Here is a 56,541-nt window from a genome sequence, read left to right as displayed (position 1 = left end):
CCACCTGCGGGATAAAATCATGCGCATCAAACTTGTCACCCACCAGCGCCACGAACACTTCGCCGGCGGTGATCTTGCGTGAGTCGGTGTTCACATTCGTCACCAGACGCGCACCATCACCACGCAGGGTCCCTGCGGCAAATTGGGCAAGCGTCTGGAGTGAAATGGGAATCATCGATTGAATCTGTCAGGTCGGTCAGGGCCAGGTCGATCGGGTCGGTCAAACCCGCCACGCATGGCCTCGCGTTCAGCCTCTTTTTCTTCGCGCTCGGCAGCACGTTCAGCTTTGAGCTGGTGAAGGAAGTAGCGGGCGATTTTGCGATCATCGAATGGATGCTTTTTACCCTGAATGTCCTGATAGTCCTCGTGCCCCTTGCCTGCAATCAGCACCAGATCGCCGTCCCACGCATTCTTCATCGCCGTCTGGATGGCCTCACGGCGGTCCATGATGATGGCGTGTTTTTGCGGACGGGCGAAGCCGGCCTTGGCATCGTCCAAAATCTGCTGCGGATCTTCGGTGCGCGGATTGTCGGAGGTGAGCACGCAGATGTCGCTGCCGGCTTCTGCAGCGGCGGCCATCTTCGCACGCTTGGAGCGGTCCCGGTCTCCTCCGCAGCCAAACACCGTGATCAGACGGCGCGGACGCAGCGCGCGCGCGGTGCGCAGGGCGTTCTCCAGACCGTCCGGCGTATGCGCATAATCAACGAAGACATTGAAGCGTGAATTTTCGGACACTCGTTCCATGCGCCCCGGCACCTGCGGTGCGTTTTGCAGGCTCTTGATGGCTTCACGCAGGTTCAAGCCGACGCCCTGGGCCGCTGCGAGCGCGCCGAGTGCATTGTAAACGTTGAAGTCGCCAATGAGCGGCAGTCGCACCAGAAAGCTGCGGCCTTTCGCTTCAAGCTCAAACGTCGTGCCGTTCATGTCATAGCGGACGTTGATGGCGCGATACTCACAGCCGACCCCGAAGCCGAAGCGGACGACGCGGCCGGTGTGCTCAAAGCGCTGCACAAGTTTGCGTCCCCAGGAGTCGTCACCGTTGATGATCAAGGCCGAGCGCTTCGATGAATCCGCGGTAATCTGAAACAGCTTTACCTTGGCCTCGAAGTACTTCTCCATCGTCCCGTGGTAGTCCAGATGGTCCTGCGTCAGGTTCGTGAAAATGGCGGCGGCAAAGGGCAGGCCGTAGATGCGGTCCTGATCCAGCGCGTGGGAGGACACTTCCATGACGCAGGCGCGGCAGCCGTTGCCACGCATGCCTGCCAGCAGACCCTGAATTTCGAGGGATTCAGGCGTGGTGTGTGAGGCAGGCACGTGCTCACCGTCACCGAGGTCATAAAACACCGTGCCCAGCAATCCGCTGCGCATCTGCGCAGAATTGAAAAGGTGGTGCAGCAGAAATGCCGTGGTGGTCTTGCCATTCGTACCGGTGATGCCGGCAATGGTGAGCCCTTTGGCCGGAAAGCCGTTCAGCGTCGCAGCAGCCTGCGCAAGAGCGATGCGCGACTGCCGCACATGCACCCACGGCACCGTGCAGTCATCCGCCGGAGCCTGTTCGGCGATGATCGCCGCCGCGCCGAGTTCGATCGCCTTGCCAATGAAGGCATGACCATCAACATGCGTGCCACGAATGGCGACGAAGGCAATGCCCGGACCAACCAGACGCGAGTCATACGCGAAGCCGGTGATGTCAGTGTCGAGACTGCCGGAAACCGCCGGCTTGTCGAGATAGGGAATAATGTCGCGAAGTATCATTGAACGCCTCCTTTGGCTGCCACCTTGACGGGGCGTTCGTTGCGAATGGCCAGATGATCCAGCGTCTCCCGCACCACTTCAGCAAAAATGGGTGCCGCGATGCGACCACCACGCACCAAAGCGGAACTCTCCGCTTTCGGGTCATCGAGCATCACGAGACAAACGAGCTTGGGGTTGTCGATCGGAGCCATTCCCACAAAGGAGGTCAGATAGGTTCCGTCGATGTAACGTTTCTTCTCAGGATCGTAACGGCGGGTGGTGCCCGTTTTACCTCCGACGCGCACCTCAGGCAGCGCCGCGCGCTTGCCGGTGCCTTCCGTGACGACACCTTCCAGAAAGTCGCGCAGAGTGGCTGCGGTCTTTGCCGTGCAAACCTGCCAGACAGGCTGCGGCGGCATGATTTCAGTGTCGCCGTTCGGCTTGACGATGCGGTCGATGAGCCGCGGTTTCATGAGCACGCCGCCGTTGGCAATGGCTCCATAGGCCATGCACATCTGCAGCGGGGTGACTGATACTTCATATCCAATAGGCATGCGTGAATAGGTGGTGTTGCTCCACTTGCCGGTATTAAGGCGGCCGGCTTCTTCGCCGACGAGTCCGATTCCGGTGGGAGCACCAAATCCAAACCTTGTGGCATAGTCGAGCATCATGTCCTGTCCAACACGTTTGCTGATTTTGTACATGCCAATGTTGCTGGAATGGACCAGCACCCCCTTGACAGTTTGCATCCCCAAAGGTTCATCATCACTGAGTTTCACCTTCCGCACCGGGTCTTCAAAGTGCATGTTGCCGCAGTCGATCATCTCCCCCGGGGTGACTTTGCGGTTGTCCAGCGCCGCCGCCAGAGTGACGACCTTGAAAATGGAACCCGGTTCATAAGAACCCGCGATGACATGATTGGTCCAGGTGCTGACATCCGGATTGCTCAGATCACGGTGTGGCCGCGCCGCCATGGCCAGCACAGTGCCCGTGGACGGCTCGGTCACGACGATCACCACCCGGCGGGCTTTGTTGGCCTTCCAGGCCCGCTCACAAATCGCCTCCACGTTGTCCTGCAGCTGCATGTCGATGGTGAGATGAGCATCGCTGCCGTTTTGTGGTTCAATGACTTGCGTGCGATAAGAAGGAAGTTCGTGCCCCGACTTGTCACGCTCGATCAACTGCTCGCCGGGAATACCGGTGAGCTTGGCATCCATGAGCTTTTCGACTCCCCAGCGACCCTTGTTGCTCGTGTCGGTGACGCCCAGCACCAGCGACAGTCGATCCTGCGCCGGGAAGCGGCGCGCCACCGTCGGGCGCGTGTAGATGCCGAAAACATGCTCATCCTTGAACAGCTTGCTCCACTGCTTCGCCGTATCTTCATCCACCAGTTTCGCGAGGACGACTTCCGGTTTGTCTGAGTCAATCTGGCTGCGGATTTCCTTCTCGGACTGCGGGAGGATGCCCGCCAGCACCTTGGCCACATGCTCATGGTAGGCGGCAATCGTTTCCGCCTCGCTCAGCTGTGCACGCAGCTCCACGGCCTTCACACCACGGATCGCCGCCAGCTGATGCCTCACTGTGATCACTTCACGCAGATGCGTGCGGTCCGTATAAAGCTCCCGCACATCTTCATCATGCGCCAGGTATTCACCGCTCAGATCCTTGATGGCACCACGATGCGCAGGCAGCACGATGTGCCGCTGATATTTTCTCGCCGCCAGTCCCACCAGACGCGGCGATTCCTTGATCTGGATGACAGCAAGACGCCATGTCACCAGCGAAAAGCCCGCCAGCAGCACAAACAGCAGCAGCAGCATGCGGCGGCACACCGGGCGATCACGGCGGAGCTGAATTTGATTTGGCAGGGGCTGACTCACGGGGCCTTGGGCATGTTTTGGGCGACAGACGGATCCGCAGCCGTTGCAGCGGCTTTCGCCGGGGCTTCAGGCAGGGGTTTGAGAAGAAGAATTCCGTGCTTCGTGATCGGACGCAGCAGGGTCCCAGCATTGGTGAGGCGCGGCTGCACACGGTCCCGTGTCAGCATCGTCTCAATGCGGTTGTTCAAAGCGAGAATCTCGGCATTCAGCAGGCGCATCTCGGCTTCCACCTTGCGCTGCTCTTCACCGATCGCACGCACCCGGTTCTTGCTCACCACGATGCCCAGGCCCACCAGCGCGAGCGAGGCGACAACAATCAAAATCGCCGTGATCGTGGAAAGACCAAGGCTGTTGCGGTAGCGGTTGCGCGGACGTGGTTTCATTCGGGGAGTCGTTCGGCGACGCGCAGCACCGCGCTGCGCGCACGTGGGTTCAGTTCGATCTCTTGCGGCGTCGCCTGCACTGGCTTCCGCGTGATAAGTTTCAGCACGCAGTCCGGGTTTTTGCGCGCTTCAGGCCACTCAGGTCGGTCAATGAATGGCGCTGAAAGGTGCTGCAGCGTCTGTTTGACGATGCGGTCTTCCAGCGAGTGAAAGGAAATAACAGCCAGCCTGCCGCCGGGCTTCAGCCAGCGCGGCGCTGCGGCAAGAAAATCATGGAGCGCAGCCAGCTCATCATTCACCGCGATGCGCAGTGCCTGAAACACCAGCGTCGCCGGATGGCGCTTGCCGCGCTTCGGCGCTGCGATGGAAACGATCTCAGCCAGCTGGAAGGTCGTGCGAATGGGCTTCGCCGTGCGCGCTTTGACAATCGCCCGCGCAATGCGCCGTGCGTTGGGCTCCTCGCCATACTCAAAGAAGATCCGCATGAGTTCCGCCTCATCTTCCGTGTTCACCAGATCCGCAGCCGTGCGTGGCGATTCCGTGTCCATCCGCAGGTCCAGCGGGCCGTCTCTCATGAAAGAAAAGCCGCGTGCCGCATCATCAAGCTGATGGCTCGAAACCCCAATATCGACCAGCATCCCGTCAAAACCCGAGACCCCGGTCTCATCGACGATCTGCGGGAAGTTGCGGAAGTTGCCGCGCAGTGCGCAAAACTGCGCCGCATACGGCTTCAGCCGTTCCGTGGCGTGTTTCAGCGCATTCTGATCCTGATCCATCGCCACCACTCGCGCTCCATGCTGGAGCAGCGCCTCGGAATGTCCTCCCCCACCAAGGGTGCCATCGAAAAATAGCTTGCCTGGGGCAGGCTGCAGCATGGCCACCACCTCCGCCAGCAGCACTGGGGCATGGTAAAAAGGCAGATTTCTCACAGCGGCTTCAGATGGAGTCGGTTCTGGTGCATCCCCCCCTCCCCCAGCGCCCTGACGTGTCACCAGCGTGCCACGACCCCATGGCATCAGGTCATCCATGGCGTCTGCGGCACCGAACCAAGCCCATCCGCCTACTTGAGTAAATTCAATCAGTCTGGAAATCCCAGCAAACCATTCCCTCACGAACGACCGCTCCCGTCGGACTGGCCGAGGGAAGAGTCGCGACAAAGGGTAACCTGTTGTTGAGAGCGCGTTCATCAAAGAAGCGGAATAGCAGTGCTGTCGATTGTTCGAAATGTGACAGAAAAGTCGTAAACCTAAAATTCTAACCAGTCCTTATAATCGACAGACCTCATTCTTGGCAATCGTCTATTTTCAGAATTTTCATCTTCTTATAGAATGATGATAATACTGTTCATTCGATCAACTAGAGGTTTTAGAGATACCCTCAAATGGAAATTGGCAGTGGATCGTTGTGTCTCAATTACAGCCGCCACCAGCCTGCTTCAAAACCGGCTCCTACTTTTTTCGACACCTTATTATTTACATCTCCGTCCCAAGAGGAATCTCGACAGAGGGGCGGCGGTATTGCTAGCCTCGCGGAAATTGAAACAATTCTGACCCACGCACCACTATGGCTAAAAAACCTGCTCCCAAGAAGGCACCTGCTAAAAAGCCTGCCGCATCCAAAAAGCCGGTCGCAGCAAAAAAGAAGCCTGTACCGATGAAGAAAGCAGCCCCGGCCAAAAAGAAAGCAGAAGTGGTGAAACCCAAGGCCGCCGCCAAGCCAGCGCCAGCGCCCGCAGCCCCCGCCAAAAAAGCGGAGCCTGCGCCCGTCTTCAAACCAGTCTTTGAATCACCCGATCCGAAGCCCGCAGCCCCATCCCCCGCACCCTCTTCCAAACCGGTCATGAAAACAGGTGCAGGCGGTGCCACAGCCCTGACCATCGCCGCCCAGGCCTCCGCCGGTGCCGCCGCCAATGGGAACTCCCATCCCGCCAACATCCTCGTACTCGTCAGCAGCAGCGGCTGGCCCGTCACCGATCTCACCAAAGATCACTTCACCCTGATGGAGTACTTCGAAGTCCCCGGCCAGCAGGCCCCCTTCAGCAACAACATCACCTCTTTCCGCAACGTCGGCACCGGCGCCTACCTCCTCCAGGTCAAGCCCATCAACGGCGCCCCCTGGCGCACCGGCCATCACCTCGCCCAAATCCTCGTCTCCTCCGCCGACGACCGCCAGGGCCAGGGCGCCGTTAAGTTGATCATCCGCTGACACCACCGGCTCCTAAAATCGTCCTCGTTCTCAATCACAGAGCAGACTTTCAAGTTAGAGCGTTTAGGTGTTTTCGTGTCCGATAAATCGAGGGCAGCTAAAGCGGTTCTCCCTCTCCCCGCCCCTGTCAGACGATGACACCCAATCCTTTTCTTCGGGGAACCGGAGCGCAGCGGAGATAGACGAAGTCAAAGGGCCGGGGTGAGGGGATTAGCTTGGTGTCGGCACGAATAGTTTAAAAATGCTTCACCCCACCTCCGCCCCTGCGCCAGCCTCTCCGTTCGTAGTTCGGGCTTCAGCCCGTTCCGGGGTTCCTCCTGCTCCGCAGTAAAAAGGCCCCCGCACCTCCACGATTCCCCATCGACAGCCCCCACGCCTCCGCTAGCATGCGCCGCATGAACCGCCGCTCCTTCCTCGCGCAATCCCTCGCCGCCACCGCTGCCGCCTCCCTCTCCCAGGCCGCCACCGGCTCCAAACTCGCCCTCGGCCTCGATCACTTCGCCGTCCGCGCCACCGGCTGGAAAGCCGCGCAGTTCATCGACTACGCCGCGTCCTTGAAGCTCGACACCATGTTCATCTCCGAACTCCATGTGTTCGAGAACTTCGAAGAAGCCTACCTTAAAAGCCTCAAAGAACAGGCCGACCGCGCCGGACTGAAACTCTACGTCGGCACCGGCTGCGTCTGCAAAACCGCCAACCGCTGGAAGGACACCTACGGCACGCCCGAAGAGCACCTCAGCCTCACCATCCGCATCGCCAAAACCCTCGGCTCCCCCGTCGCACGCTGCTACCTCGGCGATCAAAAGGACCGCAGCAGCGATGGCGGCATTCAGAAGCACATCGAATCCATCGTCAAAACCATCAAGGCCTGTCAGTCCAAAGCCGAAGGCGAAGGCATCAAAATCGCCGTCGAAAATCACGCCGGCGACATGCAGTCCCACGAACTCAAAGCCCTCATTGAAGCCGCCGGCAAAGGCTACGTCGGTGCCAACATCGACCCCGGCAACGCCGTCTGGGCCCTCGAAGAACCCCTCCTCCACCTCGAAGCCCTCGGCCCCCTCACCATCTGCAGCAGCGTACGCGACAGCATGCTCTGGGAAGACGAAAACGGCGCCGTCGTCCAGTGGACCGCCGTCGGCGAAGGCCTCGTCGATTTCAAAGCCTACGCCAAACGCTTCGCCGAGCTCGCCCCCGGCGTCCCCCTCCAGGTCGAAACCATCTCCGGCTTCGCCCGCCCCTTCTCCTGGAAGAAAGACGAGTTCTGGAACATCTTCCCCAACCACCGCGACACCCCCATGTTCAAAGCCTGGCTCGACATGGCCAAACGCGGCAAAAAAATCGACACCTTCAAAGCCCCCGACGGCCCCGCCAAAAAAGACGCCGAAATCGCCTACCAAAAAGGCGAAGCCGAACGCAGCTTCACCTGGCTCCGCGCCAATGCGTAGCAGCCCTATTTGGAGTGCGGTCGCGAAGCGAGGAACGAGCGCAGCTACCGCTTTCCGCAGGCCCCTCAGCTTCGTTGCCGTCACAACCCGTCCAACACACCACGCTTCCTGACCCGGCGCACAAGGGACACCGTCAAATCTCCAGCCACTAGAATACCAGCACGTGGTATAGATGCTTGCCTAGACAGCCGCGCCCCATCATCAGCCCCATAGGCCCTGTCCGACCTATATACTCCGGATACCCTCACCCACCGCCCCCGTCTCGCAGCGAAATCAGCTCGCACGGCAGCTTCCCCTCTCGCAGCGCAAACGCGGCACATATTTTACACTGGCGCCCCTCGTTGACTGCTTTAACTTCCCTCATCCAATGACCGCCCGGCGAAATGAACACACCTCATCTCCGTTGACCCGGATGGTGAATGTTTTGTTGCTGCTCGGCTGGTTGCTGTCGTCGAATGGAGTTGTCCCAGCTTTAACCCTCCTTGCCGCAAACTTGGATCGCTGCCACCACGTGAAAGTGGCCACTTCTTCCGAAGGCAAGGTGCGGGTCGTGCTTTCCCATGAAAGCACTGATGCGTCCCAGAAAGTGCATGTACACAGCCGCCTGACCACGCTGATGATGGTCTTTGCTCAAGCGACCACTTCCCAGAAGTCCGACCACATCCTCGCCTTCCAGTCGATAGCAGATCTCGGCCGTCCCACAGAGCGCGACATGCTCTCAGTCCCCACGATCATCCCTGCGCCATCCTCGCAGTACTTGCTGGTAATGCAGCCCGCCCCACCAAGGCGCGAGCGCAGGGTTCCCCGCGAACACGCCCCAGTGTGGTCCCCGGGCGTACAGCTCAAAGCGGGCAAGACCCTGCTGCAGTGTTGAAGACAGGGCGCTGACCCTTTCTTCCCGTGATGCCACCCGCCTGCGGTGGATCGCGCCTTGGCCATGCCTCTCGGCGGCCAAGCTTCATCTTCCCTGCACACCTCTGCCCTTGCCCGCCTCTCAAACAGAACACCCCGCCATCTTCCTCACATCCTCAAACCATCTTCCTCATGAAAAACCTTCGTCTCGCATTCCTCATCCTTTTCGCCGCATCGCATTTCCCCATCTCAGCCTCCGCCATTCAGCCAAGCGGCACCACCATGACAGGCACTGTCACCAGCGTCGATCACTCCACGCGCTCAATCACTTTCGAGCAAAGCGGCACAAAGGAAACTCGCCACTTCGTCTACGCCCACCAGGCAAGATTTTGGCACGGCGCCCCCGACGCCTCCCCTCAGGCCCTGCGCGCTGGAATGCACGTCAAAATCGATCTTCACGACCCCATTTTTGGCCCCGACTTTGTGAGACACATCGTCCTCATCGCATCCGCACCCTCCGCCACGGATCATGGAAACAAATAGCTGTGATTAAGTGGCCGCTTGCTCCCTCCACCACATCTCCGGCAGTACGACAGACACAGTTGCTGTCTTTCGACCAGCGCCCCCGCAATCCCCCTTCGCCCCGCACACCCACCGCAGTCCGCTCATACCCCACACAATCGAACCCGCGTCTGCATACACCTCGCATGCAGCAGAGTTGGTAGGGCCCGGCTGCGTCGGGGCCGAAGTTTCGGGTCTGCAGCGTCGCGGGCGCTCAAAAAGGTTCGCCGTCCACACAATGCCGAAAGCCAGAAGCGGCGCTCGATGGCTCTCAGGCGCATTTCACCCCACATCTTCCCCTCCACCACATCTCCGGCAGTACGACAGACACTCCTGTCTGTCGACCAGCGCCACCGCAATCCCCCTCGCCCCCCGCACACCCGCCGCAATCAGCTCACCTCCCCCGCTCCACCCTCCACCTCAACTACTCCTCCGCCTCTTTCCAGTCCTTCGTAGCTTTGGCAAAGAAGGATCACTGCCAGCTTTTTACTTCCAACTTACCCCTTCTCACTTTTTCCTTCTCACTCAACCACGCCCCCACCCTCTTCCCCTTCACCGCGCTTTCCAGCTCCACCAGCCGCCCGCTCGAAAGCCCCGGCTTCGCCTTCTGCATCACCCCAAACACCCGCACCACCTCCGCCGCACCCGCCTGCGGCAGATCCGCAGCCTCCTTGCCCGGCTTCTTCAATGTCTCCGCCACTGCCCCCACAATGAAAGCGCACATCAGTTCAAATGAAGCACCAGGATGCTCTTTCTCCAGCTCCTCCCCCAGAGTGCTGATCGTCTCATCTATCGTCAGCGCGATCAGCGGCGTTGCTTCCGCATAGCTCAGGATCCTGCCCGCTAAATCAAGCCCCGCTTTGGAAAGCGGATCACGCCGATACCCCTCAATCTGCGCCGCCACCTTCACGCGCAAGCCCGGGTCCAGCACACAGCGCCGGGCCCCATTCACAAAGTCCATCACCTGCTCCTCCACCTTCTCCTGCTCCTTCGCATCACCATCCGCCGGATAGGTCACGCGCACTTTCACCAGAAAGTCTTTCAGCATCATGAGTCCCAGAAAACTGCCCACCGCCGTCTCATTGCTCCCCGCATCATCCCGCTCCAGGATCGTGTAGTTCATCCGCAGGGATAGCAGGCCGCTCACACCCGCAGTCTCAGGGATCAGGTCAAACGGCTGGTACTCAGCCTCCCCGATTTTCAGCTTCAGGTAGTGCCCTCGCCGCTGCATCTCCTCCACCTCCCACAGCGCACTTCCCGCGCTCTCGCGCAGCGCCTGCTTGATCTCAGCCGCCGTCGCCGCCGGTTTCGGAGACGGGTACACATACACATCCCCGCGCATCCGTGCCTGGCGGTCCGAATACCGCACCGAATATCCCAGCGCCGCCGTCTCGTAGTGAAACACCTGCTCCGCCGTCATCTTCGCCAGTTCACCCGGCAGCCGCAGCCCCGTGTCCCCATGCTCCCACGGCAGATTCGCCACCGGCGGCGCCAGCACCTCCCCCTCGCCAGCAACAGCGGCCAGCACGTTCGTCAGAATGAAAAAGGCAGCAGCCCAAACAGCGGTTCTCATCCCCCACAGTCCCCAAATCAATCCCGATCGCAACCGCCCGCTGATGAAATGCTTCATCGCCTCAGTTTACCGCCCTCCCAGCGAGAGCTTGCGCAGTTGGCGCATGAGCTCGCGCGCGTTCTTGATGGCAAAAGCATCGCGGTCATTATTGAAGTAGGCCCACACCCGCCTCACCCCGCTTTCCTGAATCCGGCGCGTCCACACCGCCAGCTCCTCGCGCGTGTAGTCATGCCGGTACCATTGCGTCTTGCCATGAAATCGGATGTAAACCTCATCGCTGGTCACCACCAGTTCATCAGGCAAACGAGGAGCGCTGGAAGAACAGAAGATCGCCCCAGCCTTCTTGAAGGCCTCATAAACCTTCGGCCTCCACCAGCTCACATGCCGAAACTCCACCACATTGCGATGCCGCGGATCCAGCTGGGAAAGGATGCTCTTCAACCGCGCCGCACTGTAGCGATAACTCGGCGGCAGCTGAAATAGAAAGCAGCCCATGCGCCGTCCCAGCAGGTCCGCGATGAAGCCAAAATCCTGCACCAGCGTCTTCGTCCCCTTGAACTGCTTCACATGCGTGATCAGCTCACACACCTTCACCGTATAGAAAAACTTGCCACGCCCCGCCTGCCGCGCCCACGCTTTCACCGCATTGACCGTCGGCCACGAATAGAACGGCGCATTCAGCTCCACCGTCTTCAGCGCCTTCGCATAATGCGGAAACCAGCCGCTGGTAGGCAGACCCTCAGGATAAAACACCTCACGCCAGTGCCAGTAAAACCAGCCCGAGCACCCCACATTGACCGCAGGCACCTCGTCATTGGCAGCCGCAGGAGCAGGAACGACCTCCGCTTCCAGACGCGCCGCATGCATCTTCAAGGCACGCCCCACATTCGCCTCCCGCTGCTTTTCCCGTCTCTCCCGCCGCCGGGCCCGGCGCTCTTCCAGCGTGAGAAGAGGCCGCTCAGCGTTCACGGCATTCCCTCCGCCGCTGGAAGCCGCCGTTGCAGGCGCATCCGATGGACTGTCACGCATCACAGACTTTCATATTGAAAAGATCCACTCGGGTGCAGGGGAGGTGCTCCGCAGCAGCCATCCTGCTCGCTCAACGGACTTCCTCATCAAGCCCGTAGGGCTGGCACAACGGTAGCCGTGGGCGCCAGCCCACGGATCATTTTTCCACCACGATTTTCCAACACGTGGAACCGCGTAGCGGTGGCACAAATCTCCGCGCAGTCCCACCAGCCCCGAAAGTCGGCATCGTCACACCCAGTCCCTCCCTCAGCAGGAAGACCTGGGTGCAACCTGATTGCGCCACCCCGGATCAGTTCGCCGCGATGTTGATTTCAGAAATCGCCAGTGCGCTCAGCTTCTTGTCAGTCGCACCCTCTTCGTCCAGCGTCTTCTGCAGCAGCTTCTGGCCCTGCTTGTCGCCGATCAGCTGCGCAAAGGTTCGCACACAGCCATAGCCTGCCATTTCGTAGTGCTCCACCCGCTGGGCGGCACAGATCAGGCCTGCATCACGCACTTCCGGATCAGCCTCCTCCTTGATGATCTCCGCCCCTTCTTCCACCAAGCCTTCCATCGCCTTGCACTTGGGGCCGCGAGTCGTCTGCTCATGGCTGGCCAGGATCGTTTCCAGGCGCACCGCATGCTCCTTGGTTTCTTCGAGATGCTTTTCAAAGCCAGCGCGGAGTTTCTTGCTGGTGGCAGCCTTTGCCATCTTGGGCAGAGCCTTCACCAGCTGCTTCTCAGCGCTGTAGAGGTCTTTGAGCTGGGCGATATAGAGGTCGGTGAGTGTTTCGAGTTTCATGGCACCGCTCATTCGCCCCCGCTCCACACACTGAGTGTATGAACACGCTCCCTGAGCGTCCCGTAGGGGCACCACCCTAGCAGCATGCATGACCAAAGGCCCTGATTAAAACCGCGCTGAAAGCTTGAAGCAGGTCATACCAGCTTGTGACAATCTTCACGCCTCTCTCCGAAAGCCCGTAGGGCTGGCACAACAGTAGCCGTGGGTGCCAACCCACGGAACCGCATCACCCATGTCGCCCAATGTCGTGGAACCGCGTAGCGGTGACACAAAACGCCGCTGCACCTATCCCTGACTGCACCACCAATAGAGCGAGTTTTCAAACACCTCCCCGTCAAGCAACCTGTTGATAAATCAGCCCGGCACGATCCGCGCAAAGAGCTCTCGGAGGAGAGGGATCGTCCCGATCCCTCAAGCCCCCCGCAACACCAATCACTCTCGCATCATCCAAACCCTCGGCTCGAACCAAAACCACCCCATGGCAGAATCATTCGATTCTCACCACCGTCCACTTGGCCTGCGAGTCCGATCCCAGGCTGACGCGTTGCCCCATCTTCGCACCCAGCAAAGCCCTCCCAAGAGCCGACACCCAGCTCACATTCTGAGCATCCAGAGAAACCTCATCCACCCCCGCGATCCGGTAACACGCCACCTCACCCGCAGCGCTCTGCAAAGTGACCCTCACCCCGAACACCACTTCCTCCGCCCTCTCCGGAGGCTTCACCACCGTCGCCGATTCCAGCAGCCCCTCCAGCCCCGCAATCTCCGGATCCCCCGCAGCCGAGCCCTTCAATTCCTCAAGCCGCAGCCGCAACTTCTCCGCTCCCTCCTCCGTCATCAAATTCATCGCCCCAGGCGGCAATCCGGACGCCGACCGCCAGCGCGGAATGCGCTCCGGAACATCGATGTCCTCTTTGACAAAAGCACTGCTCATCAGGTTTCAGGGGCTGTTTCACTCACCAAGGCAACGCCGGCATTTTTCGACCGTCCGTCCTGACCTCAGCAACTTCAAATCACTTACGGCCCAACATGCCAGCACGACGCACAACACCCCAACAAAACCCTTGGTTGCCTGCGCGTCGATAACTCCGTGGCGGATCCATTTCGTTACACTGAGTCCACTAGACAGCCCAGCCCCGTCTCCCCATGCTCCCAAACCAGATTATGCCAGCACCTCCCCTTCGCCTGCAAAAGTAGCAAACACGTTCACCCAAATGAAAAAGCCAGCGGCCCGGGCAGCGGTTTTCATCCCCACTGTCAGATGAGAAAAATGCCCTGGGGCGATCAAAAGGCACAGCGCCCTTCACGCTTTATCACGTTGATGTCATCCTAGTTTGTTCTGGTCAACGGCATGCTGAATCTGAGCTGCATTCCCATCTCACATCCTTGTTCATCAAACGCAACAGCCTTAATCAGCCGCGTAAAATTTCATCCGTGAGGCCGTTGTGTTGATATCCCTGACGAGATCAGCATACGCCTGTCTTCGATACCCCCTTGCGATACTTCCCTGTGTATGACCTCACGGCACCCGTTACTCCCCTTACAAATTGGGATTTTGGCCAAGGTCTTCTTCGTTGATAAGCGTGAGTGGCTCAATTTTGCCCTACAAGGCCGTCAACTGCAAGCGACGTCCCGAAGACGACCAACCATATTGTTGTCTTGAGAATTGCATTTAGAAGTGGTAATTGATAAACGTATGACCTGGCCCACACTGCGTTCTGTTGATCTGGAACTGACAACCAAATGTAATGCCAGTTGCCCCCAATGTCCGCGTAGTGTGGACGGAGGTTTCATAAATTCCAAATTGCCCCTCATTGAACTCAGCATTAAGCACATTGTTAAAATATTTCCGTTGGATTTACTCGCAGGTGTTACAGAGATACAACTATGTGGAAACTACGGCGATCCGATCATTGCCAAGGATTGCCTTGAGATTTGCCAATTTTTTCGCGTGGGCACACAAAATGCGGAAATTCGTATTCACACTAATGGCAGTGCCCGAAGCACTGAATGGTGGAAGGAACTAGCTGGTTCTGTCAGCCGAGTACGTTTTGGTATTGATGGGTTAGCCGACACTAACGCAATATACAGACGTGGGACGAATTGGAAGAAGTTGATTGCGAACGCCCAATCATTCATCGAGGCCGGAGGGATTGCGGAATGGGACTTCATCGTGTTTGAACACAACCAGCATCAGATTTCAGAGGCTTGCCTCTTGGCAAAACAAATGGGATTCTCCAAATTTCGCATCAAAAAAACATCACGCTTTTTTCATAACGGCCAACGACTTGACGCCACTCCGGTGCGCGATAGTAGCGGTAGAATCGAAGGTTACATCAAACGTCCCACCTTGCCAGAATTTCAGAATCTTGCGGTTGAAGAGCTTGTTGATTTCCAACTATCGCGACACTCCAATTATTATGATGCAACCCCAATCACATGTCAGGCACTTGGACACGAGCGCATTTACATAGATGCAGCGGGGCATGTTTTCCCATGTTGCTGGATTGGCGGTGTCCATAATAAAGACTCACTTGAGAAAAGCCAGACGGATGACCTCATTGCCAAATCCGGTGGATATAATGCGATTTCGAGTTTGATTAACCCGATACGAGATATTGTGAACGGAAGTTTTTTTAATCTAGTAATGACATCATGGAGCAAACCATCGGTATCAGAAGGAAGACTTCAGAAGTGCGCGAGGCTCTGTGGGAAATGCGATTTGTCAGGAGCCCAACGTTCGACATCAATGATATAGTAGTTTATCAAACGGAATATGTGCATTAAGTAGTGGGTGTAAACGTGTGATAGATAATAATGATCCATCCGCACCAGATGCTTAGATTCAGAAACAACAGTCCTTAGCGCATACGCATCTGATTCCCCCATCGTGTGCTGCACTTATCAACCATTTAAGAGCATCGATTAGTATCTGTGGATCAACTCTTCCCTCATGCATTTCGATCAGTCGACCGTTTATCCCGGCCGCTGCAATGCGATGAATGATATCCTTAGATTCTAGAGAACAGAAGTCACGCGAATCAAATGATCGAGGCATTAAACGCAAAGATAGTGATTTAGCTAATAGATCTAAGGAACTTCGATTTTTATCATTCTCAGTAAATACCACTTCGACAGAATAGCCAAACCGTTGGTAAATCGTAGTTTTCGCATGCCTAATGCTTGAAGATAACTCAAGGTCGTCTGTTATTGATGCAGCTGATTTTTCAGGGACCCATAAGGCAATTTCATGTCCGCCGGCGATAATAGCATCAATCATCTGAGGATAATTTTCAATTTCAGCCAGGCAAAGGCAAAAAGTTGCATGGCACTCGTGTTCTTTTAAGAGGCTGAGGATGGACTGTGTTGTCAGGGGATGGGGCCCCCCCACAAATATTAATCCATAAAATCGCGATTCACTTTGTTCTGTTTTTCCATCAGGCTCCACATCTAGGCTACCGGTTGAACTACGATATTCAATGTCGACAAAAAAGTCAGCTGCGGGCGGCCTCATAATCCCCCAAGAGATCAGCACACGATGAATCTCTTGAGGATAACGGGCTTTTAGAACTTGGAGGGCGTCTGGGTCGCATTTGCGCCGATCATTATCCACTGGATGAGCCTGATGGTAAGGTTCTGCCTCAGGAGCAAGATGGATATGTATTCCATGTTGTTGTGCTCGAATACCGAACTCCCAGTCTTCCATCGATTGGAGCGTCTGATCGAATCCACCTAATGCATCAAATACCCGAGCTGAGATTGAAAAACTTGCAGAACATAACGCTGCCCACTGATGTGGATAGCCGTTAAGCGTCTGCCCAAAGGCCAGTAGAATGAGCCCCCACTGAGATCTCCACGATTCCGTTACCGAATATTCATGGCACACTTTCCATATCTCACCCGCACCCATCGCTACCACTTCAAGCTCCGAAGACGTTGCCAGCTTGGCTGCCGCTTCATAGAAGTTTGGTCTCGTGCGTAATATGTCAAGAAGACGTGAAATATGCTGTTTCCGTGAATGCGGCTCCATTATAGTGAACGCCTTGCGACCAAACACATCTCCGACTACTATGGTGCTCGATACTACTTGTTCATGACGCCTCTCATGCAAGCTAATGACATCAGGAGGAACTATATGATCGGCATCAGCGAAGAACAGCATCTGATGCTTAGCTCTCTTGGCGCACTGATTTCTTCCCCAAGAGGCACCGCGTCTTATGTCGGAACTGATTATTTGAATACTCTGTGGAGCCAGGATCCATATGCGATTCAAATTTTCCCCCGTGGCATCATCGAAGATTATAATTTCATGATCCGTAAGTCGCAAATCACTTTCTAACCAAGAGCGGACTGTGTGTTCCAACTGTTTAGCGGATCGGTGAAATGGAATCAAGACGCTCCATGCACTCCGTGGTTTTAAGGCAACTTTAGGAATAAATTTGGCTGACAGAAATCTTCCATCGTAGCTTGACTGCAAAAACATAGAACGTTGATTAGCCTCGCTCCACAGAATTGCCAACTTTGCTACTGCTGTTGATTCTGCAGATTGTCGCGATAAAGAAGACGTGCGCTCATGGTAGTGATACAACTTTAAGGGTGTCCAACGAATTGGTGCTTCATCAAGAAGCCGTGCAAAAATGCGCTTGTCTGAATACCACCTTCCATGGAATGCGTCAATAATACTCCATCCGCCCACATTTATCAGAGTTTGGCGCTTGAAGGCACGTGGCCCCTGCACTCGATTGTATTCAAAGCATTCTATTGCAGATTCAACTTGCCAACCATTTGGATAGGTGGTGACACTGCCTGATTCGTTGTGAACCACCGGGTCCCCGTACACTGCGCATATTTTAGAGTCGGCTTCAAATTCATTCAGAATGCACTTAAGCGCATCCATCTCAAGCCAGTCGTCGGCATCCAACTGCACATAGTACCTACCTTTACAGAGGTTCAATCCATAGTTCAGCGCTTTTGAAATGCCGCCATTTGTCAGAAGGCTTACACAACGAACTCTCTGGTCGCCCAAGTAACGGTTAGCAACCGCACAAGAGTCATCAGTAGAGGCGTCGTCGATAATCAGGAGCTCAAATGACTGTAAAGACTGCTGGAGCACACTCTCCACGGCGCGCGACAACCAGGCTGAGGCGTTGTAACTCGGTATTATGACCGAGAATATGGGCGACAAAACGGAGCAATTCGACGGAATTACGAGGCAGTAATCCCAACAGCGCTTGTGAAGACGTAAATTATAACGGCAGCTGTCATCATTTTGGACTCGCCGATATGGGAGATAGGCGAGTTGCGAAGCCAAAGCGGTTTCATCACTTCCAGCCGGTAAGACCCATGTGCAGCCTGCTCTCAGACCAGGCATGCTTTGTGTCAGTCGCGAGAACTCAGCCTCCGCATTTAAGGCAACAACCTGCATAGATTCTGCCACAGAGCTCATCTGTTGTTTTGCGATTGGAAGCAATTCCGGATGACATTTGGCTATATACGCCCAGCCAACCATATGCTCAACTCTGGATCCTAGATTGCGTGCATGTTCTACATGGATGACAAGTGCGTTTGGAAGACAAAGGAACTTGGCACCGACCTTATGTAACCTATAGGCCAATTCAAGGTCGTGGCAGCGATGCCCTTCCTCGCTGAAGCCACCAACATAACGGAATAATTCGGAGGATATCGATGCATTACATGTGTACCACAGCTGCCATGCGTCTGACTCGTTACAATTATCCTCTGTGCCTTTGGCCCTATAATCTGGAAGACTTGCTTGGAACAATTCGTTCCAATCCGCAGATGGCTCTTCATCTAAAAGATTGCGATTAAATGCCGGAATTTCACTCACCCTTCCAAAGAATCCTATTTTATCATCTGCCTCGTAAGCCTTTGCATATTGTGTTAGACATTCTGGATGCATGATGCAGTCGCAATCAATAAAGACAAGAAACCTACCCTTTGCTTGTCGCGCGGCCTGATTCCGGGAGAGAGCTGCTGTATGACCAGCAAAAGTGACTTTTTTTTGATTATAGATCAACCTCACATTTGGCCAGTTCTCAGCAACTCTAAGGATTTCTGTGTCGAATTCGTGCCCATCGGAGACGATAATGACTTCAAATTTGTCGCCAGGAAGTGTTTGACCAACGATTGAACGAACAAAGTGCGCTATTGAAGGATCGCCTGCAAAAGGCGTGATCACTGATAGAATTGGTTTGATTGTCATTTTTGCAGGCAATAGGCCGATTCTGGTGTGGAGTTTACGGAAACGCCGGGTCTGAACTGTTAAGTGGATCACTCATTGAAATCGTGTCCGCACTAATCACAAAACCTGACTCAGCATTCCTCCTACCACGCAAGATTGGAATTGACTCATGGCGAGCGACTGGGAGACCGCTGACCCCTTGTATAGTGGCCATGAAAAACTGATAATATTCCTCTATCAGTGACTCAAATTGAAACCGATCAATGTTTGTCCTAGCGTTGTCCTCAAGATCTTGGAGTAAGTCGGAGTCGCTGGATAGAATGCTTATGCAAGACGCCCAAGTTCGAGGCTCACCATAGTTCAAGATGATTCCTCCAAGCCCGACTTGCATAGGCGTGCTTCCACGATCGCTTGCTATAACAGGTATACCGCTGGCTTGGGCTTCGCCAACCACCCTAGACCACGATTCTGGCCAGCGTGACGGCAGAACTAATATGCGAGTCTGTTCATATACAACTCGCATGTCGGGGATTGGCTCCGAAACCACAACATTCGGCAGGCTTTTGAGAAATTGAAGACCATTCAATTCGTCTTTCGAGGGATCACTTCGACTCCAACCCATTACAACCAAAAAACGAACATTAATGAGCAGAGATGCAACGCGCGTTATTAAGTGCAATCCTTTAGACTTCCTCGGATTAACGAATGTGACGAATTTACGATTGCGTTCTTCAATTGTAAATTGCTTATGATCCACTAATTCCAAAATGAATGGGACTTTTACCTGGTACTTTGCACTAGCACACTGCGCTGCCATTGGCGAATTCCCAAGCACGGTGGTTGTCGGTTGAAGTTGCGGATACCCTTCGGTTAGATCCGGGCCAACTATTCTAAGCACGGTTGGAATCCCTAGTTTCGAACCCATGTTAACAACCATTTGGCTGCAAGTAAGCCATGTTATGATTAGGTCAGGCCTTCGATTAGTAAGTAGTTGCGATAAAATTGTTTCAAATTCAGTTCTTTGAACCGCGACGATTAGAACATTGCCGCTTTCGATCACTAACATCGGATGCCGAGAGTGCAAAACCACACATGATTTCGCATCGCGATATTTAGTTGTCTGCTCGTAGTTGGCTCCAAAACCTTTCGCGTTGAGTTGGGAAAGGGTTATGCTGTCTCTTGCGAATACCGAGAGGTGAATGACTTCTATATCACGTTTTGCAAGTGCATGAATTAACTCATGCGTAGTTCGCTCAGCTCCGCTTTCAAAGTAGAACGGAACTGCCGGGCGGGCGTTTGCAAAGACTATGCGAGCCATCGGCTTGGGCCAATATTTTAATTTGCCCCTTTATATTGTCGAGGAATCGTAAGCACTGAAGTACCTGGGCATTTTTATCGAAACCTCGCTAACACCACGAGCACTCGCAACGGTGTAGGCGCTAAAATAGCTTTCTTCCCGAGTGTTGGCTGCTCGGAGTGAGCGTTTTAACGGAATCCAATCGTTGTTTAATGCTCTTATGAGCCAAGGATTAACACTCGGCGAGGGATGTGTTTTATCAGTCGACTCGAAACAACCAGCCGAGATGGGAAGTGGTTCTTGAGTAGCTTCCTTGTTGCACGCCACTTCTTGGAACGCTGTTATTCCCACTCGCAATACTGGAAACGCAATGGGTTCGAACTGCCCCTCATTCGATGCTTTCCCTCTGATCTCTCCTACAATCTCCCGGTTAGCAGTTCCTATAACGAAATAGCGGATCGCATACTCAACTGCTTCGGCAGCTGAGACAAAGAACCACACACCTCTCGCGTCGATCCGTGTAGATATTTTCATCGTATTGATCTTAGATGGTTGGTTCATAAACGCAATCAGAAATGGTGTTTGTGACCACTCGTCCTAAATCTCATTCTTTCCCTAGGGTGACGTAGGTTTGTACTGACGAATGGCTACCGACTCTCTCCTGCATGACTCGGCAGCTAAAGAAAAGAGGCCTCGCAAAAGACTGAACGTCAACGCGAAACCCCTCCTCCTTTTCGGCTCAGGCGCTCAGGCCAACGTGCGTATCCAGAAGACCATGCAATGCCTCAGTGCGTTTGGGCAGCTCCGACAGGTTGCCTTTGAGGCTTTCTGTGAAGGCATTAAACAAACTCCAGACATTCCGCCCCTCAAAGGCATCATGTCTGGGTTCTCTCCATTCATGCAGCACTTCAGGGATCAAACGGTTGGAGCACACGCCGACATCCACAGAGCGAATCAGCAGGTCATGGGCTTCAATATCACTGATCTCTGCTTCTTTATACGCGGAGATGCGTTTGTCCATCGAGTGCCATTTGGCAAGGAGCAGACCAATCGACCGTGACACCAATTGCGGCAGGTCACGATTGATGAACCGGGTGTGTTTGCGTGCGAACTTGATGTCCCCATTAAATGAGAGGTTGTCGCAAATGAAGACCGAGGCACCAGCGACAATGCCGGCGGGAAAGGTCTTGTCATGACTGTTACGGATTCCGACGACGTAGCAATAATCGTCGCTGGATTTCTGGGCATGAATCTCCATCAGACCAAAATATCGTTGGCCTTCATGCGACAGTGAATGTGCCTGAGTGCCGATACGCAGATTCGTGGTTATCAGTGTGTTTTGAACCTGGCTGATGAGCTGGTGATGAGGAATCGGACACCAGCTATTTGTGGAGCGTGGTGTGGCCCCTCTGCTTGATGACCTTGCCAATGCCTGTGAGTGCGGATCTGAGCTCCGCTAGGTGCGTCCGTTTTGCTGTGGATGACCGTTCCCATTTGATTGAGGACGGCTATTGGCTTCAGGAATGAAACCAGGGTTTTGGATTGTCATGGTCGTGAAGCGACGTGTTTGCGGCACACGTCGGCCGCCTATAGCGAGGTTATCAAGCCCCGGTTCAGGTCTCCCCGAACTGCTCAAAGGCTAGAGGGAGGTGTGACGCAGTAAAGGGAAATGATTCATTCCCGTTTTTTCAGAAAACCTCATCATCATCAATATTGTACAGCGGATTCACCTCAGTCGCCTGAACCATAAGGACCCCAGCTCGACAGAAAACACGCAAACTTTTGACGGGCAAAAATGAGCGAAGCAGATCGTCATTTTCTGGTGATCATTGTATCAGACCAAACGCTTCCTTGTCGATCCTGAAAAAGGAATCGGATCATGTTAACGAAGGTGCTGTATGTGCTGCTGCCACCAGGGAAGCGAGTGCAAAGACAGCAATTGCACTTGTTGCAACCAGCGTTTCTTCTCTGATGACCACACAATTGTTGGCGTGACTGGTTGCAGCAGAGAAGTTTTCTCCAAAAAACAACTCAGGAATGCTTGCTAAGATTGCCAGCGTAAAGCGAGTGTAACGGGACTGGATCAAACCCAATCTAAATGGTGGGTGCAAAGGATGCCTCCTTGAATCTCCGGTCTACTCTAATGGTTTTTCCGATTATTGGTCACCCGCGGCACGATTAATATCGCGCATTTTTTTGATAACCTGGTGCCGCACCCCATATGGCGATAACAATGAGGTGTCTATGCATGCATCCACCTCTCCCAATGTCTCAATGATATACCTGTTCACTCTCAAAGCGACCTCTTGATTAATATAGCCCTCATGCCGCTGCGCCATTCGTTGAGCAAGAGATGCATCATCAGCGAACAGGCTAATTGATATGACATTATATCCATGAAGGTTTAGCTTAATCCGTTGCAAAGCTCCCTGTGCTAGTACATCTACTACAAACACAGGCCGATACTTATGCGTCAAAAGTGTTCTGACAATATTTGCGGTAACATCAATTGCCTGAAGATAATGATCATTGACGTTAAAAACGAACTCTTCAGCATTAATCATTCTTCGAATCTGGTCGACGTCAATCAAAGCCCCCCGCACCGCAATCTCCCTCATGAGTTCGCCAAGAGTGCTTTTTCCGATCCCTGGAGCACCTCGCAGTAAAACGACGTCAATTGGGCTTTGGACTATCATGCTCGTATGTGGTTGATTGGGTCGATAGGCGCGGCGTTATGCCGTAATAGCCAAGGCTCAAAAATGAGTGTTGCAGAAACATGAGGAAAATATTCAACGGTGCCCGAACCTTTGGAAGACGTAGGTTTGGCTTCATGGTTATCCGTGCAACTGACTCAAATTGTCGGTTGCCTTTTCCGTAACGGACGAATCGCTTACAAAAGCCTACCATCCCATCGCTGAAGTCATGCATTACTACACTCTCAGCAGTAAATTTTATCTGGCCCATCATCCACAACCTGCGTCCAAGATCAACATCTTCACCTCCTGCGCCGGTGAAGTTTTCATTGAAACCACCACATTGCTCAAATGCCACCCTCCATACAAGGGCATTCGCAGTGACGAGATACAAGGGAGCCTTTTGCCCCGCCGCATTCAATTTGAAATATGGTAATAGAGTCCCTTCATCATTATAATATTTTGAAAGCATGTTGTTTGGGGTTCCCCAAACATTGCCCGCGTAGGCCACTGCACCACTATGATCGTTCAGATATCCTTTGATAAAAGTTTTAGTTGGCATGCAATCACTGTCACTAAATAATAACCACTGACCAGAAGCGGCTTTCACACCTGCGTTCCGGGCGGCAGCTGGCCCAGTCCGTTTGCATGATATAATCTGAATTCGCAATCCTCTCTCAGAATGATCGCTTCTAACTCGAACAGGTTCAGCAGAGTTGTTATCTACAATTATAATTTCTTTCGGAAAGCAAGACTGGTCATGTGTAGCAAAGAAACTGTTCAGAAAACACTCGACTCCCTTTGAATTGTTTTTGACAGGGATGATTATAGAAATCTCGTTCACTACGAGTTCCGGTATGACACCGTTAAAGCGGGTCTCAATGTTGATTGATTGGCTAAGCCGAAGCATTGCTTGTCGATCCGAAATATTCATGTTCTAAACCTTAAATTGCCTCTCACGGATGCTCGTTAAGAAATACTTGCGACTTCAAGAAAACCATAAACCCAGGGCTGATTGCAATTGGTTTTTCTGACAAGATGAAATGTGCATCGGTATCATGTCGTGATTCAAAGACTTGTAGATTGACCGCATGATCAAGTGCATTGTCAGTTCTCATTAGCCTACGTTTGGTCCGAATCCTAGCCAAATGATCGGTCATTGTCACTCTAACAAACAAATCACGCTTTTTGGTGGTTATTTGATGGTCATTCAGAACTTCAGGAAGTACAAATACGCTTATAGATATCAGCTGCTTGTCCCCAATGCGTCGCTTGATCGCCTTGAGTGATGCAATTGGTATAGACCCAATCACTAGAATAGGAGAATACTTTGCGGCTGCGAATGTCGTTACTATGCCAACAACAGCATCTATGATAAACGGATCGTCACATAGACCTGACGTCGTAACACCGTTGTTGACAATATTATACAGTTTGGCAACGTCGACAATTACTCCAGTAGCAAATGATTTGCGCAAACTCGGGTCTGCAGCAATATGAGTGGCAAGAGATGGAGCTGTGCGTATCACAACGATCTTAGAATCCTGCTTCATAAGAGCTTTTGTCGGGGAAAGATCCCTTATCAGAGTTGAGGCTTTGTTTGTAGTTTTCGGCCGCTCATGAAGTCCATTCTCTCTTGGGGAGATGCGGGAATACGAATATTTGGAGGGGACCCCAGCGTTGAAACAATTCTTTGGTTTGCACAACTATTTGTTTCCTCCTCGAAGTCGACATATCGCCTACGGTAACACCAGGCGCAGTGCGAATGGGTTGTATCGAGTTGTCCTGGCGCGAGTCGTCTCGCATCACGATGAAGCCCCCTAAGATTTTGAAATTCTAAACCATTCCATATCGCCTCAAAGTGTACTTGATTCAGATTGCCCAGCATTAGGCCTGAATGTCCTATCAGGTGATCGCAGTAACCAACGTTACCAGCATAATCTACATAGCAATATTCCCATGGGTGTGAACATCGGTCGGGAAGCCCGGTTTCAATCACGTATTCCTCATGCAGGCTAGCACCAATGCGGAGTTCTATGTTATGGAGAGCGGCAGCACTTTCTGCCTCGCCAATATGTCTCGCCAGCTCGGCTTTGCGGTGATCAAGATGCAACGGATTATTGCGGGATGCGACCACTGGAAATAGCGTTACTCTACGGATCCCATGGCCAGATGCCATTGTCACGATATCTGAAATTTCATGGAGATTCAGACTTGTCACTACAGTGTTGAAGGCAATCTTCCCACCTGAAGAATTGGCGTCTCGCGCCCTACATCCGCTTGCCAACGAATTTTGTAGTTTATCGAAATTGCCACGCCCGAGCGCTTGCATTGTTTCAGGTGTGGCTGCATCAACCGAAACAACTACGCTAGCCCCTCTTTCCATCAGCAAACTCCAAAGTTTTGGCTGGATCGCAAGAGCATTAGTAACAAGACGTATTTTTGGTCCTGCATCTGCTGTTTCCATGATTTTCTGTGCGATGTCACGCAACATAGTGCTTTCACCCCAGCCTCGAAGGTCGACAAGTGAAGCGTAAGGAAAAAGCTCTGTTTTAAGACGAGTAAAAAGACTTTGCTCCATGTTGAGGTTTGTTTGATATCCGTTTGAAGCACGACACATACGGCAGTGGAGATTGCAATTTTGTGTCAGCTCGACAAAGAGGACGGGGGGCAAACTCTCGAGCTTCGTTGTCCCATTTGCGTATTCAGACTGGTTGATTCTGAGGTTCTTTTCACGCAAGGTTTGCATATTCTATTTTTAATAGTAGGGTGACCTACGCTTCCTGTTTTGTCACTAATTAAACACCTAACAATTTCACCATCAGCTTCTCCCCATATTCGCGTAAATAGTTCGTTTGGCAAAATAAATATTGAAGCCGGATGAGTTGCTTTCTGTATTAAAGAAAAGCGTGCCCCTTTTTTGTGTTTGCTTCAATGACTCTCAATATGGGCTAGAGGACTCAGATGCAGCTGAATGAGCCTCTCCATCAGCTCGCAAGCGAATCAGTCTTCATTTCATGGAAATATCTGCGATGGAACTGTCTTGAAGAGAGAAGGAATTCCAGCATGACGTTTGACCCACCACCGCACAAACTCCCTTTCCGACATGCCAAACCAAAGACAACCCGGAACGAAGCTGGCCGGAGCCTACATCAGCGCCGAGAAAGACAAGGCGCTCGCAGAGCTCGCGGAACTGAAAGGATACGCCAATAAAGCCGAGTTCATCCGGGTGCTTTTTGATGACGCGCTCGCTGAGAATGCGAAACAATCTGCGAAGGCAAAACCCAAAAAGTGATCCTCAATCGAGCATGCACTGGCTTGCCTTTGCAACCCTCATGAGCTTTTCTCTAATCGCCAGAAGTTAATAACAGACACTAGTCCTTTATTTCTAGATCTCCTTCGCTCGAAACCAGCGATCAAGACGACTTTCTAGGTCTTGCATAAACTCCTCACCATCAAATCTGAATGCAGCCCCACCTGCATTCGTAAAAAGTGCACAATTCAACTCGGAGTCATCAATCAAAGCGGCATCCCTAAATGTGAGCCCGTGAGTTTTTAGCCAAGGGCCAAAAAAATCAGAGGCTGAATCACTTTTTAATACTCCAAGGCGAGAGGAACATAGAATTGAGTCAAAGCGTTTTGATACGTCACTTATACTGTCGCCTAACGATTCGATTGACGCCCTTCGCCTAAGTTGGAAAACTTCTTCCTCAAAACAATCCATGTTATCAGTTGCAAGAACCACAAAAGCATCGGACGAAAGCCTCCTAGCAACCTCCACGATATCACGTCTCATTTTCATTTTCCGGCAGTCCTGTCTCAACCTTCGAAGTAGAAAACTGACTGTGCAGCCATGACTACGTAAATAACCGGACAACTCAAATTCCTGTACTACATCGTGAGCAGATATCTCACCTCTCATCCAAGATTCTACACGATCTCTTCGATTCACAAAAAGCTCAACAGTCGCATCGGTTAGAGCTTTATGCATGTGATGACGTGAATTCATTCGAATCGACATCCAAAACGGATCAGAGCACAAGACGCCATTCCAATCTATAAAAACCACTTTCCTCCAGAGTGGTAGACGCCACGTGAAATTGTAGCTATCAGATTTCGTCGCCATGTCTTGTATGTGGATTGTTGTTTTGAGATTGCCTCTCTGTCTTAGGGCGTGAATACTGCCCCCCGGTCAATAATCTAATTGCGATGAAAAGTCCATGAAATGCTGGAAGACTTCTGAGCAACGGAACTAATGGAAGAGCGGCTAATACCTTTAGCCAGTCCTGAGTCCTCATTTTTACAAATTGCCCCTCGTTTGCAAAGGTTGAAGTGACGATAACCAAAAACGCCGGGATAAAACAATAGGATGAATATGAAATCCAGAAAAAGTCCCCGCAGCCATGTGTTGTGGACCAAAATGCAAGGAAGAGTATTGCCGGACCTTTAAGTAGCCATCTCAACGCGTCAAAAGCGCCCAGAGCTGCTGAAAAGAAAGCTCGGATCTTTACAATGGGCGGAGACGACGTTGGAATCAATCTGGGAAATTCGACATAGCCAAGAACAGCTAAAAACCACGCCGACATTTGAGAGAAAAGCGACTTAAGTGTGGGCGGAGTCTCTGAGTTCGAGAGAGATCTCAATGGAATGACGACTTCATTGTTTACTTGTGCAATAAATCCCAGCGCCAAATCTTCTCCACCATAGCTTAATACTGGCATTGTCCCCATTCTCTTAAATGCCTCGGAACGAACGTAGAGGCCGTGGCCGACACAGTGTATAAGCCGCGGTAACAGCCGTCGAAAGCGACGTGGGAAAAACGCATATGTTAATAGTCTCGGAATCTCATGCGATAGAGTCCAACTCGACTGGTATAAGCCAAAAGCGCACTCTAAAATTCTGCCTTCCCGTATCAACTGAGGAAGATTAGAAATAAATAATGAACTCTGTTGCGCTACTGATACGTCTGGATACCGACTGAATACACAGGAAGCTTCGTTTAACGAGGATGATGAAAATTGAGTGTCGGCATTGAATATTACAAACACAAATTCAGATCGATTGGAATGCGATTCCACAAGCACTTGAAATGCATAGTTAATCTGCTCTGCCACTACCTTATTTACAAAAGGGCAATGCAGATGCAATAACCGATTAGGTATTATCTCTTGCTGAGATTCAACAAACTTTTGCACCAACTCGATTGTAGTTGGTTGACCCTCGATAGTCCGCTCTCTCTCCGTAGTAACAAAAACCGTCTTCACACCAGGAACGGATTGTGTATAACTCAACACATCCCGAAATAATTGTGGCACCACCTCTTGTTCATTGAGCAACGGTATAAGCACAATAAGATCATGGTCTGATTTTTCAGACGACCTAGATGAGCAAATCCACCAAGTGCTTAGTAATGCTCCAGCGAGGTCCACGCCAACAAGGGTGACAAAAAGCCATAAAAGCATCATAAATTCTAAATTATGCGTTTGATTAAATCAAGGCTATACTGTTCCACTTTGGCTATATCATCTGGAGAGTTTATCGTTAATACATGGAGATGGGGCTTTATGACTAATCTAGCAGTCACGCGATCAAATGCGGACTCAAAAAACTGATAAAATGCCCTATTGAATTCGCTTTTGGCGAAGATCCCCTCATGAGGACGTATTAACTGACGTGTGCTGACAATTGATTCATTGGTTCGCAGCAAGAGAATGTGATTAGGCCAATTAATTTTTTCAATTGAAAGTAAAAAATTTACGGTTTCGTCTACACAGCTTATTCCATGCAGACACTCTTCCGCAAATGAGTGCGCTATCAGCGTAAATACCGAACGGTCCAACAAGACGGCCTTAGAATTCGAAGCGATACCCAGAAGTCGATTTACGTCGAGTCCGCAAAAAAATGCAACCCTGACGAGCCTATCTATCGTCGATTCACTAATATTTGGTGGAAAGGGGGGCTGACCACACTGATCAATATAACATGGACTCATAAAAACGTCGGGGCCACAATTTTCAATTATAGAGCGCGCAAGACTTGATTTGCCAGCATTGGAGACACCTTCTAATGCGACCACTTTCCGTAAACTAATGTCGGATGATAACGGATTCATCATAGTGATTTGGAAATAAGATCCTAGAAACTTTTGATGAGTTAACGTGCTCCTGCAGTTCTCTCGACAAATTTCTGCCATGCAAAATCTTAACAATTCCTGCTGCATAACAGGGAAAATCGCACCTTAAGTTATATTCTGGTGGTAGAACATATGTCGAGATGCCACTCGACCATATAGCTTGGCGAAATGCTGCTTGATCATTATTTGGCTTTACTGTAGCTTTCATTTGCTCGTCGTATATACTAACCCACAGGTTCAAAAGCCTGAACCAAGGTTCTCTGTTAGAGAACAAAAGAACTCCGGTATTAAACTCGCAAAAGCCTTCGCCACCGATTGGATCTCGAAAAATAGAGCCGCCTGTCTGTTGCCCCTGGCATAATGAAAATCTCCATGAAGCGTGCGATGCTGCAATATCAAAACGTTGCAGCAATTGAGGAAGTTCGTATAGGCCGTTCATCAACTCGATGTCAGTGTCCAAGAACAATCCTGGTCCGTCTCTAAAATCAATCAGTCCAGCAATTTTGTCACGGAAGCTATAGCTGGGATTTTTGAGAAGGCGACATTCGTTAAGGTCATTCCACCGAACTTCTCTATCTGAATACAGGATTATCCGACAGTCTGGCATGAACTTCCGCACGCTCAAAATTGCGGACCTGGACTCGATAACATATTTGTCGCCGGTTGCGACAAACACTATATTTAGGGGCAGCTTCACCTGAAAAAGTTGAGTGATTGCGCTCTTTTCGAGAGCCGGCGAGCGTCGTTACGCTAAGTAAATAATTTGCAAGATTTAGGTCATTAGTCTAGCAAGAGTTTGTGATAGAATTGGACCAACACTCCGCATTCAAGACGGTTACAGAAGCTATGGAAAACAGGAATTGATTCAATGGGTATAAATCCTTGCAACCCAAAGCGGAAACTGACCATCCAGTGGATGTGAAAGTTACAAGCGGACATTCGGGCTGCAGCTCATGATGATCCCCAATAACTGGTCCAGAGCTTCAATTGTTCGACTTGTGGTGCAAAGCTCTTCCCGCTACCATTCAAAATATGCCAACCACCTCCCAATTAAAAAAAGCCGTCATCATCAGCGAAAAGCTTGATGCACTCCATGCGGAACTCGCAGCACTTCTTGGCGGTTCATCAGCGCCGGCCAAAGCCGCAAAGGAGCCCAAGGCCAAGGGCCCAGGTCGTCCCAAGAAAGTCAAGCGCACCATGAGTCCCGAAGCGAGGGAAAAGATTGCTGCCGCCCAACGGAAGCGCTGGGCCAAGACAAAGAAGGCAGAAGCGAAAAATTAGCCAGTCCTTCGGAGACCTTCTAGGAGACAGTATGTCATCCCATTCTTCCCTCGTTCCATTCGCTAACGGGAAAAACGCCACGGAATTTGGACGTGCTGTGGTTGAGAAATTAATCCGGCAAGTAGGTGAACTACGTGAAAAAGTTATTCCTGCCGAAAATATCGCCAACATGAGGCATGGACATGGTTGGACCTTCCAACAACAGCGCAAAGAAGGATTCGCGGCTGAAACGGGTGAATTCAAAGTCGAAAGCACTGAGACTTCGTTTCACTATGATCGCATGCTACCGGTGCACCAGACCCAAACAACAAGCCACCCCACACCGTTCGAGTGTGAGGTGGCCGATTTTGTCTGTCAGTGCTTGGTGCTGCCTAGGACCTGGGTGTCTTGAATAATATAGGCCGCCCGTTAGCTGTTGGCATCACGGGCGGCCTGGGTTTTGGTTATGCCGCCGTTGCAGGTGCCGTGACCGCAGGTGCTGTCACGACCACTTCGGCTTGGGCCGGCGCGGTTGGTTGAGGCTCTGCAGCCGGGGCAGGCACTGGAGGGCTTTGTTGGTCCACAATTGGGGCGGCGACAGCGGGGCTTTGTTGCTCCGCTAACTTCGTTTGCCAAAGTTGGGGCACCGGCCACAAACGGTGAAAACCTATTACGACTCGGTCACCCCAACTTGTTATTGCTTCCGGGTCAAATACAGAAACCTCAAAGTTCACTCTCTCAGGAACGGGAAGCGACGGACGATCAAGATCATCGTTAATCGTGATGTGGATTGCATGAAAAGGCTTTGAAGGAAGCCACAGTTCTGGTAGGTAACGGAACTCCACCTCATTAAAGACTCGGTTGACATCGCCGACAGGATAAAAATATGCTTGTGTTGGCATATCTTGCTTCGTTCCGTTTGTAACTAGAGCAAAATAGTTTTTAACACAATGGAACCAGTAATAGTAGGATTCCTGGCGATTTAGACTCAATATATGCTTGTCGCTTAGATCGGGTTCGTTTCGCATATTTCATTTCTGGCTGGTGAATGAATTTAAAAGACCAAAGGCCATTTTGCTAAGCCAGCAGAGCTGCGGCCTCAAGATTCGCTTTTTGATCAATCACCTCCGAGTATGTTTTTAAGATGAGAACTCCGCCGTCTTGATGCCCTTGCCACTTGCTGATTGTTTTTACAGGAACACCCCGTTGAAGCGCGTCAATAATGAACATGCGTCGTAGTGACCGCTGAGAGAAACTCGGCAGCTTGAGGCGCCGACATGCTGAGGCCAAGGCTTTTTTGGGGTCATTGATTTTGAACACTGCGTCTGTCGGCGATGCATCTCGATTTGCCTTCTTAAGGTGCGCAAGGAGAGGGCGGACCTTTGGAAAAATGGGAATTTGATAAGCCGTTCGGGTTTTAACACGGAAGAGTTTGATGAAGCCTCCATCAAGGCTGATGTGCTCATTCCTCAAACCAGAAGTTTCCGCCTGACCAACCCCTGCCCTGCCCATGAACTCCAAGACGTCGGCGGAATCGTCCGCATGATCGGTAAAAGGTTGTGACCGAACTTCAGCCAAGATCGCCTCAAACTCTTCTGGAGTGGGTGCATTACGAATCACACGCGGTCTGCGCAAGGCCTTGAGAAGACGTTTATCGATGGGTGAACGACTGAGTTTACGATTAGCCACGGCGAAATCAAAGAACGCCAGCAACCATTGGCGGCCATGGTTGTATTGAGCAACTCTCCCGTTCCACTGGCTGAGCCATTTGGAGCATTGATTGTGGTCCACCTTTGAAAGCAAGACATGTGCTCCACCGGGCCAGCCGGTTTTCACCAGATCAGCCATCTTTTGATACCGTTTGAGTGTCTTCGGTGCTCCGGTCCTTCCAGAGCGGAATTCCTCCATGTAGGTGTCCAGGAACGTTTTGTGGGCATCGGTGGCCGTGTTTTCCTGATCCTTGAGGAAATCCCTCAGCAGGCGTTTGGCTGGCTCAATGTGGCTCACCTCAAGACTTCTGCGGATGAGCTTGCCAGACCGTCTCACCACCGCATAATAGGTGCCGCTGCTGCGGTAGCGAAACAAGCATGGTGCCACCCGAATCCATTCTCCTTTTTGATCTCTTTTCTCCTCTGCCGTCATGCCGTGGAGATTACGAGTATACAAAAGCAGTATCAACAGGATTTGACAGCACCTGTTTTTTCGCCATAAACAGCTCAGGATCAATCACACCGCGTGGATAGCTCAGTGGTAGAGCGGCTCGTTTACACCGAGTTGGTCGGGGGTTCGAATCCCTCTCCGCGCACCATCTTCCGCCTCAACGAGGCCAAACGGAAGAAACCGCATCAGACGGGATGCTCGTCATGAGTATCACAAGGTGGTTCATGCACACCTCCTGAGCCCTCAAGCCCGGACCGCCCCAAAGATCCTTTCTGAAAAATCTCTGCGGCTTTCCCATCTCTGCGGTGCATCGGCTCAGGCTCCCCTCAGAATCCATTCCTTTGCCCGCCATTCCTTTGCCGAAACAAAAACCGTCCAAACCTTCCCATCCCTCTCACTTCATCTGCGGCGTCAAATCAGGACATCCTTACAGCGGATAAGGCACCTCTAAAGATCCAGCCTCTGAAATGATTCTACCCCCAATTATTTTACCACAATTCTGTCCTTCGGTGCCCCACCGAGTGCTCTCCCAAGACCGGTTCATTCGTCATTCCCGCTTCACTCGCATCCACTTCCGCGCTTCCATCCCGCTCGCCAGTTCCTTCACCCGCACTTCCCACGTGCCCGGATCTTCATTCGGCGCGAGGTCCAGCTTGATTTCAACGATGCCATTCTCAGCGGCATAAAACCCGCTTCCTTCCGCCGCTTTCCCGCTCGCATCACGAACATCCACCCGCACCGGAATCACCGCCTTCGTCGGCGCCTCTTGCGTGGTGGTGATGCTGACCGCAATCTTCGCGCTGTTCCCCACCACCGCGTTCTCCGGCACCTCCAGCTTCAAGCCCAGCAACGGCTTCGGCAGCACCATGAAGATGCGCCCGTCACAAGGCCCCAGATCCACCGGCCAGCTCATCAAGCCATCGGTCCCACGCTTCGGCACGATGAACTGCGTGCCCGTCAGTTCATACACATTCGCCGATTCCACCTTCAAGCTCACCACCCCGCTCGATGGGACCCCGTTCTCCATCACCAGCCCATGCTGGCCCACATAGTTGCCGAACTCGCGTTTGTCGTTCACCACAAACACATAGGTCGCATCCCCAAACTTCCGCGTGCGCACGATGATCTCCGGATTGTCGCACATCGCCTTCTGCGGCAGCGCGAACCCGCCCACCGTCTTCGCCATTTCCAGCACCTTCGCCTTGTCCTCATCCGCCTTCTTCACCCGCTTGAAACTCGGCAATAGGAAGTCCGCCTTCAGCGCCGGACACAGAAACTCATCCGCCACGATCTTGCCGCCCTTCTTCTGCCAGTCCTGAATCCGCGTCACCACGCCCTTCGTCAGCACATCACAATACGGCATCACCAAGACCTTGCGGCCACTCAGCCCGTTCTTGAGCAGTGTCTCCTCAAACAGCATGTCCGTCTGCACATGCGCATGCTGCAGCGCCAGCCACACATCCGCCGCCCAGTCCGTGTTGTTCCCGTAGCTGCCGCGATGCGCAAACATCTGCGAAGTAAAACTCTCCAAAAACGCCACCTCACTCCGCTCATCCGGAATCGCCATCAGCGACGGCCCCAGCGGCTCAATCACATCATGCAGCAACTGCTTGAGCACCGGCGCAGTGTTTGAATTCGTGAAGCGATACCCACCCGGACTGTCCGTCTGCACCAGCGACTGCCACCCGTGATACATGATCCCCTGAATCGGACGCGAGATCTTCGTCCACAGCGCCTCCTTTAAATGCATCGGCGCGATCGTGATATACGCCGCATCAGGATCATGATCCTGCCACGCCACAACCTCACCCGGCGCCTTGCTGCCAATCGGTGCCGTCTGGGAGCGATACCAGATCAACTGCGTCATCTTCATCACCCGCTGGTTCCTCCCTGTCGCCGCACTCATCGCAAACAACTGATCCGCACACATCCCGATCTTCAGCGGATCAGGATAAGTGTAGGTCCAGTGCGAGATCACATCCACGCCACCACCCGCACCGCTGATGCTCGGCTGCCGCACCGCCGGATCAAAGAACGTCCACACCTTGCTGCTCTTCACCCCCTTGTGCAGCGCCGTATGCAGTCCATTCCAGCCATCCCCCACCGTCCAGAACCAGCGCAGGTATTTCAAAATCGGATGGTCATCCGCGATCACCCGATCCACCGGAAAGTCCTTCATCTTCGTCCAGTCCACGCCCCACTTCGCCGACACCTCCGCAGGAATCTCCGCCTTCGCAAACTTCTGATAAGCCTCCACATCCACCGCATTGAAACTCACCTGCGTGTTGTCCCTCACCTCCGTATCAATCAACGCCGTCGTGAACGCAGGATGATCCCCATACGCCTTCGCCACACTCATCCCCACCACTTGAAAAAAAGAAGCAAAGTCCGGCAGCGACGCACAGATGTCCTGCCGCGCATAAGCCTTCCCATCACGCCCAATGCGCAGGTTCTTCTCCTCCGACTCCAGCGCATGCGCCGGCGACAGACTCGCAATGACCTCCAGCCCATTCGCCAGCGCCTGATCAAGCATCGCCCGGTTCTTCGCCATCACCTCCGGCTTCGTCGGCGGCACGATCTTCTTCTGGTGCCACATCTCACTGTAGTCAGCACCCAGACCGATAAAATGCGTGAACCCAAGATCCTTCACCCGCTCCATCTCCTCACCACTGCCCCCCCACATGATCACCGGCATCCGCTCCGGCACTCGCGCCACCAGTTTCAGCGTGGCCGCTTGCTCGGTCGCATAATCACCCGTCTCAAACCGCGCCCGCAATTCATAGTCATCCGCCTTGAGCGCCGTGTTGAACAAATATTTGGCCGTAAAACTCTTCCCCATTGCCAGATCCGACACAAGAAACTCCTCCGTTGTCCCACCCAGACTCACCTTGAGCCTCGCCGCCTTCAGCACCTCTCGTTGCAAATTAGTGCAAACAATCTCCACCGGCTTCGCCGTCTCCATCCGCCGCCACACACTGCGCCCTGCCACAATCTGCATCGCGATGCGTTCAAAACTCAGCACCCCCTCACAAACACGCACCTCATCGATCAACCCCGGGAACCCGCCATAATTACTCCCCAGCCGGTCCCCAATGCTCAACGGTTTCATTCCCTGCATCACATTGCCAAAACCTGCCAGCTTCGCGCCCCCCGCCGCCACGCCATTCCGATAAAATTTTCCATCGCCGGCACCATCATACGTAAACGCCACATGCTGCCACACGTCCGTCTCCAGCTTGAACGGCAGCGAGTAAATCGTCTTCGATTGCTCTCCAAATCCTAACGTTACCCACATTCTCCTCAATCCGCCCTTATCTGCATCACCAATCTGCCACTGGTAGTCCGTGTGATCGACATACTTCTTGTCCAGCAGGAAGCAGCGCAGCCTCGGCTCAAACGCCGCCTTCGGCTTGATCCACATCTCCAGCGTAAACGCCCCTTTCACAGGCTTCACCGCCACCACTGCCGCATGTCGTTGATCCTCAACCGGAAACCCCGGGAACGACTCCAAAGCCCCGCCAAACTTGCCTTTTGGATTCAAGACTGCCCCATGCAGCTCCACATCCTTGGACTCTTCATCAAATTTCCAAAATCCCAGCACATGCGGTCCGGTGGCGTCCTCCTTTGCATAACCTGTCTCCCAAGTCTCCTGCAGCGCAGAATGCGCAACCCATGGAAAGCAGAGTCCTAACAGTATAAGAAAGCGAACGGATTGGAACATGGCTCACTCATACGCATCATGAGTGCACTTCAATTCACGCCTTCACCGCCCACCGCAGCTTTGCAGGGGCTGCACGTGGATTGTCACGGGTCTCCTGCGAAGTGGGACGAATCACTTCATCATTGGTGGCGCTGAAAATACCGCTGCGCAGTCCTTCACGGAAAAGATGCTTCACGCGGCGGTCCTCACCCGAGTGGAAGGTGAGAATGCATACACGTGCACCACTGCGCAAACAGGTGGGCAATTGACGCAAAAAAGTGTCAAGCGCGGTAAATTCCTCGTTCACGGCGATGCGCAGGGCCTGGAAAACGCGGCGCACGGTGGCGTCACGATCCTCCTCATTCACCCGGTGCGGCAGCGCGCGGCGCACCGCTTCGGCCAGTGACCGCGTGGTGGCGTGATCCGTTTCAGCAAGCGCCTGAGCGAGCAGTTTCGCGTGCGGCTCATCCGCATTGTCGCTGAGAATGGCGGTGAACTTTTCCGCACTGAGTTTTTGCAGAAACTCGCGCGCAGAGACACCGCGTTGCGGATTCATGCGCATGTCGAGCGGGCCGTCGTGCTTGAAGCTGAACCCACGGGCGGGATTGTCGAACTGCATGGAGGAGCAGCCGAGGTCGGCGAGGAGCACGTCCGCACCATCGCTCCAGCCGAGTTCGCCAAGGGCGCGGGGCAGCCCGGCGAAGTTCATGCGCTTCACGACAAGGGCCGATTCTTCGCAACCGCTGGCACGCAAGCGCGCCTCAGTGCGTACAATTTCCAAAGGATCTTGATCGAGGGCGAGCAGGGTGCCGCCCGGTTGCACGGCTTTCAGCAAGGCACCGGCATGGCCGCCATAGCCCAGCGTGCAGTCCACGGCTCGTTCACCGGGCTGGGGTGCAAGAATTTGCATAATCTTGCTCAGCAAAATCGGCACATGCTGACCTGCAGGCGTTTTCCCGGATGCTCGCACCTTTGCAATGGTTTCGGCATAGCGCTCAGGATTGAGCTCCTTGTACTTGTCTTCAAAACGTCGCGGATTCTTGCCAGAATAACGCGGCCGACGGCGATGCGGTGTTGGAACTTCGGCTTCGCTCACAGCTCGTTGTATTTGGCGTTCGATCCACGTGCCTTTGCCACGGGATAGCGTGTTTCATTGCGCTCAATCTTGTCGAGCATCACCTGACCGAGATCGACACCGAGATTGTGAGCCAGTTCAAAGAGCAGGATGGCCACATCGGCCATTTCGTCCTTCAGTTCCGGCATTTTGTCCTGAACCCTCTGCTCAATCTGCTCCGGCCGCTGCCAGACGAAGTGCTGCAGCAGCTCCCCCGCCTCCGCCGTGATGGCGATGGCGAGTTCCTTCGGGCTGTGAAACTGCATCCAGTCCCGGGCGTCACGAAACGCACAGATGCGGGCGGTGATTTGTTCGATGCTCATGCAGCATGATGCAGGCACGCGCACGCAGGAGCAACCGGGAAGGAGACAAGATGCGCTCATTCAGTCGCAAGACGTGCTGGACACCGCGACGTAGATTGTAGATGCTCATCCCTATGAATATTCACCGCCAACTCGCGCTCATCGCCTGCCTCGCCGCCTGCACCACCCTTCAAGCCGCCGGAGATGCTCCGGTGGATTTCGTCAAACAGATCAAACCGATCCTGGCTGACCGCTGTGTCGAGTGCCACAACTCGGAAACACTGCTCGGAGAGCTCAATTTGCAGACACGTGCACTGGCCTTCAAAAAGCGCAAAACCGGGCCGGTGATCGTGCCGAAGAATGCGGAGAAAAGCATGCTCTATCTCGTGCTGACGCTGCCGGCCAAGGATCTGAAAGCCATGCCCGCCACCGGCCACCGCATTCCGAAGGATGAAGTGAACCTCATCCGCCAATGGATCACCGAGGGCGCCAACTGGCCCGAGGGCAAAGAAGGTGCCATGACGCCGGAGCACAAAAAATCCAAAAAGTAGCAGGTGGGCACGGCGAACTGCTCCCGGCTTGAATAGTGCATAATCGGGGGTAGGTGCGCTTCCACCATGAAACGCCTGAGCTTCCTGACGGTCTTCTTTCTCACCACGGTCTGCCGACTGCATGCGCTGGAGATTCCGCCCGGAGGCAGGGATGTGAGCAGAGAGGCGGCCTTGGAGGCATGGGCATCCAAGGCTGTCGGGAAGGCAGAAGACCTGAAACTCGGCAGGCGCATCACCATCACGCGGGCAGATGCTGGCACGGCGTACTCAGCGCAGTTTACGGCACTGGTGGACGAGGGCATCGCGAAGGACGAGCGGGTGCTGGCAATCATCAAGGCGCGGGTCGTCGGCAATGCGGCATCAGGGGAGGTTCAGGCGAAGCTGCAGCTGCGCACCGCGCCATACACGGCGTTTGCTGATTCCATCGTCGTGGACATTCATCGTGAGTGGACGGAGCAGCCGGTGACTTTCGTTTCCAGTGAAGCGATTCAGGCGGGCACGGCTGCCGTCGTGCTGCTGTGCGGACACAAGGAGCAGAGCATCGAGGTCGAAAGCATTCGCGTGCTCAAGTATCCGGCCAGCACCGATGTCAGCCTTTTCCCGCGGGCCAAGATGAGCAAGCGAAGCTACCCAGGCCGGGAACCAGATGCGCCCTGGCGCAAGGCGGCGCTGGACCGCATCGAGCAGCACCGCAAGGCGGATCTCTCCATGATTGTCACGGGTGATGACGGCAAACCTGCGGCCAACACGGAGGTGAAACTCACGCTGCATCGTCATGCCTTTGAGTTTGGAACAGCGGTGGTGGCTAAGCGTTTCAGCGGTGAAAGCGAAGACGACAAGCGCTACCGCGACATCATTGACCGGCTCTTCAGCATTGTGGTGTTTGAGAATGATTTGAAGGATGGCAACTGGTCGCCGGATTTGGATGAGAAACGCAAGGCTCAACGGAATGCGGAGCTGGACCAGGCCTTTGCGTGGCTGGCGGAGCGCCACATTCCTGTGCGCGGGCATTACCTGATGCAGGTGGCCACGCCGTTCAATCTGCATGACATCAAAGACAGCATGGTCATTCGCGAGCGCACGCTCGCGAGTGTGAAGGAGCGGCTGGAGTTTGTGAAAGACCGTGTCATCGAGTGGGATGTGATCAACCACCCCATCGCCTGGAACGGTGCGGACATGCTGAACAAGCGACCCGGTCTGGAGCAACTTGACCGTGACGTTTTCAAGCTGGCAAGATCCCTGACCAAGCTGCCTTTTTGTGTGAATGAGGATCAGGTGTTCCGCCCGGGGCCGCAATGTGATGACACTTTCACTTACATTGAGGCACTGAACAAGGCGGGGCTCACCGTCTATGGACTGGGCAATCAGGCGCATTTTGATGAAAGCTACCTGCCTTCGCCCGAGCACCTGCTCGCGGTGACAGATCGCTTTGCCGCGGTGGTGCCGCATCAGTGCATCACCGAGTATGACATCGTGACCACGGAGGATGAGGAGCTGGCGGCGGATTACACACGCGATGTGCTCATCGCAGTGTTCAGCCATCCGGCTTACACCAGCTTTTTGCTCTGGGGCTTTTGGGAAGGCTCCCATTGGAAACCTGCGGCCGCGTCATGGAACAAGGACTGGAGCATCCGCAAGCGAGGCGAAGTGCTGGAAGAATGGATCGGCCGCAAATGGCACACGGAAGTCACTTTGAAAACGAACGCCAAAGGCAAGGTGAAATGGCGCGGCTTCCCCGGCTGGTATGAAGTGCAGGCGACAGGCCACAAGCCGGTGATTGCCAAGCCGACCTGGTGAAACAAGTTCCGCGCACATCGTGATGAGGAATCTCGCAGCTGCGGTCCACACCGATTTGCGCTGAATCTTTTTTCATGCGCAACCAACACGGGATGGGTGGGTTTGACGGGAAACAAACCCCGCTCATGAACACCGCGATTCGCCCCTTTCACATTCCGCTCAGCCGTCGCAAGCTGCTGCACAGCCTGCTGCTGACCACCGGCGGGATCATCACCGGCAGTGTGTATGCCGAGGCGCTCACACTGACGCCGCGCGCGACGGAAGGGCCGTATTATCCTGACCACCTGCCGCTGGATCAGGACAATGATCTCACGATGATCATCGGTGGTAAAGCCCCTGCGAGCGGGGTGGTGACAGAGTTCGGTGGACGACTGCTGAATGTGGATGGCAAGCCGATTCAAGATGCGGTGATCGAGCTCTGGCAGTCTGACAACAACGGCTGCTACATCCACAGCCGGGGCACGCAGCAGGGCAAGGAGCGCGATCCGCAGTTTCAGGGCTATGGGAAAATCGAAACGAACGCCAAGGGTGAATATCGCTTCCGGACCATCCTGCCCGGCTTGTACACGGGCCGCACGCTGCACTACCACATCCGCGTGAAGCAAAACGAAAAAAGCATGCTGACCACGCAGCTGTTCATCGCAGGCATTCCGCAGAATGACCGCGACGGCATTCTGCGCAGCATGGGCACGGAGCAGCAGCGTCTCTCCGTCATTCGCGAGTTCAAACCCATGAGTGCCGAGAGCAAGGAACTCGCCGCCACCTGGGACATTGTGATTGGCCACACGCCGGAAGAGCCGGATCAACGCGGTCGTGGTCCCGGAGGTCCGGGCGGGCCACAGCCGCGCCGGCGTGACAGTGCGGCGGTGGGTGATCGGGACATCCAAGATCTGGTCCTGGGCCCATCACCGTTCTAACCAGGCCTGCCTGTGCGTGTCCGAAAGAAGCTGCTCCACGAACTTGGGCAGCTCCACAGACACCGGGCCGATGACGCGCTCACGGAACTGGCGTGAGATTTCGGTGTTCTCGATGTTGAACTCGATGAGGCGGCAGGAGCGGTTTTGCGCAGCCATCTGGGCGAAGCCTGCGGCAGGATACACCACGCCGGATGTGCCGATGCAGAGAAAAATCTCTGCGCTCTTCAAGGCATTCATGATGGTCTCCATCTCGAATGGGAACTCGCCAAACCAGACGATGTGCGGACGCATGCCGCCGATTTCGCCACAGGCACGGCAGCGTGTGCCGGATGACAAGTCTTTGCTCCAGGACAACACTGCGCCGCAGAGTTCGCAGCGGGCCTTGAGGAGCTCGCCGTGCATGTGGATGAGTTTTTCACTGCCAGCGCGTTCGTGCAGATCGTCCACGTTTTGGGTGACGAGGAGAAACCGGCCCTGCCATTCGCGCTCCAGACGGGCGAGAGCGAGATGGCCTGCATTGGGCTCCACAGTGCTCAGCGCGGCACGACGCAGGTTGTAAAAGTGATGAACGAGTTCGGGATCGCGTGCGAAACCTTCGGGCGAGGCCACCTCCTCAATGCGATGACCTTCCCAGAGTCCATCTGCTCCGCGAAACGTCGGCACGCCGGATTCAGCGGACATGCCCGCACCGGTAAGCACGACGATGTTTCGCTCCGCACTCATTTTTTGGGCTGACGCTGCCGGACGCATTCAAACAAACACACGCCGGTGGCGACGGAGACATTGAGGCATTCGACTTTGCCGCCCATGGGAATCTTGACGAGGAAGTCGCAGTGCTCGCCGGTGAGGCGGCGCATGCCTGTGCCTTCCGCACCCATGACGATGCCGATGCCGCCTTTGAGATCGAGATCGTAGAGGCTCTGCGTGGATTCATCCGCCGTGCCGACGAGCCAGATGCCGAGTTCTTTGAGCTTGTCCATGGCACGGACGAGGTTGGTGACGCGGACGAGCGGGATGTTTTCCGCACCGCCGCAGGCCACGCGGACGACGGTCTCGGTGATGGGCGCGGTTTTGTCCTTGGGCATGATCACGGCGCAGACACCTGCGGCATCGGCGGTGCGCAGGCAGGCGCCGAGATTGTGGGGGTCCTGAACGCAATCGAGGATCAGGACGAGCGGGCTGGTCTTGCCTTCGAGAATGGAGGGGATGTCTCCTTCTTCGTAGACACGCACGTGGTTGTCAGAACGGGAGTGGCGGTTCTGGCGGGCGACGGGTTGTTCGGGACGGTTGGGGCGCATGTGTTTCCCGACAGTGTGCCGTGAAAGGGGTTTTGGCAAAATGATAGAAGCAGCGGCTTGCAGGCTGTGTGAAGTGGCGGGAGGGATTTGCTATGAAGACAATCCTCAAGCGCCGATGGATGTGGGTCGCCGTTTTGGCCGTGGCGGGACTGAGTTTCGTGTTTGGCTGCGAGTGGTGGGTCGAGCGAAGCGCGGAAGGCCGGTGCTTTGATGCGGTGGAGGGCGTGCCTGAGGCTCCGGTTGCGGTGGTACTGGGCACCTCGGCAAGACTTGCTGACGGCAGGGCCAATCTGTTCTTTCTCCCACGCATGGAGGCTGCAGCGGCTTTGTTTAAAGCAGGCAAGGTGAAGGCGCTGATCGTGAGTGGTGACAACGGTACACAGGGCTATGATGAGCCCACTGACATGAAGCGAGTGCTGATGCAGATGGGAGTGCCGGCGGAGAAGGTGGTGTGCGACTATGCGGGATTTCGCACGCTGGACTCGGTGGTACGGGCCAAAGAGGTCTTTGGGCAGCAGCGCGTGATTTTTGTTTCACAGCGATTTCACAATGCGCGAGCCATTTATCTGGCGCGTGCGTTTGGAATCGAGGCGTACGGGCTGGATGCCACGGATGTGCCGGTGGCCCTTTCTGTGAAAACTTTTCTGCGGGAGAAACTGGCCTGCGTCAAAGCGGTGCTGGATGTGAACGTGCTCGGCACCAAGCCGAGGTTTCTCGGTGAGAAGGTGAGCGTGCCGTTGGAGTGACTCACAACCAGACAGTGAGCGCCCGACGCAGATCGGGACCGGGAGTGACGCGGAAACTTTCATCGAGTTCGAGGCGGGCTTTGTGGCCGTTCCGGGAGATTTCGATGAAGACGGGCAGCGTGCCAGGGTGCGCGATCAACACCTCATGAATGCGCTCAAGATCCGTTTCGTCATGCGTGCCGTTGAGTTTTAAGACAACAGGTTTCGGAGGAGCGGGCGGCTTCGGCGGTGGTGGTTCGGAAGGATCGGGGTCGCCGGCGTTGCGCGGTTTCGCAGCCTTGGGCTTGAGCGGCGTGGCACTGTTCATGGTGACGCGGTTGCCGTCGGTCTTTTGATCTTTGCTGACACGAATGCGGAGACCGAGCACGGCGCCATTGGCCAGAACGTCCTTCGTTTTTTCGTAGTCATCGCTCCAGCACATCATCTCGATCTGGCCGGTGAAGTCTTCAAACTTGAAGGTGGCGAAGGGGCGGTTGTCCTTCTTGGAGTAGCGCACTTCGAGCTGGCTGAGGATGCCGGCGATGGAGTGCGAGCTGGCTTTTTCCTTGGTGTCGATGTCCGCAATGGAAGCGATCTTAATGATCTTGGGCGAATCGAAATGGCCGCGGTAGCTGTCCAGCGGATGGCCGCTGACGTAGAAGCCGAGAAGTTCTTTTTCAAAGGCGAGAACCTCATCCGCACTCCACACGATGGAGGGCGCCGATGCCTCGTTTTTCTTGGACTTGGGCTGCGCGAGTTCGAAGTCATCAAAGAGGCCGCCCTGGCCTGCTTTTTTGTCCTTCTGCATGGAGGCTGCGGAAGCGAGCACCTGCTCGAGCTTGGCGAACATCACGGCGCGCGGCTCTTTGGTGAAGTCGAACGCGCCCGCTTTGACGAGGGACTCCATGAGCTTCTTGTTCACGGCGCGATTGTCGAGGCGTGCGGCGAAGTCTTCGAGACTGGTGTAGAGGCCGTTCTTTTCACGCTCGGCAATGGCGGCCTCCATGGCGCCTTCACCGACGTTCTTGATGGCGCTGAGGCCGTAGCGGATGGCGTTTGGCTCCGCCTCTTCGGTTTCGAACCGCTCAGGAGCAAACTTGAGGGAGGACTTGTTGACGTCCGGCGGCAGCACCTTGATGCCCATTTCGAAGCACTCGCTGACGAAATTGGCGATCTTGTCGGGATTGCTGATTTCATAGCTGAGCACCGCCGCCATGAACTCGACGGGGTAGTTTGCCTTCAGGTAGGCGGTGCGATACGTGACGATTCCGTAGGCAGCGGAGTGAGACTTGTTGAAGCCGTACTGCGCGAATTTTTCGAGCAAGTCGAAGATGGAGTTCGCGAGCTTGGCCTGGATGTCGTTCGTCTTGAGGCAGCCTTCCACGAAGATGAGACGCTGGCGGGCCATCTCGGCGGCGTCTTTTTTACCCATCGCTCGGCGGAGCAAGTCAGCTTGTCCGAGGGAGAAGCCGGCGAGCAAGTTCGCGGCCTGCATGACCTGCTCCTGATAGACCAGAATGCCGTAGGTCTCCTTGGAGATTTTTTCCAGCAGCGGGTGTGGGTAGTCCACCTTCTCCTCACCCTTCTTACGCTTGATGTAATCGGGAATAAACTGCATCGGGCCGGGACGATACAGGGCCAGAATAGCGATGATTTCCTCGATGGTGTCAGGACCGAGCTGTTTGCAGGTGTTCACCATGCCGCCAGATTCCATCTGGAAGACGGCGACCGTTTCGCCGCGTTTGATAAGGTCAAAGGTCTTGGTGTCTTCGAGGGGTGCATTGGCCACTCTGAAGCCGGGGACTCGCTTGTGGATCCAGTACTCGGCTTCGTGGATCACCGTCAGCGTTTTGAGGCCGAGGAAGTCCATCTTGAGCATGCCCAGCTCGGTGAGGGGCTTCATCGCATATTGCGAGAGGATGGCGTCTTCCTTGTCTCGCGTGAGGGCGATGAAGTTGTCGAGACGGCGATCACCGATGACGACACCGGCGGCGTGAACGCCCGTGCCGCGGGTGAGACCTTCGAGGAAGGTGGCATGCCGCCAGAGTTCTTGCGCATTGCCGTCGGCCTCGAGCTTCGCAGCGAGATCGGGGTTTTTTTTCACCGACTCCTCCAGGTCGATGTTCAGCTCGTTCGGAATCATCTTCGACAGCGCGTCGCTGTCGCCGTAGCTCCAGCCCATGACGCGACCGACGTCACGAATGACCGACTTGGCGCCCATGGTGCCGAAGGTGATGATATGGCAGACGCTGAGGTCGCCGTATTTTTCGCGGACATATTGGATGACTTCAGGACGGCGCGTCTGGCAGAAGTCGATATCGATATCGGGAGGGCTGACACGCTCGGGATTGAGGAATCGTTCGAACACGAGTTCGAAGCGGAGCGGATCGATGTCCGTAATGCCGAGGCAGAATGCGACGAGAGAACCGGCGGCGGAACCACGACCAGGGCCGACGGGGATGTCGTGCTTACGGGCCCAGTTGATGAAGTCCCAGACGATGAGGAAGTAGCTTGTGAAGTTTTTCTCCTTCAGCAGGGCGAGCTCCACTTCCATTCGCTGGTGGAGCACCTCGTCATTGAGCGCGCGATCGCGGCCATAGCGAAGTTCGAGGCCATCCATCGTCAGCTTGCGCAGGTATTCATTGCGGTCCCCGCCGTCAGGCATGGGGTACTGCGGATAGCGCTCGATGCTGGTGGAATCGAGGTGGATCTTCAGATCGCAGCGTTCGGCGATTTCGAGCGTGGCATCGCAGGCCTCCGGCACTTCGGAGAAGAGGGCGCGCATTTCCTCGGCGGTCTTGAAATAGACCTCCGGGGAGTAGGTCATGCGGTTCTGATCGTAGATGCTCGCGCCCGTGCCGATGCAGATCATGATGTCGTGGGACTCGTGATCGCTGCGATTGAGGAAGTGGACGTCGTTGGTGGCGACGGTCTTCAGATCGTACTGCTTGCCCCACTCGATCATCTGCCGGGCGCTTTTGCGCTGGGCCTCCATGTTGTGGTCCTGGATTTCGAGGTAGAAGTTTTCGGGGCCGAAGATGTCGCGGAACTCCAGCAGGCTTTTTTCCGCCTCGTCCTTGCGGTCGGAGAGGAGGAGTTCGTTGATTTCGCCGTTGATGCAGCCGCTGAGGCAGATGAGGCCTTTGGCGTGCTCGCGCAGAGCGTCTTTATCCACGCGGGGCTTGTACCACTGGCCGTCGAGGTGGCCTTTGGTGATGAGCTTGGAGAGATTTTCGAAGCCCTCGTTGCTGGAGGCGAGCAGGGTGAGATGCGAGGAGCGCTTGCGGCCTGGCACTTCGTTTTTGTCCATCATGGAGCCGGGAGCGAGGTAGGCTTCGCAGCCGATGATGCTCTTCACCTTGGCCTTCTTGGCGGCCATGTAAAAGTCGATGGCGCCATAGAGGTTGCCGTGGTCGGTCATGGCCACGGCAGGCATGTTCAACTCCTTCACGCGTTTCATGAGCGCATCGATGCGCACAGCGCCGTCTAGCAGCGAGTATTCGGTGTGGAGATGGAGATGGACGAAGGAATCTGACATGCGGCGGGGGACAGGATTAACCCCGCTTCGAAGGCTTGAAAGAGGTAGTTTTTCACATTTTTCCAGCTCCGGGCTTTCGATGCGCACGGTGGTGGTGGCGGTAGTGGCGGAGCAGCAGCCAGCCGGTGATGATCACGATGCTAGCCACAGAGATCGCAATGATCAGATAGATGTTGCTGGCATTCGAGACCGGGGCGCCGGGTGAGGTGTCTGGAGCCGCGGCCAAATGAAGCTGGAAGGGACGGCTTGTCTCTCCCGGGAAAATCACCTGGGGACGAAGTTCGGTCTTTCCTGACATGGAGTGCAGCAGAATCAGACTGGTGTTGGCATCTTTGGCAAAATCGACCTGGAAGGTGGTGGAATTCGCCGGCAGCTGGCCGCTGGCGGTGGCGAGCAGGTGAACTTCCTGGGTGTCTGCCTTGAGTGGGGTGTTGTCAGCACCGTCCATGGCCCGAATTTTGCAGGCGGGCAGGACGGTTTTTTTTCCTTCAAACAGCAACCCAAGCGAACGGGCGAGGTATTGCTGCGCTTTTTCATGGGTCGCGGCGACCTGATCGGGTGTTTGCTCCAGGTACCATGATGCCGGAACGGGCGGCAGGGAGGTGGGGTCTGAGGCGAGAAAGGTGCGTGGATCGACATTGATGCGCAGCGTGTAGCCGCCTGCGGTGTCGAATTCCGCCTCGACAGTCATATTGGGCACCACATGCGCACGCACGATGCTGGCGACCGCCCAAAAAGTCAGAAAGACGCCGAGGATTCGTCTGCTAAAAAACCGATGCATCCACCATGGTGGAGGTGCCTGCGGCAATGGCAAATATATCGTCGCGCCAAGGCATCAACCCGGCCGAAATTAAGAGTTGATTTTCGGGATGCCGCAGCGCTTTCGAAAGAACCTGCGAAAAACCTTGTAGCAAGAAGACGACCGCGCTTGACTTGCGGCGTGGAAATTGCTTCAAAAGAGCATTTCCCTTTAACCACTCACATGGGCGCCACACTCAAATCACTGGAGAAAGAACTCGAGATCACTCTCGAGGACTTCAATCTGGTCGGGCGCAGCCCTGATGCCAGCATCAGGCTGGTGGACGGTGGTGTCTCGCGCCAGCACGCCACGATCCGACGGGACGGACAGCTGTTCTGGGTTTCCGATCTTGGCAGTGCGAACGGCAGTTTTGTCAACGACGTGGCTGTGACCACGGCGCGGGCGCTGCGGCATGGTGATCGGGTGCAGTTTGGCACCAGCACCTTTATTTTTGACAGCCAGGACGAAGAACGGCCGCCGAGCGAGTCTGGCAACGTCAGCACGCAGTCGCTGCATACCATCGCGCTGCCGGTCAAGACGGTAAGGGCCACCCTGCTCGTCGGCGATTTGCGCAACTTCACCACCATTTCCTCCCAGCTCAGCGCTGAGGAAGTGGCTGCCATGCTGCGTGAGTGGTATGCGCAGTGCGAAAAAGTTCTGAAAACCCGCGATGCCATCATCGACAAGTTCATCGGCGACGGTGTTTTTGCTTATTGGCCGGGAGATGACATCAGTTCCCGCATCAAGGCCACCGAGGCCGCCAAGATTCTCAGCAGCCCTGATTCCAGTGAATCTCCCAAGCGCAAGTGGCTGAAGGAGAACATGAACCTCGAAGTTCATTGCCACATCGGCCTGAACATTGGTGATGTGGCTCTGGGTGCCATGGGGCGTGGTGTGAACACCGCCGTGGGTGAAGCGGTGAATGTGACTTTCCGTATCGAGAGCCTGACCCGCAAACTGCAAGTGCCTGTGCTCGCTGGTGCGCCGTTCCTGAATGGCTGGCCGGAAGGTCTGCAACTCTACCAAAACGCCGGCATTCATCCGGTGAAGGGGCAGCCTGATCCTGTCGAGGTCTATTCGCTGATCGACGTGCCGACGATGTCGTTCTAGGACGCCTCGCGGTCGATGAGGCGCTGCATGTCTGCGCGCGTCATGCGGTAGAGCAGCCACTCGCTCATGCGTTTGGCACCGATGCGCTGCTCATAGACTTGCTGGGCGTTCACATTCCAGTCCAGCGCCGTCCATTCCACGCGGCCGCAGCCGCGCTCATGCGCGAGGCTCACCACCTTTTTGAGCAAGGTGCCGCCCACGCCAGCTTTGCGGCGCTCGGGGAGGACAAAGAGGTCTTCGAGATAGAGGGTCGGCAGTGCGAGAAAGCTTGAATAGGTCTCCACGAGAATCATGTAGCCGCAGGGAGCGGTGTCCTCGTTTACAAACGCGAGCCAGACTTCGATGCGCGGTCTGGCACCCAGAGCATCTTCGACAAGGCGTGCCTGAGCAGTCTCGTCGGGCGGTGGGAGCTTTTCGAACTCGGCCAGGGCTATGACCAACTGGCAAAACGCGGGCGCATGCTCACGAGTGAGCGGGCGCAGCTCGATCTGCAGCTCTGCGCTCATGCATGCAGCACGGGATCGCCAAACAAGGTGAAGTGTCCGGCTTCAGCGACGCGCACCTTGAAAATTTCGCCTGTGTGACGCTCGGGATTGCCGTCGAAAACCACGATGCGGTTTGAGCCCGTGCGGCCGGTGAGGCGCTGATCGTTCGTCTTGCTGGGGCCTTCGCAGAGGATTTCGACCTCTTTGCCCACGAGCTTGTCATACATCGGCAACGCGATGCGGTTCACCAGCGAGAGCAGATCCTGATTGCGCTCTTCTTTGACGCGTTCAGGCACCTGAATGGCTTCTTCCATCTCCGCTGCGGGTGTGCCACGGCGTTTGGAATAACGAAACACGAAGGCGTTGTCGAAGCCGATGGTTTCAAACATCTGCCGCGTTTCGAGATAGTTCTCTTCGGTTTCGCCGGGGAAGCCCACGATCACATCCGTCGTCACTGCGATGTCTGAGCGCGCCTCGCGGATGCGCTGGACGAGTTCGGTGAACTTGGCCGCGGTGTAAGGGCGGTGCATGCGCTTCAGGATGGCATCGCTGCCGCTTTGCACGGGCAGATGCACGTGCTCGGCGAGTTTTGGCAGGTAGGTGAAAGCTTCGATGAGATCCTTTTTGTAGCCAATCGGATGCGGGCTGGTGAAACGGATGCGTTTGATGCCAGGGACCTCATGCACCGCTTCCAAAAGCTGCACGAAGGGGCTTTTGCCGTCCACCGCAGGAAATTCATGCCTGCCGTAGAGGTTCACGATCTGGCCGAGGAGGGTGACTTCTTTCACGCCACGATCCGCGAGGCGTTTCACTTCTTCAACGATGTCTGCGATGGGCCGGCCACGTTCGCCACCGCGGGTGTAGGGCACGATGCAGAAGGTGCACTTCATGTTGCAGCCCTGCATGATGCTGACGAAGGCGCTGGCCTGCTTTTCCTTCAGCGTGTGATCACGGATGGTGTTCTGAGAGGCGGCTTCCTCCTCCACGTCGACGATGGAGAAACGCTCGTCGTCCATCTGCTTCGCTTCTTTGGCGCGGATGATCTCGTCCACATAGTCCACCACGCGATGGTACTTCTGCGTGCCGACGACGAGATCCACGTTTGCCTTGTTCACCAGCTCGCTGCCGCGGCTCTGCGCCATGCAGCCCATGAAACCGGTGACGAGGGGGGTGCGCCGCCGCCGCACCATGCCCATCTTTCCCAGCGCTTTCTGCTCCGCCTGATCGCGCACGGAGCAGGTGTTGATGAGCACCACGTCCGCGTCCTCGTCACGCGCGGTCATGGTGTAGCCGCGCTCGACGAACATCTGCGACACCTGTTCGGTGTCGCGTTCGTTCATCTGGCAGCCGTAGGTTTTGATGTGGACGCGTGGCATTGGGGGTTGGGAGAATACCCAACCCCGGCCAAAAGACAACCTCAAGGCGCTTTGGCCCTGCCGGGTCAGGCCTTGATCTCAAAGATCGCCTCGACCTCCACGGCCGCGCCGGTTGGGAGCTGGGCGAAGCCCAGGGCGCTGCGGGCGTGGTAGCCGTCGCCTTCCTTGCCGAAAATCTCATGCAGCAGGTCGGAGCAGCCGTTGATGACGAGGTGCTGGTCGGTGTATTCCAGGGTGGAGTTTACGCAGCCGAGCACCTTGAGGACTTTGAGGCCGTCCAGCGTGCCGTGGGTGTCCCACACGGAGCGCAGCACCTTTTCGGCGCAGTTCTTGGCGGCCTTGTAGCCGTCTTCGGTCGAGACACCGGCACCGAGCTTGCCCTTGAGATCGCTCACATGGCCGGAGGTGAGGAGCTGATTGCCGCTGCGGATGCAGAGGTTCAGGTAGGCGGGGGGCTGCTTGGTGAAAACGAGACCGAGGGATTCTGCTTTTTGCTGGGGTGTCATGATGGAGGTGAGAAGTGAACGCAAAATACGAACTGGGAAAACGAAAACTGGCAAAGCACTGCATTCATCTGGCATCATTTGTTCATGCGTCTAGCCATTCTCCTTTCCACCCTCGCATTTGCCGCCAGCGCCGCGCTGCCGGATCTCAAAGTGGCCGCAGATCACCGCCACCTCGCTACTGCCGACGACAAACCGTTCTTCCTGCTCGGTGACACGGCCTGGGAGTTGTTTCACCGGCTGACGCGGGAGGAAACGGAGCTGTATCTCAAGAACCGGGCCGCCAAAGGCTTCAATACCATCCTGGCCGTGGCTTTGGCCGAGTACGAGTTTGATCAACCCAACGCCTACGGCGAGATGCCGCTGGAAAACAACGACCCGACCAAGCCACGGGAGGCCTATTTCCAGCATGTTGACTGGGTCGTGGACCAGGCTGCGGCTCTCGGCCTCTACACCGCCATGCTGCCGACCTGGGGCGACAAATGGAACCAGAAGTGGGGCAAAGGACCGGAGATCTTCACGCCTGAAAATGCGGCCATCTACTGCGAGTGGCTGGCCAAACGCTACAAGGACAAGCCCATCATCTGGGTGCTCGGGGGTGACCGTTCCGTGGATAATGACGCACAGCGCGCCATCATTCGTGCCATGGCCGCCGGATTGAAGAAGGGCGATGGCGGCAGGCACCTCATCACTTTCCACCCCAAGGGAGGCGCGAACTCGTCCGACTACTGGCCTGATGAGCCTTGGCTGGACTTCCACATGTTTCAAAGCGGCCACGGCAAAAGGGCAGCCGCCAACTACGACATGAACGCGAAAAACCTGGCCCTGCCCGCGCTCAAGCCCACCCTCGATGGGGAACCCTGCTACGAGGACCATCCCGTGCGCGGTTTGATGAAGGATAAGAAGCCAACCGAGTGGTTCGACGACTACGACGTACGCCGCGCCGCGTGGTGGAGCGTGCTGAGCGGTGCCTGCGGGCATGTCTATGGCACGCACAGCATCTGGCAGTTTCATGATCTGGCGAAGCGCAAAGCCCAGACGGATGCGCGTACGCCGTGGCAGCAGGCGCTGGATCTGCCCGGGGCGGCGCAGATGGGGGTGATGAAGAAATTCATGGAGGGACTGGACTGGACGAAGCTGCGCAGGGATGACTCGCTCATCCAACTGAACGGTGGAGCCAACACCGCTGACAAGAAGCCGATGGCGGCGGTGGCAGAGGATGGCAGCTTCGCCGTCGTGTATGTTCCCAAGAACGTGAATGACGTCTTCTTTGCCGGGCTGAAGCAGATGGGAGATGTGCCGGAAGCACGAGCCATTGACCCCGCCACCGGCGATCAATTGGGAGTGCTGAGCATCAGTGCGGGAGCGGGACCGAACTTCCATGTGATACCCGCCCTTGGCCTCGACATCACGAAGACAGGCGGGAAGGCCGAGAAGAAGAAAGCGGAGGAGCCCGGTGTGTGGGAAAAGGACTGGGTGCTGCTGCTGACGCGGAAACAGACATGACGATCAAAGTTTCCAGTCAGGTACGAGGCTGCCCATCTGCCACATCAGTTTGTCCAAGGAGAGGCCCAAGCCTTCGCTGCGCCCATTGAGCAAACCGGCCCAGCAGAAGCCCTTGGCGGTGTGAACCATGATCGTGGTGGTGCCTGGCAGCGAACCGGTGTGCCACCAGTTGGGCACCTTGTTCACGTTCCAACCGCGCGCGTAGCCTTCGCTGATACCATGCGTGGTCATCGCACGAATTGAATCCTCTTTGAGAAACGTCGGGAGTTGTGAGGCGAAGCGGACCAGATCGCTGGCGGTGGCAATCCAGCCGCCGTGCGAATCCATGCGGGTGACATTCATGCTGTAGGCTGCACCCTCTTTGGCAGTGATATACATCACCTCCTGCGACTGCCGTTCCGCCAAAGTATTGTTGGCGATGTGCATGCTGGTGATGCCGCATTTTGACAGCACCTCCTGTGTGATGAGCTTGTCATACGGCAGCTTCAACACCTTTTCCAGCACTCGGCCCAGGACGCAGTAGCCGAAGTTTGAATAGGCGAAGTGTTCTCCGGGCTTGTGGGTCTGTTTCTGATTGGCCAGCGTCCAAGCGATGAGCTCCGCATGGTCCATCCGCAGATTTTTAAACATGGGGTCATCCTTGTCGTTCGCCCAGCCGCCGCTGGTGTGGGTGAGCAGGTGATCCACGGTGACTGCCGCCACATCCCCGCTGTAATCTCCACTCAGGATGCCCTGGGGGCCGAAGACCTTGCTGTCGGGCTGGATAAGACCTTTTTCGATGCACTTCATCACTGCGGTGGCCGTGATCGGTTTGGAAACGCTGGCGATGCGGAAGCGGTGCTGCGGGGTGACGGCTTCTTCAGCATCCGCATCGGCAAAGCCATAACCTGCTTCGAAGTCGATTTTTCCATCTCTGCCATAGGCGATGCTCATGCCCTGGATGCCATGCGCGCGCAGAAATGCTTCGGCGATGGCGCGGATCTTTGCCTCCTCGGACGTGGGTGCCGCAGCAGCGGCGGCTATCGGCCATGCGGCCAGAGAACTCACAAAGACGCGTCGTTTCATGCGGACCACATCACACCTTGACGCCCAGCTGACGTCAATGAAAACATCCCTCATGCTCCGGTTTCTCATTCTGCCCGCCCTCCTCGCCCTCAATGCCCATGCCCAGACTGTGGATACGAGCACGCTCACGGGCAAAGTCGTTTGCGGTTATCAGGGCTGGTTCCGGTGTGAGGGCGATGGCAACAACAATGGCTGGCACCATTACGCCGCAGGCAAAACCTTCGAGCCGGGGCACTCGCACATCGAGCTGTGGCCGGATGTGAGTGAACTGCCGAAGGAGGCCCGTGTGACGACGCCGTTCAAGCATGCCGATGGCCGCACCGCTGAAGTCTTCAGCTCCGTCCATCCGGCCGTCGTGCAGCTTCATTTCAAATGGATGCGCGACTACGGCATCGACGGCGCCTTTGTGCAGCGCTTTGCCGCCACCACACGGGATAAACGCTTTCGTGAACCGATGGATCAGGTGCTCGCGCACTGTCAGTCTGCGGCACAGGCCAACGGGCGCGGTCTGACACTGATGTATGACCTCAGCGGCATCAAGGAGGATGGCATTCAACTGGTGATCGACGACTGGAAGCGCCTCATCACCGAGAAGCGTCTGGACTCCAAGGGCTCCAGCTATTTCAAACACCATGGCAAGCCCCTCGTGGCACTGTGGGGCTTGGGCTTCAACGACCGTGCGCCGATGCTCGAAGAGTGGTCGCGCCTGATCACCTTCCTGCGTGATGATCCCGAATTCGGCGGCTGTGCCATCATGCTGGGCGTGCCCTACTACTGGCGCACGCTGGATCATGACTGCATTAAAGACCCCCAGCTGCATGCACTCATCGCCCGTGCGGACATTGTCAGCCCCTGGGCAGTCGGGCGGCTTGGCACGCCGCAGGACGCCGCCAAGCGTGGGGAGAAAATTCTGAAGCCGGACATCGCGTGGTGTGCTGAGCACAAGGTCGATTACCTGCCGGTCCTCTTCCCGGGCTTTAGCTGGACCAACCTTTCGAAGTCACGCAATCAGGAGGCGAAGTTTGATGCGATCCCACGTCTTGGCGGTCAGTTCCTTTGGTCACAGGCGACTGCGGCCAAGAGGGCCGGGGCGCAGATGCTCTACGTGGCCATGTTTGACGAACTGGATGAAGGAACGGCCATTTTCAAAACCGACAATCATCCGCCGGTGGGTGAAAGCCGCTTCCTCGCGGAGCCTCAGCTGGCGAACGATCACTACCTGTGGCTCACGGGAATGCTGGGCAAACTGCTGCGTGGTGAGACAACGGAAACGCTGCCCAAGCGCTAAGCCGGATTTACGACAAGTCCGAGGCCAGCACCGAATTCGCCGCACGCAGCGCCAGCTCCTTGGCCTGTGCAATCACGCGCACGGAGGTGGCGTCAAAGAGATAGGCATGGCAGCTCGGGCAGGTGATGGCGCGCGTGACCACGATGGAGCCACAGCCTTCGCAGACTTTGTACTGCTCCGGATGGGTGGCGATCTTCTCGGCCTGCTTCAGACGTGAGTCTGGTTTGTGCTCATGCGCGCTCATTAAGTGTCATTACGATGCTACGACGACATTGGCCGAGTGCAACGCCGCTGATAAACAACTTACACTCTTTTTTGTGCTTGCTTTGCGGATGGTCGGGCACCCTCAGCCCAATCCGGTGACGCTCCAGCCATCGCGGTATTTGCGCGTGAGCTGGGCATTGAGGGCGGGCTGGTTTGTCACCTGGCCGGCGGCAGCGTCCCACTCGATCCAGCCGCCGGGATTACGCTCGGCGAGGACGCCGAGGAGCACGGCCTCCGTCACGGGGCAGCCGTAGGTGGGCAGGTCGGCGGCGGCTTTTTCGCCCTTGATGCAGGCATCCACCCAATCGGTGTAATGGTTGGCAAAGCGATTTTCCGGGTAGGCGAAGCCGGTGAATTTTTCTTCTGGTACCAGCCAGGGGCGCTGGCTGTGCGGCTTGAAGATGCTGCCGTTTTCTCCAATGAAGAAGATGCCGCTGGGGGTGTCTTTGGTGAGCACGCCGGGCTTGATGACGCGGGGGTCATACGGATAGCCGCCGTCGGTCCAGGTCATCTTGATCTTGTCGCCCGCCGTGAGCGGTGTGCCAGGGAACTCGAGTTCCAGATGTCGCTTTTGCGCATAGAGATCTCCCGTGCTGCCTGCATCGAGGCAGCGCACGCGGGTGGGAGCCGCAAGGCCGAGACAGGCAAAGACGACATCGAAATAATGGCAGCCCATATCCCCCATCATGCCGACGCCGAAATCGACCCAAGAGCGCCACATGGAGGGATGATAGGCACCGTCAAGAAATGGCACTTCATTGGCCACGCCGAGCCACAGATTCCAATCGAGATTCGTCGGCACCGGATCGGCCAGTGCTTTGCGTTCGGTGACTTTGGGCCACCAGTTGGCTTTTTTATTCTCCCAGCAGATGATTTCTTTCACCTTGCCGATGGCACCGCTTTTGATGAGATCGACGGCGAGCGAGGTTTCGACGCTGGAATGGCCCTGAGTACCCATCTGGGTGGTGACTCCAGCCTTTGCGGCCTCGGCGCCGAGAATCCGCGCCTCATGGATGTGATGGGTGAGCGGCTTCTGCAGATAGACGTGCTTTTTTGCGCGCAGCGCCGTCACTGCCATGGCCGCATGCATGTGGTCCGGCGTGCCGATCGTCACCGCGTCGATGCTGTCGCCCAGCTTGGCGATCATCTCGCGATAATCACGAAAGGGTGCCGCGCCTTCGAGGCGTTTGGCGGCATCGGGGTCTTGCAGTTCTTTCCGCCGGGTCGCGTTGCCGCCGCGGGCGAGTTCGAGTGTCTTCGCGTCCACATCACACATGCCCACCAGCCGCACTTTGGAGTGCTGCAGCACGCTCATCATCGTCACGGCTCCCATCCCGCCGACTCCGATCGAGGCGACCTGGAACATGGAGTTTGGGGAGCGTGCACTCAGGATGGCGGGCGCGGATATGTAGGCGGTGGAGGCGAGGGATTGCTTGAGAAAATGGCGGCGGTTCATGAGGGGGATGGGAACGCGGATGCACGGTGGTTTGTAGCGTGGAAATATTATTCCGCCCCTGCAACCATGAGTCTCTAGCCGGTTGAAACGCCAAGTGAAGTTGTGATAAACTTGTCCAACGGGAATGCGTAAAAAATGCCATCCATTTCCACGAAAATTTTGCCGCCCGAAATTCCGTGCACAGTGCCTATGTCTTCACCTTCTCCCACTCCAAAATCCCGTTCAGGCAGGTCCAGATGAAATGCCCGCCATGAAGTGGACGCCGCGCTTGTTTCTTGTGGCGTTGCTGGAATAAAAACAACATGTCGGATCATGCTACCGGCCCCTCCTATTTCCTCTTCAACAAGAACACAGTTTTCAACAGGTGTGAACAGCACTTTGACCCGGTCGCCATTTCCTCCGTACTGTGTCTTGAACGTCATGCTTTCAGCTCGGGCAAGTTCCTTCCCAATCGAGGACGCCAAGATGAAGTTTGAAGTGGTTCGATACGTGTAGGTGCCAGGCTGGTCTATTCTTCTTCCCAACTTCAAGCTGAGCTTTAACTGCCGTGACAAAGCAAGAG

The 56,541-nt window shown here is 55.2% G+C and carries 53 protein-coding genes and 1 tRNA gene (2 of these 54 running past the window's edge); 16 read left to right on the top strand and 38 right to left on the bottom strand.

Annotation, left to right across the window (positions count from 1 at the left end):
- The 5 genes in view from AC3RLQ_RS25385 to rsmH (AC3RLQ_RS25365) are tightly spaced (each overlapping or abutting the next) and all read right to left on the bottom strand, a layout consistent with a single transcriptional unit that may run on beyond the window.
- A protein-coding gene (locus tag AC3RLQ_RS25385) for a UDP-N-acetylmuramoyl-tripeptide--D-alanyl-D-alanine ligase (protein ID WP_493031456.1) crosses the window boundary here: on the bottom strand, positions 1–175 show its beginning. The gene continues 1,190 nt to the left of window position 1, outside the view; only the first 175 of its 1,365 coding nucleotides appear in the window; the start codon lies at positions 173–175; the stop codon falls past the left edge of the window.
- Complete coding sequence (locus AC3RLQ_RS25380) at positions 172–1,755, bottom strand: UDP-N-acetylmuramoyl-L-alanyl-D-glutamate--2,6-diaminopimelate ligase (protein ID WP_422320462.1); 1,584 nt, start codon at positions 1,753–1,755, stop codon at positions 172–174. The genes AC3RLQ_RS25385 and AC3RLQ_RS25380 overlap by 4 nt, the downstream gene beginning before the upstream one ends.
- A complete protein-coding gene (locus tag AC3RLQ_RS25375) occupies positions 1,752–3,614 on the bottom strand; it encodes a peptidoglycan D,D-transpeptidase FtsI family protein (protein ID WP_493031455.1) in 1,863 nt (620 codons plus the stop codon). The genes AC3RLQ_RS25380 and AC3RLQ_RS25375 overlap by 4 nt, the downstream gene beginning before the upstream one ends.
- Positions 3,611–3,997 (bottom strand): hypothetical protein, encoded by a 387-nt coding sequence (locus AC3RLQ_RS25370; protein ID WP_493031454.1) that lies wholly within the window; start codon positions 3,995–3,997, stop codon positions 3,611–3,613. Before AC3RLQ_RS25370 ends, AC3RLQ_RS25375 begins: the two co-directional genes overlap by 4 nt.
- On the bottom strand, positions 3,994–4,926 hold the full coding sequence (rsmH, locus tag AC3RLQ_RS25365) for a 16S rRNA (cytosine(1402)-N(4))-methyltransferase RsmH (protein WP_493031453.1): 933 nt from the start codon (positions 4,924–4,926) through the stop codon (positions 3,994–3,996). Before rsmH (AC3RLQ_RS25365) ends, AC3RLQ_RS25370 begins: the two co-directional genes overlap by 4 nt.
- Positions 4,927–5,560: 634 nt before the next feature.
- On the opposite strand from rsmH (AC3RLQ_RS25365), the gene AC3RLQ_RS25360 reads away from it, so the two are divergent.
- The 4 genes from AC3RLQ_RS25360 to AC3RLQ_RS25345 all read left to right on the top strand — a co-directional run bounded on the left by AC3RLQ_RS25360 (position 5,561) and on the right by AC3RLQ_RS25345 (position 9,042).
- A complete protein-coding gene (locus AC3RLQ_RS25360; protein ID WP_493031452.1) occupies positions 5,561–6,202 on the top strand; it encodes a hypothetical protein in 642 nt (213 codons plus the stop codon).
- Between the two features lie 395 nt (positions 6,203–6,597).
- On the top strand, positions 6,598–7,647 hold the full coding sequence (locus AC3RLQ_RS25355; RefSeq protein ID WP_493031451.1) for a sugar phosphate isomerase/epimerase family protein: 1,050 nt from the start codon (positions 6,598–6,600) through the stop codon (positions 7,645–7,647).
- Positions 7,648–8,014: 367 nt separating this feature from the next.
- On the top strand, positions 8,015–8,521 hold the full coding sequence (locus AC3RLQ_RS25350; protein ID WP_493031450.1) for a hypothetical protein: 507 nt from the start codon (positions 8,015–8,017) through the stop codon (positions 8,519–8,521).
- Positions 8,522–8,691: 170 nt separating this feature from the next.
- On the top strand, positions 8,692–9,042 hold the full coding sequence (locus AC3RLQ_RS25345) for a hypothetical protein (protein WP_493031449.1): 351 nt from the start codon (positions 8,692–8,694) through the stop codon (positions 9,040–9,042).
- A gap of 490 nt (positions 9,043–9,532) precedes the next feature.
- Here the strand turns inward: AC3RLQ_RS25345 and AC3RLQ_RS25340 are convergent, their stop codons facing one another.
- From AC3RLQ_RS25340 to AC3RLQ_RS25325, 4 genes are all read right to left on the bottom strand, one after another.
- Positions 9,533–10,633, bottom strand: a complete 1,101-nt coding sequence (locus AC3RLQ_RS25340) for a hypothetical protein (RefSeq protein ID WP_493031448.1) — start codon at positions 10,631–10,633, stop codon at positions 9,533–9,535.
- Positions 10,634–10,699: 66 nt separating this feature from the next.
- Positions 10,700–11,662, bottom strand: coding sequence for a DUF72 domain-containing protein (locus tag AC3RLQ_RS25335; protein WP_493031447.1), 963 nt, complete (start codon positions 11,660–11,662; stop codon positions 10,700–10,702).
- Between the two features lie 289 nt (positions 11,663–11,951).
- Positions 11,952–12,440: a YciE/YciF ferroxidase family protein gene (locus tag AC3RLQ_RS25330; RefSeq protein ID WP_493031446.1), complete on the bottom strand. Its 489-nt coding sequence runs from the start codon at positions 12,438–12,440 to the stop codon at positions 11,952–11,954.
- 487 nt (positions 12,441–12,927) lie between these two features.
- Entirely contained in the window at positions 12,928–13,374 is a 447-nt protein-coding gene (locus AC3RLQ_RS25325) for a GreA/GreB family elongation factor (protein WP_493031445.1), read from the bottom strand.
- 762 nt (positions 13,375–14,136) lie between these two features.
- Between AC3RLQ_RS25325 and AC3RLQ_RS25320 the strand changes: the two genes are divergently transcribed.
- Positions 14,137–15,198, top strand: a complete 1,062-nt coding sequence (locus tag AC3RLQ_RS25320) for a radical SAM protein (protein WP_493031444.1) — start codon at positions 14,137–14,139, stop codon at positions 15,196–15,198.
- A gap of 87 nt (positions 15,199–15,285) precedes the next feature.
- On the opposite strand, the gene AC3RLQ_RS25315 is transcribed toward AC3RLQ_RS25320, so the two are convergent.
- The 9 genes from AC3RLQ_RS25315 to AC3RLQ_RS25275 form a co-directional block, all read right to left on the bottom strand.
- A complete protein-coding gene (locus tag AC3RLQ_RS25315; protein ID WP_493031443.1) occupies positions 15,286–18,663 on the bottom strand; it encodes a glycosyltransferase in 3,378 nt (1,125 codons plus the stop codon).
- A gap of 34 nt (positions 18,664–18,697) precedes the next feature.
- Positions 18,698–19,960, bottom strand: a complete 1,263-nt coding sequence (locus AC3RLQ_RS25310; protein ID WP_493031442.1) for a glycosyltransferase — start codon at positions 19,958–19,960, stop codon at positions 18,698–18,700.
- Between the two features lie 30 nt (positions 19,961–19,990).
- On the bottom strand, positions 19,991–20,500 hold the full coding sequence (locus AC3RLQ_RS25305; RefSeq protein WP_493031441.1) for a hypothetical protein: 510 nt from the start codon (positions 20,498–20,500) through the stop codon (positions 19,991–19,993).
- Positions 20,501–20,678: 178 nt separating this feature from the next.
- Positions 20,679–21,368 carry a DUF932 domain-containing protein gene (locus AC3RLQ_RS25300; RefSeq protein ID WP_493031440.1) on the bottom strand — a complete coding sequence of 230 codons (690 nt, stop codon included), beginning with the start codon at positions 21,366–21,368 and terminating at the stop codon, positions 20,679–20,681.
- A gap of 448 nt (positions 21,369–21,816) precedes the next feature.
- Positions 21,817–22,026: a hypothetical protein gene (locus tag AC3RLQ_RS25295; RefSeq protein WP_493031439.1), complete on the bottom strand. Its 210-nt coding sequence runs from the start codon at positions 22,024–22,026 to the stop codon at positions 21,817–21,819.
- Between the two features lie 69 nt (positions 22,027–22,095).
- The gene (locus AC3RLQ_RS25290; RefSeq protein ID WP_493031437.1) at positions 22,096–22,635 is read right to left on the bottom strand and encodes an AAA family ATPase; all 540 of its coding nucleotides are present in this window, start codon (positions 22,633–22,635) and stop codon (positions 22,096–22,098) included.
- The gene (locus tag AC3RLQ_RS25285; RefSeq protein WP_493031436.1) at positions 22,613–23,566 is read right to left on the bottom strand and encodes a glycosyltransferase family 2 protein; all 954 of its coding nucleotides are present in this window, start codon (positions 23,564–23,566) and stop codon (positions 22,613–22,615) included. Before AC3RLQ_RS25285 ends, AC3RLQ_RS25290 begins: the two co-directional genes overlap by 23 nt.
- A gap of 22 nt (positions 23,567–23,588) precedes the next feature.
- Entirely contained in the window at positions 23,589–24,185 is a 597-nt protein-coding gene (locus AC3RLQ_RS25280) for a hypothetical protein (RefSeq protein WP_493031435.1), read from the bottom strand.
- Between the two features lie 29 nt (positions 24,186–24,214).
- Positions 24,215–25,381, bottom strand: a complete 1,167-nt coding sequence (locus tag AC3RLQ_RS25275; RefSeq protein ID WP_493031434.1) for an SPASM domain-containing protein — start codon at positions 25,379–25,381, stop codon at positions 24,215–24,217.
- A gap of 357 nt (positions 25,382–25,738) precedes the next feature.
- Between AC3RLQ_RS25275 and AC3RLQ_RS25270 the strand changes: the two genes are divergently transcribed.
- Positions 25,739–25,927 (top strand): hypothetical protein, encoded by a 189-nt coding sequence (locus AC3RLQ_RS25270; protein ID WP_493031433.1) that lies wholly within the window; start codon positions 25,739–25,741, stop codon positions 25,925–25,927.
- 93 nt (positions 25,928–26,020) lie between these two features.
- On the opposite strand, the gene AC3RLQ_RS25265 is transcribed toward AC3RLQ_RS25270, so the two are convergent.
- From AC3RLQ_RS25265 to AC3RLQ_RS25255, 3 genes are all read right to left on the bottom strand, one after another.
- Positions 26,021–26,623 carry an HAD family hydrolase gene (locus AC3RLQ_RS25265; RefSeq protein WP_493031431.1) on the bottom strand — a complete coding sequence of 201 codons (603 nt, stop codon included), beginning with the start codon at positions 26,621–26,623 and terminating at the stop codon, positions 26,021–26,023.
- 118 nt (positions 26,624–26,741) lie between these two features.
- Positions 26,742–28,097 (bottom strand): glycosyltransferase family 2 protein, encoded by a 1,356-nt coding sequence (locus tag AC3RLQ_RS25260; RefSeq protein ID WP_493031430.1) that lies wholly within the window; start codon positions 28,095–28,097, stop codon positions 26,742–26,744.
- A 621-nt stretch (positions 28,098–28,718) separates the two neighbouring features.
- Positions 28,719–29,225 carry a hypothetical protein gene (locus AC3RLQ_RS25255; RefSeq protein WP_493031428.1) on the bottom strand — a complete coding sequence of 169 codons (507 nt, stop codon included), beginning with the start codon at positions 29,223–29,225 and terminating at the stop codon, positions 28,719–28,721.
- 527 nt (positions 29,226–29,752) lie between these two features.
- Between AC3RLQ_RS25255 and AC3RLQ_RS25250 the strand changes: the two genes are divergently transcribed.
- Positions 29,753–30,046 carry a hypothetical protein gene (locus AC3RLQ_RS25250; protein WP_493031426.1) on the top strand — a complete coding sequence of 98 codons (294 nt, stop codon included), beginning with the start codon at positions 29,753–29,755 and terminating at the stop codon, positions 30,044–30,046.
- A gap of 31 nt (positions 30,047–30,077) precedes the next feature.
- Positions 30,078–30,437: a hypothetical protein gene (locus AC3RLQ_RS25245; RefSeq protein ID WP_493031424.1), complete on the top strand. Its 360-nt coding sequence runs from the start codon at positions 30,078–30,080 to the stop codon at positions 30,435–30,437.
- Between the two features lie 52 nt (positions 30,438–30,489).
- Here the strand turns inward: AC3RLQ_RS25245 and AC3RLQ_RS25240 are convergent, their stop codons facing one another.
- Together AC3RLQ_RS25240 and AC3RLQ_RS25235 are read right to left on the bottom strand one after the other, a co-directional pair.
- Positions 30,490–31,053, bottom strand: a complete 564-nt coding sequence (locus AC3RLQ_RS25240) for a hypothetical protein (RefSeq protein WP_493031422.1) — start codon at positions 31,051–31,053, stop codon at positions 30,490–30,492.
- 49 nt (positions 31,054–31,102) lie between these two features.
- Positions 31,103–32,167: a tyrosine-type recombinase/integrase gene (locus AC3RLQ_RS25235; RefSeq protein ID WP_493031421.1), complete on the bottom strand. Its 1,065-nt coding sequence runs from the start codon at positions 32,165–32,167 to the stop codon at positions 31,103–31,105.
- Between the two features lie 91 nt (positions 32,168–32,258).
- On the opposite strand from AC3RLQ_RS25235, the gene AC3RLQ_RS25230 reads away from it, so the two are divergent.
- Positions 32,259–32,333, top strand: a tRNA-Val gene (locus tag AC3RLQ_RS25230).
- Between the two features lie 399 nt (positions 32,334–32,732).
- Here AC3RLQ_RS25230 and AC3RLQ_RS25225 read toward each other — a convergent pair.
- Genes AC3RLQ_RS25225 through AC3RLQ_RS25215 form a run of 3 tightly spaced genes read right to left on the bottom strand, consistent with a single transcriptional unit; the run spans position 32,733 to position 37,322 of the window.
- A complete protein-coding gene (locus tag AC3RLQ_RS25225; protein ID WP_493031419.1) occupies positions 32,733–35,906 on the bottom strand; it encodes a LamG domain-containing protein in 3,174 nt (1,057 codons plus the stop codon).
- 34 nt (positions 35,907–35,940) lie between these two features.
- Positions 35,941–36,981, bottom strand: a complete 1,041-nt coding sequence (gene rsmH, locus AC3RLQ_RS25220; protein ID WP_493031417.1) for a 16S rRNA (cytosine(1402)-N(4))-methyltransferase RsmH — start codon at positions 36,979–36,981, stop codon at positions 35,941–35,943.
- Positions 36,978–37,322, bottom strand: coding sequence for a nucleotide pyrophosphohydrolase (locus AC3RLQ_RS25215; protein WP_493031416.1), 345 nt, complete (start codon positions 37,320–37,322; stop codon positions 36,978–36,980). Before AC3RLQ_RS25215 ends, rsmH (AC3RLQ_RS25220) begins: the two co-directional genes overlap by 4 nt.
- A gap of 113 nt (positions 37,323–37,435) precedes the next feature.
- On the opposite strand from AC3RLQ_RS25215, the gene AC3RLQ_RS25210 reads away from it, so the two are divergent.
- The 3 genes from AC3RLQ_RS25210 to AC3RLQ_RS25200 all read left to right on the top strand — a co-directional run bounded on the left by AC3RLQ_RS25210 (position 37,436) and on the right by AC3RLQ_RS25200 (position 40,566).
- Complete coding sequence (locus AC3RLQ_RS25210) at positions 37,436–37,852, top strand: c-type cytochrome domain-containing protein (RefSeq protein WP_493031414.1); 417 nt, start codon at positions 37,436–37,438, stop codon at positions 37,850–37,852.
- A gap of 66 nt (positions 37,853–37,918) precedes the next feature.
- On the top strand, positions 37,919–39,649 hold the full coding sequence (locus AC3RLQ_RS25205) for an endo-1,4-beta-xylanase (protein WP_493031413.1): 1,731 nt from the start codon (positions 37,919–37,921) through the stop codon (positions 39,647–39,649).
- A 125-nt stretch (positions 39,650–39,774) separates the two neighbouring features.
- Positions 39,775–40,566 carry a dioxygenase family protein gene (locus tag AC3RLQ_RS25200; RefSeq protein WP_493031412.1) on the top strand — a complete coding sequence of 264 codons (792 nt, stop codon included), beginning with the start codon at positions 39,775–39,777 and terminating at the stop codon, positions 40,564–40,566.
- Here AC3RLQ_RS25200 and AC3RLQ_RS25195 read toward each other — a convergent pair.
- On the bottom strand, positions 40,555–41,289 hold the full coding sequence (locus AC3RLQ_RS25195; RefSeq protein ID WP_493031411.1) for an NAD-dependent deacylase: 735 nt from the start codon (positions 41,287–41,289) through the stop codon (positions 40,555–40,557). The two genes, AC3RLQ_RS25200 and AC3RLQ_RS25195, sit on opposite strands and share 12 nt — an antisense overlap.
- Positions 41,286–41,864: a 23S rRNA (guanosine(2251)-2'-O)-methyltransferase RlmB gene (gene rlmB / locus AC3RLQ_RS25190; RefSeq protein WP_493031410.1), complete on the bottom strand. Its 579-nt coding sequence runs from the start codon at positions 41,862–41,864 to the stop codon at positions 41,286–41,288. The genes AC3RLQ_RS25195 and rlmB overlap by 4 nt, the downstream gene beginning before the upstream one ends.
- Positions 41,865–41,956: 92 nt before the next feature.
- Between rlmB and AC3RLQ_RS25185 the strand changes: the two genes are divergently transcribed.
- Positions 41,957–42,610: a SanA/YdcF family protein gene (locus AC3RLQ_RS25185; RefSeq protein ID WP_493031409.1), complete on the top strand. Its 654-nt coding sequence runs from the start codon at positions 41,957–41,959 to the stop codon at positions 42,608–42,610.
- Position 42,611: 1 nt separating this feature from the next.
- Here the strand turns inward: AC3RLQ_RS25185 and dnaE are convergent, their stop codons facing one another.
- The 3 genes from dnaE to AC3RLQ_RS25170 are packed head-to-tail and all read right to left on the bottom strand — an operon-like array spanning position 42,612 to position 47,083.
- On the bottom strand, positions 42,612–46,127 hold the full coding sequence (gene dnaE, locus AC3RLQ_RS25180; RefSeq protein ID WP_493031408.1) for a DNA polymerase III subunit alpha: 3,516 nt from the start codon (positions 46,125–46,127) through the stop codon (positions 42,612–42,614).
- A gap of 52 nt (positions 46,128–46,179) precedes the next feature.
- Complete coding sequence (locus tag AC3RLQ_RS25175) at positions 46,180–46,908, bottom strand: hypothetical protein (protein ID WP_493031407.1); 729 nt, start codon at positions 46,906–46,908, stop codon at positions 46,180–46,182.
- Entirely contained in the window at positions 46,892–47,083 is a 192-nt protein-coding gene (locus AC3RLQ_RS25170) for a hypothetical protein (protein WP_493031406.1), read from the bottom strand. The genes AC3RLQ_RS25175 and AC3RLQ_RS25170 overlap by 17 nt, the downstream gene beginning before the upstream one ends.
- A 26-nt stretch (positions 47,084–47,109) precedes the next feature.
- Here AC3RLQ_RS25170 and AC3RLQ_RS25165 point away from each other — a divergent pair, with 26 nt between their 5' ends.
- The gene (locus AC3RLQ_RS25165) at positions 47,110–48,036 is read left to right on the top strand and encodes an FHA domain-containing protein (protein ID WP_422317473.1); all 927 of its coding nucleotides are present in this window, start codon (positions 47,110–47,112) and stop codon (positions 48,034–48,036) included.
- On the opposite strand, the gene AC3RLQ_RS25160 is transcribed toward AC3RLQ_RS25165, so the two are convergent.
- The 3 genes from AC3RLQ_RS25160 to AC3RLQ_RS25150 all read right to left on the bottom strand — a co-directional run bounded on the left by AC3RLQ_RS25160 (position 48,033) and on the right by AC3RLQ_RS25150 (position 50,403).
- Positions 48,033–48,542 carry a GNAT family N-acetyltransferase gene (locus AC3RLQ_RS25160; RefSeq protein ID WP_493031405.1) on the bottom strand — a complete coding sequence of 170 codons (510 nt, stop codon included), beginning with the start codon at positions 48,540–48,542 and terminating at the stop codon, positions 48,033–48,035. The two genes, AC3RLQ_RS25165 and AC3RLQ_RS25160, sit on opposite strands and share 4 nt — an antisense overlap.
- Entirely contained in the window at positions 48,539–49,897 is a 1,359-nt protein-coding gene (miaB, locus tag AC3RLQ_RS25155; protein ID WP_493031404.1) for a tRNA (N6-isopentenyl adenosine(37)-C2)-methylthiotransferase MiaB, read from the bottom strand. The genes AC3RLQ_RS25160 and miaB overlap by 4 nt, the downstream gene beginning before the upstream one ends.
- 65 nt (positions 49,898–49,962) lie before the next feature.
- Positions 49,963–50,403: a RidA family protein gene (locus tag AC3RLQ_RS25150; RefSeq protein WP_294398867.1), complete on the bottom strand. Its 441-nt coding sequence runs from the start codon at positions 50,401–50,403 to the stop codon at positions 49,963–49,965.
- 84 nt (positions 50,404–50,487) lie between these two features.
- On the opposite strand from AC3RLQ_RS25150, the gene AC3RLQ_RS25145 reads away from it, so the two are divergent.
- Positions 50,488–51,906 (top strand): glycoside hydrolase family 140 protein, encoded by a 1,419-nt coding sequence (locus AC3RLQ_RS25145; protein WP_493031403.1) that lies wholly within the window; start codon positions 50,488–50,490, stop codon positions 51,904–51,906.
- A 3-nt stretch (positions 51,907–51,909) separates the two neighbouring features.
- On the opposite strand, the gene AC3RLQ_RS25140 is transcribed toward AC3RLQ_RS25145, so the two are convergent.
- Positions 51,910–52,971 carry a serine hydrolase domain-containing protein gene (locus tag AC3RLQ_RS25140; RefSeq protein WP_493031402.1) on the bottom strand — a complete coding sequence of 354 codons (1,062 nt, stop codon included), beginning with the start codon at positions 52,969–52,971 and terminating at the stop codon, positions 51,910–51,912.
- 37 nt (positions 52,972–53,008) lie between these two features.
- On the opposite strand from AC3RLQ_RS25140, the gene AC3RLQ_RS25135 reads away from it, so the two are divergent.
- A complete protein-coding gene (locus AC3RLQ_RS25135; protein WP_493031400.1) occupies positions 53,009–54,259 on the top strand; it encodes a glycoside hydrolase family 99 protein in 1,251 nt (416 codons plus the stop codon).
- A gap of 7 nt (positions 54,260–54,266) precedes the next feature.
- Here the strand turns inward: AC3RLQ_RS25135 and AC3RLQ_RS25130 are convergent, their stop codons facing one another.
- The 3 genes from AC3RLQ_RS25130 to AC3RLQ_RS25120 form a co-directional block, all read right to left on the bottom strand.
- Entirely contained in the window at positions 54,267–54,503 is a 237-nt protein-coding gene (locus AC3RLQ_RS25130; protein WP_294398876.1) for a hypothetical protein, read from the bottom strand.
- Between the two features lie 102 nt (positions 54,504–54,605).
- Positions 54,606–55,979, bottom strand: coding sequence for a Gfo/Idh/MocA family protein (locus AC3RLQ_RS25125; protein WP_493031395.1), 1,374 nt, complete (start codon positions 55,977–55,979; stop codon positions 54,606–54,608).
- Between the two features lie 74 nt (positions 55,980–56,053).
- Positions 56,054–56,541: the 3' portion of a hypothetical protein gene (locus AC3RLQ_RS25120; RefSeq protein WP_493031394.1), read on the bottom strand. The gene runs 223 nt beyond the window's last position; 488 of the gene's 711 nt are visible here — the last part of the coding sequence; the start codon falls outside the window, past its right edge; it ends in the stop codon at positions 56,054–56,056.

Source organism: Prosthecobacter sp. GW821-HT29F12 (assembly GCF_058803405.1).
This window is presented reverse-complemented; position numbering and strand designations above follow the sequence as displayed.

What these genes read in the sequence shown, in the direction of transcription:
- AC3RLQ_RS25245 (WP_493031424.1), top strand. Translation starts at nt 30,078, where the DNA reads ATGTCATCCCATTCTTCCCTCGTTCCATTCGCTAACGGGAAAAACGCC.
- AC3RLQ_RS25290 (WP_493031437.1), bottom strand. Translation starts at nt 22,635, where the DNA reads ATGATAGTCCAAAGCCCAATTGACGTCGTTTTACTGCGAGGTGCTCCA.
- AC3RLQ_RS25340 (WP_493031448.1), bottom strand. Translation starts at nt 10,633, where the DNA reads ATGAGAACCGCTGTTTGGGCTGCTGCCTTTTTCATTCTGACGAACGTG.
- AC3RLQ_RS25270 (WP_493031433.1), top strand. Translation starts at nt 25,739, where the DNA reads ATGCCAAACCAAAGACAACCCGGAACGAAGCTGGCCGGAGCCTACATC.
- AC3RLQ_RS25350 (WP_493031450.1), top strand. Translation starts at nt 8,015, where the DNA reads ATGACCGCCCGGCGAAATGAACACACCTCATCTCCGTTGACCCGGATG.
- AC3RLQ_RS25310 (WP_493031442.1), bottom strand. Translation starts at nt 19,960, where the DNA reads ATGGCTCGCATAGTCTTTGCAAACGCCCGCCCGGCAGTTCCGTTCTAC.
- AC3RLQ_RS25225 (WP_493031419.1), bottom strand. Translation starts at nt 35,906, where the DNA reads ATGTTCCAATCCGTTCGCTTTCTTATACTGTTAGGACTCTGCTTTCCA.
- AC3RLQ_RS25210 (WP_493031414.1), top strand. Translation starts at nt 37,436, where the DNA reads ATGAATATTCACCGCCAACTCGCGCTCATCGCCTGCCTCGCCGCCTGC.
- AC3RLQ_RS25130 (WP_294398876.1), bottom strand. Translation starts at nt 54,503, where the DNA reads ATGAGCGCGCATGAGCACAAACCAGACTCACGTCTGAAGCAGGCCGAG.
- AC3RLQ_RS25235 (WP_493031421.1), bottom strand. Translation starts at nt 32,167, where the DNA reads ATGACGGCAGAGGAGAAAAGAGATCAAAAAGGAGAATGGATTCGGGTG.
- AC3RLQ_RS25175 (WP_493031407.1), bottom strand. Translation starts at nt 46,908, where the DNA reads ATGCATCGGTTTTTTAGCAGACGAATCCTCGGCGTCTTTCTGACTTTT.
- AC3RLQ_RS25325 (WP_493031445.1), bottom strand. Translation starts at nt 13,374, where the DNA reads ATGAGCAGTGCTTTTGTCAAAGAGGACATCGATGTTCCGGAGCGCATT.
- AC3RLQ_RS25150 (WP_294398867.1), bottom strand. Translation starts at nt 50,403, where the DNA reads ATGACACCCCAGCAAAAAGCAGAATCCCTCGGTCTCGTTTTCACCAAG.
- AC3RLQ_RS25315 (WP_493031443.1), bottom strand. Translation starts at nt 18,663, where the DNA reads ATGACAATCAAACCAATTCTATCAGTGATCACGCCTTTTGCAGGCGAT.
- rlmB (WP_493031410.1), bottom strand. Translation starts at nt 41,864, where the DNA reads ATGCGCCCCAACCGTCCCGAACAACCCGTCGCCCGCCAGAACCGCCAC.
- AC3RLQ_RS25215 (WP_493031416.1), bottom strand. Translation starts at nt 37,322, where the DNA reads ATGAGCATCGAACAAATCACCGCCCGCATCTGTGCGTTTCGTGACGCC.
- AC3RLQ_RS25330 (WP_493031446.1), bottom strand. Translation starts at nt 12,440, where the DNA reads ATGAAACTCGAAACACTCACCGACCTCTATATCGCCCAGCTCAAAGAC.
- AC3RLQ_RS25360 (WP_493031452.1), top strand. Translation starts at nt 5,561, where the DNA reads ATGGCTAAAAAACCTGCTCCCAAGAAGGCACCTGCTAAAAAGCCTGCC.
- AC3RLQ_RS25380 (WP_422320462.1), bottom strand. Translation starts at nt 1,755, where the DNA reads ATGATACTTCGCGACATTATTCCCTATCTCGACAAGCCGGCGGTTTCC.
- AC3RLQ_RS25135 (WP_493031400.1), top strand. Translation starts at nt 53,009, where the DNA reads ATGAAAACATCCCTCATGCTCCGGTTTCTCATTCTGCCCGCCCTCCTC.
- AC3RLQ_RS25145 (WP_493031403.1), top strand. Translation starts at nt 50,488, where the DNA reads ATGCGTCTAGCCATTCTCCTTTCCACCCTCGCATTTGCCGCCAGCGCC.
- AC3RLQ_RS25275 (WP_493031434.1), bottom strand. Translation starts at nt 25,381, where the DNA reads ATGCAAACCTTGCGTGAAAAGAACCTCAGAATCAACCAGTCTGAATAC.
- AC3RLQ_RS25165 (WP_422317473.1), top strand. Translation starts at nt 47,110, where the DNA reads ATGGGCGCCACACTCAAATCACTGGAGAAAGAACTCGAGATCACTCTC.
- AC3RLQ_RS25305 (WP_493031441.1), bottom strand. Translation starts at nt 20,500, where the DNA reads ATGAACCAACCATCTAAGATCAATACGATGAAAATATCTACACGGATC.
- AC3RLQ_RS25140 (WP_493031402.1), bottom strand. Translation starts at nt 52,971, where the DNA reads ATGAAACGACGCGTCTTTGTGAGTTCTCTGGCCGCATGGCCGATAGCC.
- AC3RLQ_RS25260 (WP_493031430.1), bottom strand. Translation starts at nt 28,097, where the DNA reads ATGATGCTTTTATGGCTTTTTGTCACCCTTGTTGGCGTGGACCTCGCT.
- AC3RLQ_RS25335 (WP_493031447.1), bottom strand. Translation starts at nt 11,662, where the DNA reads ATGCGTGACAGTCCATCGGATGCGCCTGCAACGGCGGCTTCCAGCGGC.
- AC3RLQ_RS25200 (WP_493031412.1), top strand. Translation starts at nt 39,775, where the DNA reads ATGAACACCGCGATTCGCCCCTTTCACATTCCGCTCAGCCGTCGCAAG.
- AC3RLQ_RS25280 (WP_493031435.1), bottom strand. Translation starts at nt 24,185, where the DNA reads ATGAAGCAGGATTCTAAGATCGTTGTGATACGCACAGCTCCATCTCTT.
- AC3RLQ_RS25125 (WP_493031395.1), bottom strand. Translation starts at nt 55,979, where the DNA reads ATGAACCGCCGCCATTTTCTCAAGCAATCCCTCGCCTCCACCGCCTAC.
- AC3RLQ_RS25265 (WP_493031431.1), bottom strand. Translation starts at nt 26,623, where the DNA reads ATGCATAAAGCTCTAACCGATGCGACTGTTGAGCTTTTTGTGAATCGA.
- miaB (WP_493031404.1), bottom strand. Translation starts at nt 49,897, where the DNA reads ATGCCACGCGTCCACATCAAAACCTACGGCTGCCAGATGAACGAACGC.
- AC3RLQ_RS25320 (WP_493031444.1), top strand. Translation starts at nt 14,137, where the DNA reads ATGACCTGGCCCACACTGCGTTCTGTTGATCTGGAACTGACAACCAAA.
- AC3RLQ_RS25240 (WP_493031422.1), bottom strand. Translation starts at nt 31,053, where the DNA reads ATGCGAAACGAACCCGATCTAAGCGACAAGCATATATTGAGTCTAAAT.
- AC3RLQ_RS25355 (WP_493031451.1), top strand. Translation starts at nt 6,598, where the DNA reads ATGAACCGCCGCTCCTTCCTCGCGCAATCCCTCGCCGCCACCGCTGCC.
- AC3RLQ_RS25195 (WP_493031411.1), bottom strand. Translation starts at nt 41,289, where the DNA reads ATGAGTGCGGAGCGAAACATCGTCGTGCTTACCGGTGCGGGCATGTCC.
- AC3RLQ_RS25205 (WP_493031413.1), top strand. Translation starts at nt 37,919, where the DNA reads ATGAAACGCCTGAGCTTCCTGACGGTCTTCTTTCTCACCACGGTCTGC.
- AC3RLQ_RS25160 (WP_493031405.1), bottom strand. Translation starts at nt 48,542, where the DNA reads ATGAGCGCAGAGCTGCAGATCGAGCTGCGCCCGCTCACTCGTGAGCAT.
- AC3RLQ_RS25285 (WP_493031436.1), bottom strand. Translation starts at nt 23,566, where the DNA reads ATGAATATTTCGGATCGACAAGCAATGCTTCGGCTTAGCCAATCAATC.
- AC3RLQ_RS25370 (WP_493031454.1), bottom strand. Translation starts at nt 3,997, where the DNA reads ATGAAACCACGTCCGCGCAACCGCTACCGCAACAGCCTTGGTCTTTCC.
- AC3RLQ_RS25185 (WP_493031409.1), top strand. Translation starts at nt 41,957, where the DNA reads ATGAAGACAATCCTCAAGCGCCGATGGATGTGGGTCGCCGTTTTGGCC.
- dnaE (WP_493031408.1), bottom strand. Translation starts at nt 46,127, where the DNA reads ATGTCAGATTCCTTCGTCCATCTCCATCTCCACACCGAATACTCGCTG.
- AC3RLQ_RS25345 (WP_493031449.1), top strand. Translation starts at nt 8,692, where the DNA reads ATGAAAAACCTTCGTCTCGCATTCCTCATCCTTTTCGCCGCATCGCAT.